Genomic DNA, 57,195 nt, shown 5'->3' with positions numbered 1-57,195 from the left:
GGAAGAGGGAATGTCAATCCCTAACGGAATCGTACCGCATAATACCGGGGAATAATGTTTGAGTGCCGCCATTAAGTCGAGTTCTGTTAAAAGCCGATAGGCAAGTTGTTGAGAATACGTGCCAATTTGTAAGTCAGCGAACGTTTTCATAAGTAAGTGCGCTCCTTTATAATCCGCAAAAGAAGGTTCTATTTACAGGATAGCATAAACGAAAAAGAGGGTGGACTCGATTTAATCGCGTGCTGGATGGTTGTAGCAATCCAATAAATTAAAAATAGACAATGGAGCAACCAAAGAGACAAGTTAAAAGATGGTTGCTAAACAAAATTTCACGTACCATACTAAATCATGGCAATTGACAACCGATCAAACGTTCGCTAAAATGAAAATGGATACTAATTGGAAAGGGAAGAGGGAAGATGCCGTTTTCTGCAGGGATTGAATTGCCAGAACCTCATCGGGATACAACTAGGAAAATCATTCACATTGATATGGATGCTTTTTTTTCTTCTGTAGAGGAACGGGACTGCCCTTCTTTACGCGGGAAGCCGGTTATCATCGCAAAACATCCCCGGAAAACGGGTGGGAAGGGGATTGTTGCTACAGCAAATTATGTAGCGCGGCAATACGGCATCCACTCGGCAATGAGCGCATATGAAGCTTATAAACGTTGTCCTGAGGGGATCTTTATAGAAGGGAATTTTAGCGCTTATCGAGAGGCTTCACTTCAAATTAGGGACATTATGCATCGCTATACAGATTTAGTCGAGCCAATGTCCATTGATGAAGCTTACTTGGATGTCACAGAAAACAAATTAAACATAAAAAGCGCGACCCTTCTTGCTAAAAACATTCAGCAAGATATTTGGCGGGAAACAAGGCTGACAAGTTCAGCAGGCGTCTCCTACAATAAATTCATCGCGAAAATTGCCTCTGATTACCGGAAGCCAGCAGGCTTGACGGTCATCACGCCTGAACAAGCACTTGCCTTCATCCATCAATTGCCGATTGAAAAATTTCCTGGTATTGGCCCAAAAACAAGCAAAAAAATGCACGAGTTAAAAATCTACACAGGCGCAGACCTCTATCAAATGGAACAACTTGACTTGATCCATCATTTTGGCAAAGCAGGAATTTCCTATTATAGAAAAGCCCGTGGGATTGACAATAAGCCACTGAACTTACAGCGTGAACGGAAATCGGTCGGGAAAGAACATACGTATTTCCAGCCTTTGACGTCTGAAGCCGCTGTCTTGAAGGAATTGCGCCGTTTAGCAAAAGAAGTGGAGGCGGTTTTGGAACGACACGGCAAACAATGTAAAACCATCGTTGTTAAAATTAGGTACCGTTCCTTTGAGACGCTAACAAGGCAAACCAGTTTCACGGCACCGATCCGAGACAGCGCCGACATTTATAGCTACGCAGCAGAACTTTGGGACAAGTTCGGCCAGGTAGACCGAGAAATTCGCTTGCTCGGCGTAACCGCCACTAAACTGGAGCCTGTTGAACATCAACTGATTTCATTGTTTCCTTATCATTTATAGGCTCCTAGAGAAAAAACAAAATAATCCCCACTATAATCAACAAAATAAACAACACGAGGATGGTTACCAATAAAGCCCAGCCGTTGTCGTTATCCATATAAACCCTCCTTGCCTTCCTTTGTTAGCCTATTCAACTGCATGAAATATGGTGATAACGGAATAATAAGCGCCCTTTTTCCGTTGCCTGCGATTGTAGCGCCCTCAAATCGCGATTTTCACGGTTTGACGGTTCTTCTTTTCCGCTATATATTTAGATTGACGAAATAAAATCGATAGTAGTATGTAAACGAAGGTGATTGGAATACAACCTGAAAAACGAAATTTGCTCATCATGTGGTTTGCCAACTTTTTTGTTTCGGCAAGTATGACGATGGTCATTCCTTTTTTATCGCTATACATTGAATCTTTTGGTCACTACAACGTTGATGAAGTCCAGCGCTGGGCAGGATATGTGTTTGCTGTCTCTTTTTTTGTCGCCTTTCTTGTTGCCCCGCTTTGGGGTAAAATCGGCGACAGGTTTGGACGAAAAAAAGTGTTGCTCGGTACAGGATTAGGCATTGCCTTATCCGTCTTTTTTATGGGATACGTCCATTCAGCAGAACAGTTGTTTGTATTGCGTGCTTTTATGGGCCTTGCCACGGGGTTCATTCCTGCCTCAATGGCGTTGATAGCTGCCCAAAGCAGCAAAAAAACAGCAGGTGAAATGCTAGGAACATTGCAAACAGGGACAGTTTCCGGCGGTTTGCTTGGACCTCTTTTTGGAGGATTGATCGCTGATACAGTGGGAATGGAACTTACATTTTTGTTGACGTCATCGATTCTCCTAATCGCAACAGTCCTCGTTTTAATTGGCGTAAAGGAAGTTGTTTACGAAGAAAAAGGCGAGAGGAAAAGAAAGTATCGTTCAAAAGAAGTGCTTGGGCGTATCGTAAAAAGCCCGCTGCTCTTAATGGTGATGTTTGTTGCTTTAATTGTGCAAATGGCGCTGTTTAGTGTTCAACCATTGCTCGCCTTATACGTCAACCAGATTACCCATAATACTGAAAACATGGCTTTCTTAGCAGGTGCTGCTTTCTCGGTCACTGGGCTTGGCAATTTAATACTAACTCGTACTTGGGGGCAATTCGGTGATCGGATTGGCCATGAAAAAGTGATGATGATTTTGCTGCTATTATCAGGCCTGTTGTTTATCCCACAAGCATTTGTCGGCTCTCTTTGGCAACTGATTGTCTTACGTTTTCTGTTTGGCATGGCCGTAGGCGGCTTACTACCGTGCACAACCGCTTTTATCCGCCAGGCGTGCCCTGTTGCCATGCAAGGGGAAGTGCTTGGCTATAACCAAAGTTTTCGCTTTCTTGGAAATGTGTTAGGGCCTGTTCTCGGCGGAATGATAGCAAGTGGCTATGGCATCCCATATGTATTTATTTCGGCTGGTTTGCTGTTCCTGATGACAGCAGTCGTGCTTAAATGGACTCTTAGCCATCAGCAAAAGGAACATAGCAGCCAACCAGACTAAAAAAGCTTTCTGCGAGTGTTCTACTCGCAAGAAAGCAAATGGAATTAGGTTAATACGTTGGGCGAGAGGTGTTCTATAGCTAATTTAGTTGTTAAATTTTTGGCTCTACCAGTGCTTGATCGTTCTTGTCCTTTTCGGTGCATGAGAACAGCGATTGTTCGGTCATCAGAGCATAGCTATTATGCTAGTAGCATCGCTATCGTTATAGTAGTACTAAGCTTGTTTTCCTTTGGCATCCTAATGGCTTTTAAAAAAGATTGGTGAAGGAATAGGCAATTAAATACGGCATAAGTAGAACCACCTTCTTCTCATTTATTATATGTACGAGCGAAAAAACTGCTTGGTCATTTGCAAGATGGCAGCTACACAAAAAAGACTCTTTTATCCCCATTCGATGAAAGAGTCTTTAGTGTTTGTAGAAAATTAGCTTTGATCGATTGGACGAGTCGTGTCAAGCACGAACCTCTTTTGTTTTGCTTCCATCTGACAAGCGTATTTCAGATTTAAGGGGCTTGGTCAACAGCTTGAAAAAGCCTATTGGTCCGTTAGTGGATCGTGCGGAACACTCCGATGACTTTTCCGAGAATCGTGCAGTTTTCAAGGATAATTGGTTCCATTGAAGAATTCTCTGGTTGGAGACGAATGTAGTCCTTTTCCCGGAAAAACCGTTTTACTGTTGCTTCATTATCTTCTGTCATGGCTACAATAATATCGCCATTATCGGCTGTTTGCTGTTGCCGTACGATCACTTGGTCTCCATCGTAAATACCTGCTTCAATCATGCTTTCCCCTTGAATGACAAGCGCATACGTATTGTCGTAAGCGGCAAGGTGGTCGGGGAGTGGCAAGTAATCTTCGACGTTTTCAACAGCAGTAATTGGCACACCTGCGGTAACTTTTCCGATTACCGGAATAAAGCTTGCTGTCTCTTTTTTGACAAATGTATCATTATCAAATCCGAGAGAAAGGACTTCAATCGCCCGCGGTTTAGTAGGATCGCGGCGAATGTAGCCTTTTTTTTCTAATCTGGCCAAGTGGCCGTGTACGGTGGAACTTGAAGCAAGTCCAACTGCTTCACCAATTTCCCGGACGGACGGCGGGTACCCTTTTTTCTTTACTTCATCTTTTATGTACGCCAAAATTTCTTCCTGGCGCTTCGATAATTTCGACATTTTCCCACCTGCTTTCATATAACTGTTCTAAACAAACTTTACCATATCGAACGTATGAACGCAAACATAAGTTCTAAAAAAAGTAGTTGACACGAACAGTTGTTCCTTGTATTCTGATAACAGAACAAACATTCTCTAAGAACGGGTGATCGTATTGAGGAAACAAGATATGGGGCTAGTAGGCGGCGGCATTTTAACAGTATTGTTCATTTTCTCAAGTTTGGTATGGCCTGGCGAGCAGGAAAAAGACGATAACAAGAAACACGAACAGCAAATCGTGCAAGAGCAAATCGTTGAAACAACTTCGATTGATCGCGTTTTTTTAATTGACAATTAAGACTGCCAGCAATGTAAGTAAGCGAAGCAAAGGTGCCAGAAAGACATACTTCATCTTTTTTAGATCGGAAGCATCTTTGTTTATAAAATGAAGAGGTTGAGCACAGTAGCCATGCCACTAATGTTGACGACATCGATTTGGTTTTAGATTAGTGGATAGGGGCTAGCGGATTTTCACGGGAAGGAGGCCGCGGAGAATTGGCAGAAAAGGGACAAAAACAACAGGCGGCTATCTATTGCCGGGTGAGCACGACGAAAGAAAACCAAGCCAGTTCTTTAGAGAGGCAAGAAAAAGAACTGGTCGAATTGGCAAGGACAAATGGCATGGATGTACACACTGTTTTTAAAGAGCAGGCGAGCGGCTATAGCCTGGAACGGGATTGCCTCCTTGCTTTATTGGATTTATGCAAAGAAGGGATTGTCTCTTGTTTGCTTATTACGGATGATACTCGCCTAGGCAGAGGAAAAACGAAAATTGCGCTCTTGTACCAATTGAAAAAATATGGCGTTCCTATTTATACGGCCCATCATCAAGGGGAGCTTGTATTGTCTGAAGCGGATGAAATGGTGCTGGAAATTGTCGGTATAGTAGAAGAATACCAACGAAAACTACATAATTTAAAAATTAAACGGGGAATGAGGACAGCAGTAGCGAGTGGATACCGTCCAGAGCAGAACTTGTCTAAGAAACGAGGCGGTGGCCGCTACGAACTCGATTTACCAGTGGAAGAGATTGTCAGGCTCCGTGACCGGGGGCTGACTTTTTATGAAATTGCCTTAACTTTAAAAGGGATGGGCGTTGATTGTTCAAAAGCGACTGTTCATCGCCGTTATCAAAAATACATTAAAGAAAACGCATAAGCTGGTGGTTGACAGCAAAAAATGATACAAACCAATCGCTCAGCCGTACAGGCGAAGAAAGAAACGAGTCCATAAGGAATGCGTGAGCGACGGTTTCTTGGAACGACATTTCCAACGCCTAGGAGCAGGGCAGAGCGTATGCGATGTTTGTCTAGCCTCCCATAAGCGAATCGTTTGCCCTTGTGTTGCATGAGTGCTATGATGAGGGGCGAAACAAAAGGTAGGTGATGACGATGTTGTCAAAAGAAAAACTTGATCGCATCAATGAATTGTCAAAGCTAGCAAAAACAGTTGGTTTGACAAAAAAACAAGCAATGGAACAAAAAGCGCTTCGCAACGAATATTTGTCGGCTTTCCGCTCGTCGTTTACGGACCATCTCCATACTGTAAAAGTCGTCGACGCGAAAGGGAATGACGTAACTCCACAAAAATTAAAGGACAGCAAGGCGCAAAAACATAAACGATTGCATTAACTGTACAAGTCTACTCAGGCTTGTACATTTTTTTCAGAAAGTATATGATGAGAGGGAAAGAAGGCAGCAGAAAGGGTGTTATCCATTGACAAATAAAGTTGAAGAATTGGCTGTTAACACAATCCGTACGCTATCCATCGACAGCATTGAAAAAGCGAATTCCGGCCATCCAGGGATGCCGATGGGCGCAGCGCCAATGGCATTAAATCTGTGGACGAAGCATATGAACCATAACCCTGCGAACCCGAAGTGGTCAAACCGCGACCGTTTCGTGCTCTCTGCTGGCCATGGTTCCATGCTGCTATATAGTTTGCTCCATTTAAGTGGATACGACGTGACGCTTGACGACTTGAAGTCTTTCCGCCAGCTTGGCAGCCGTACGCCCGGCCATCCTGAATACGGCCATACAGACGGAGTCGAAGCAACGACAGGGCCGCTTGGGCAAGGGATTGCCATGGCAGTCGGCATGGCAATGGCAGAGCGCCATTTAGCCGCTACATACAATACTGATAAATACCCGATTGTTGACCATTTTACGTATGCAATTTGCGGCGATGGCGACCTAATGGAAGGCGTTTCCCAAGAAGCCGCTTCATTAGCTGGTCATTTGAAGCTTGAACGTTTAATTGTCCTTTATGATTCAAATGACATTTCACTTGATGGCGATTTGCATGAATCGTTCTCTGAGAGTGTCGAAGACCGTTTCAAAGCTTATGGCTGGCATGTTGTTCGTGTAGAAGATGGCACGGATATGGAGGAAATTCACCGCGCGATTGAAGAAGCAAAACGGGTAGACCGTCCGACGCTCATTGAAGTCAAAACAGTCATTGGCTATGGTTCACCAAACAAAGCGGCTTCATCTGCTTCACACGGATCTCCACTTGGCACTGAAGAAGTAAAGTTAACAAAAGAAGCATACAAGTGGACGTTTGAGGAAGACTTCTACATTCCAGAGGAAGTGAAGGCTTATTTTGCTGCAGTCAAAGAAGAAGGGGCAGCGAAAGAAGCAGAATGGAACGACTTGTTTGCGGCATACAAGGCAGAAAATCCTGAATTGGCTGCGCAGTACGAGCGCGCTTTCTCAGGGGAGTTGCCAGAAGGATTTGACCAAGCTTTGCCTGTTTATGAACACGGCACGAGCCTTGCGACGCGGGCTTCTTCAGGCGAGGCGCTCAATGCTCTTGCCGCCCATACGCCTGAATTGTTTGGCGGCTCTGCTGACCTTGCTGGCTCAAACAAAACAACGCTAAAAGGGGAAAGCAACTTTAGTCGTGATAACTATGCTGGCCGCAATATTTGGTTTGGTGTCCGCGAATTTGCAATGGGAGCGGCTTTAAACGGAATGGCGCTCCACGGCGGATTGAAAGTATTTGGGGGAACCTTTTTTGTCTTCTCCGATTACCTGCGTCCGGCTATTCGCTTATCTGCGCTTATGGGCGTGCCAGTCACGTATGTGCTCACTCATGATAGCGTTGCTGTTGGCGAAGACGGCCCAACGCACGAACCGGTAGAGCATCTTGCGGCATTGCGGGCAATGCCTGGCTTGTCCGTTGTCCGTCCAGGTGACGGAAACGAAACAGCTGCTGCTTGGAAAATCGCACTAGAGTCGTCAGACCGTCCAACCGTGCTCGTTCTTAGCCGTCAGAACGTCGATACGTTAAAAGGCACTGATAAAAAGGCTTATGAAGGGGTCAAAAAAGGGGCATACATTGTATCGGAGCCACAAGATAAACCAGAAGTTGTGCTGTTGGCAACTGGTTCAGAAGTGCCGTTAGCTGTAAAAGCACAAGCTGCACTTGCTGATGAGGGCATCGATGCTTCAGTAGTTAGCATGCCGTCTTGGGACCGTTTTGAGGAACAGCCACAGGAATACAAAGATGCAGTCATTCCGAGAGACGTAAAAGCGCGTTTGGCGATTGAAATGGGCTCTTCATTTGGATGGGCAAAATACGTAGGCGACGAAGGAGACGTGCTTGGCATTGACAAGTTCGGCGCTTCTGGAGCAGGTGAAGCGGTTATTGCTGAGTTCGGCTTTACGGTTGACAATGTCGTTTCACGGGCAAAAGCGTTATTAAAGAAATAAGGCATGCGTTTGTCCTAATTGAGAGTAACGAAAAAGGCTCTACTTGAGCCTTTTTCTTTTTCGACAAAACTAGCGATCAATTTCAGCGGGAAAAGACAGTTATTTCAGAACAAAAAGTGTATACTAGCAGTAGCTTATCCGGGAGGCGATAGACAATGAGGCACTATGAGCTTTATTTGCTTAGCGATGAAGTGGCCGCTTCCTTTTCAGGAAAAGAGGCCAAGCTGTTTCAATTGTTTACAGAACGGGCAAAGGCGAAGCAAAGCGAACGGCATATCTATGATCGGCAAGTGGATTACATTACGAAACCGCTTCCGAAAGCCAAACTCCACGAAGCGCTGCAGAAACGGTATGGGCTTAAAAAAGGAAATGGTTATGAGCTGCGTTCGGTATTTAATGAGCGAAACAGATGCCTCGTAGAGCTTGGCGATAAAAGTATCCAGTTGGAAGCACTTGGTGATTTAAGTGCAGAGACGACTGTATTTGATGTGTTGAAGGAAGTCGACAGTCACTTTTTTGCAGTGAATGTCGCAGATGGGCGGTTTGGCTGGCTCCAACCTTTTGAAAAACAACGCGTGCTTTAAGCGCGCTTTTTTCATGGAAACAAGGTTTGCAGCGTCCTGCTTTGCCGTGTGTCTTGAATAATAATGACTGAATCCATCGCAAGTCCTTTTAAATTAGAAAGGGCTCATGTATAATAGATTAGGTTGTATACGAGTTAACAAGAAAGGGTTAAGGAGGAAGAAGCAGGAATGGTTTGGCATATTATCGGCTATACAGTCGCTGTTCTTGCGGGATTAGCCATTGGCTTTTTCATTGCCCGCAAAACAATGATGTCCTATTTGAAAAAAAATCCGCCAATCAATGAACAGATGTTGCGTGTTATGATGCAGCAAATGGGTCAAAATCCATCGCAGAAAAAAATCACGCAAATGATGAAAGCGATGCAAAAGCAACAGTCTAAATAAGTGAACACCCTGTCTGAGCGGCAGGGTGTTCACTGTCATTTGGTTTTTAAATAATATGAATTTTTACTGAAACGATCGAAGTGGGAGGCAGGGGTATGCGTGTTTTTGTCGACTTAAACTGGTTTTTTAAAAAGCATTGGCGTGCTTATGCAAGCGGAATTGCAGTGCTTGCCGTCGTCTCTTTTTTATCGCTCATTCCCCCTCGTGTGATTGGGGAAGTTGTCGATGGGATTGCCGACGCTAGCTTAACACCGTCTGCATTGGTAAACGCTGTCGGCTTGATTTTAGGGATTGCTGTTGTTTTATACATATTGCGTTTTTTGTGGCGTTTACTCATTTTTGGGACGTCGTTAAAGTTAGCTCGGCAAATTCGTTTTGATTTGTATCGGCATTTTACGAACATGCCTGCTTCTTTTTACCATAAGCGGACAACGGGGGACTTGATGGCCGTCTCCACAAACGACGTGCGCGCGGTCCAAGCGACTGCTGGGGAAGGTGTGTTAACGATAGTAGACGCCTGCTTGCTTGGTGGGATGGTCGTTGTAACAATGGCTGTTTCGATCAGTTGGCAGTTAACGTTTATTACATTGTTGCCATTGCCGTTTATGGCGCTATTAACGAGCTATTATGGAAAACTGCTTCATCGTCGTTTTGCTGGGGCACAGGCTGCCTTTAGTGTTTTAAACAACACCGTCCAAGAAAGTATAGGCGGAATGAAAGTAACGAAAGCATTTGGCCGTGAACAAGAAGAGGTTTCCCGTTTTGCGAAAACATCAGCCCATGTGGTCGAAAAGAATATGGCTGTCGCGAGGGTCGATGCGTTGTTTGATCCAACAATTACGATTGTGATCGGCAGTTGTTATTTGCTAGCAGTCGCTGTTGGAAGTTTGTTTGTCGCTGATGGGGCGATGACGATTGGCCAGTTGACGTCTTTTTTCGTTTATTTAGGTCTTTTGATCTGGCCGATGTTGGCGATTGGCATGTTCTTCAATGTAGTGGAAAGGGGACATGCATCGTATGACCGCATCCGCGCTGTGTTGAATGAAAAGTCAGACATTATTGAAAGGGAGCAGGCACTTGATTTGGACATCCAAGGTGAGCTCGACGTCCGTATTGACGCTTTTCGCTATTCGCCAGACGGGGCAAATGTGCTTGAGAATGTCCATTTTCACTTGCCGAAAGGTGGGACACTGGGCATTGTCGGAAGGACAGGCAGCGGAAAAACAACATTGTTGTCACTGTTGCAGCGCACGATCGATGTTACGGAGGGGGATATCCTCCTTGATGGCCATTCGGTCCGGGCTTATCAACTTAGCTGCATTAAAGACGCATTTGGCCTTGTGCCCCAAGAACATTTTCTTTTCTCAGCGACCATTGCTGAAAACGTTGCCTTCGCGAAGCCAGAAGCGTCAATAGCAGAAATTGTCGCTGTGTGTAAGCTAGCGCAAGTGCATGAAGACATTCTCCGTTTCCCTGCTGGTTATGACACCATCGTTGGAGAGCGGGGCGTGACTCTTTCTGGTGGGCAAAAGCAGCGTATTTCCATTGCACGGACGTTGTTAAGCGACCCAACTTTGCTCGTACTTGACGACGCCTTGTCAGCGGTCGATGCGAAAACAGAGGAAGCGATTTTACAAGCACTTCAAACAGAAAAACGGGAACGGACCATTATCATGACGGCACACCGCTTAAGTGCGATTAGCCACGCCTCTCTTATTCTCGTGCTTGAAGACGGAAAGGTTAGCCAATCAGGCACTCATGCTGAACTAATGCAACAAGGTGGCTGGTATAAAGAAATGTATGAGCGCCAGCAGCTTGAATCGGCCGTGGAGCAGGGGGGAAATGAATGAAACATACAGATGGCGTTATGACAGGACGTGAGCAGCGAGCCGTTTTTTGGCGGCTTCTCCGTTACGCTGGCCCGCATAAGAAGCGGTTCATGTTGGCTCTTGCTATTATGATGGTCGCTGCCGGAGCGGAACTGCTGCAACCAATTTTGATTGCCCGCTTTATTGACGATTATTTAACGCCGCAATTATTTGAACTGAAACCACTGTTAACGCTTGCAGTCTTGTATGTAGGGCTATTAATCGCGGCTGTGATTGGCCAATATGTACAAAGCGTCCTTTTTTGGCGAATTGCGCTAAATATTGTCCAAGCATTACGGCTCGATGTCTTCGCCCATGTTCAAAAGCTAGGGCTGTCTTTTTTTGACCGCATGCCTGGTGGCGCTCTTATTTCACGGATTACAAACGACACCGAAGCCATCAAGGAACTATACGTTAGCGTGCTCGCGGTCTTTGTTCAAAACGGCGTATTTATGATCGGGACGTTTTTGGCGATGTTTTACTTAAATGCGACACTTGCCTTCTATTGTTTGGCTTTTCTGCCACTCCTTCTTGCTGTAGTTGGCTTGTACCGTAAAATCAGCTCTCGCTTCTATGAACAAGTGAGCGCCAAATTGAGTGAGATCAATGCGAAGTTGAGCGAGTCGATCCAAGGGATGGCCATTATTCAAGCGTTCCGGCAAGAGAAGCGTCTGCAAAAAGAATTTGCGGATACAAATGAAGCCCATTACCGCGCAGGGTTCCGGGCAATGAAAGCAGACGGATTGCTCCTTAGGCCGATCGTCGATGTGTTAAGCCACCTTGCCATTGCCATCATTCTTTTGTACTTTGGCTTCGGCTCCTTTGCTGGTCCAGTAGAAATTGGCGTGTTATATGCGTTTGTCAATTACCTAGACCGTTTTTTTGAGCCGGTCAACCAAATCATGCAGCGGTTATCTTTATTCCAACAAGCGATCGTTTCTGCCGGGCGGGTCTTCCGTTTAATGGACCAACAGGAGTTTGCCCCAGGTAAACAGGGGGACGATAAGCCGCAAATGGCAGACGGTGAAATTGAATTTGATAATGTGACTTTTTCTTATGACGGGAAAACCGACGTGCTAAAAAACATTTCATTCACCGTCAAAAAAGGCGAGACACTTGCCATTGTTGGCCACACTGGTAGCGGGAAAAGCTCTATCATTCATTTGTTGTTGCGTTTTTACCCGCTGAAGCAAGGCTCTATTCGTATAGACAGAAACGAGCTATCCGCCTATCCAGAGGAAGAGCTAAGGCAAAAAGTTGGGCTTGTGTTACAAGACCCGTTTATGTATAGCGGTACGATTGCCAGCAATATTACGCTCTTCCGTGATGGGTATACGCAAGCTGATGTAGAGGCTGCCGCCGCTTTTGTCGGCGCTGATGCATTCATTAATAAGTTGCCTGATGGCTATCAAACGGAAGTGACTGAAAGGGGAGGGACGTTTTCAAGTGGCGAACGGCAACTGCTTTCCTTTGCAAGAACGATGATAGCCGACCCGCCTATTTTAATCCTCGACGAAGCGACGGCTATGGTGGATACCGAGACAGAAGAAGCGATTCAAAAAGCACTTGTGGCAATGGAGCAAAACCGGACAACGATTGCCATTGCCCATCGCCTGTCGACGATTAAGCACGCTGACCAAATTTTGGTGCTCCACCAAGGAGAAATTGCGGAACAAGGTTCCCACGAGGAGTTGCTGAGTAAAAAAGGTCTTTATTATAAAATGTATTTGCTACAGGCAAGAGAAAAAACAGCCGCTATTTAAACCGATTAAAGCCTGTCCGGCCATTGGCCAACAGGCTTACTGTCATTGTGCGTTCATTTTACGGCTTTCTGCATTCCGGTCAAGCAAATGTTCGTACGGCGCCAAATCAATTTCTTTTTCGGTTAGTTTTTTAATCAAAAATTTATGGTCGCGTTTTGGTGTAGCGATAATGTAGCCACGGATCATAATGTCTAGCGTTAATGTAGTTGCTTTTTCTTTAATGGCAATCTCGCTAATTTTCCCTGCAATCTTTTCCTTTGCGACATCGCGGAACAGTTCAGGGACAGGCTCAACGAGTTCATTAAGCAACGTACGCTGGTCTTCTCCCCATAGGGGTAATGCTTGATTAATGTAATGTTCTTGCCAATCAAGAATCGATTTGCCGTCTGCTTTTGGCAAGCGCTTTAAAAATTTGCGGAACATAAAATAGCCACCGATGAGCATAAGTCCAAGCAAGATGAACGTCCATAGAATAATAAAACTCATAAACCAATCCCAACCTGACATGTTCATCCTCCCATTTTGCTTGTTCTTCGCATTCACTGTATCATAAAATGGGTATAGGCGCTAGCAACATGGCGTTTTTTTCAATGGAGGAAAAAGGGATGAATGCTGCGTTGATCAAGGGGGGCTGGATAGTGACAGAAGAAAAAGCAGCGCAATTGCTGCAAGCATTACGGACAAATGAAGTAACCGAAGTGACGGTGTCAAAAGAAGAGTTCCCAGTGTTTCGCAACGTATTGACGAAACAAGAGGATATGAAAAGTTTTCGAGGAGCAGCCAAACATTTTGGTGCGGTTGTTTATACGTACGAGCCTGGATGGACTGCGTAAAGAAAAATGCAATAAAAGGCTGCCATGGCAGCCTTTTACGAGCCTAGAACCAGCTTGCGCCGACAATTACTAGCAAGATAAACAAGACAACGATAAGTGCAAAGCCTCCACCATATCCGCTCATAGTTGAACCTCCTTTTAACAAGGTATGTTCTAGTCTATGCAAGCGAAAAAAAAGCGTATGGGCGGACTTTCATGCTCATTCGCCGTTTGTTTGATTGACTTGGTTGGCTTTTTTGGTTTTGTGCGAGCCACTCAATGGCTCCGGCTGGCCACTTCCTTGCTTGCCTTTTGGCTGGTTGCGGCGTTGGCTTTTAAATGTATGTCGTTCCGTCATGAAGCATTCCTCCTTGCTCCTTAGTATAAGGCGGCAACCATTTTTTCTATTCAAATTTAATATTTTTGTCGAAAAAAGATTTAAACTTGGCGCAACTTTTGCTATCCTAATGAAGGGAAATCTTCCTGAATGCCTGTTTGTAAAAGCGCTTACGGACGGGCAAATCTTTAGACAACGCTCTCATAATACGTTATGATAATGCTGATAAGGGGGTCTTTCGATGTCAAAAAAACAAGACGTGTTTAATGCTAAGTCTTCTTTTGACCTGAATGGGAAAACGTACCATTACTATGCGCTTGATGCGCTGGAAAAAGCCGGGATCGGAAAAGTCAGCAAGTTGCCTTATTCCGTTAAAGTCCTGCTTGAGTCCGTATTAAGGCAGTACGATGATTATGTCATTAAAAAAGAGCATGTTGAAAACCTAGCAAAGTGGGGCACAAAGGACGTAAAGGAGATCGACGTTCCATTTAAGCCTTCACGTGTTATTCTCCAAGATTTTACTGGCGTTCCGGCGGTCGTCGATTTAGCTGCGCTCCGTAAAGCAATGGCTGACCTCGGAGGAAATCCCGACCAAATCAATCCCGAAATTCCAGTCGACCTTGTCATTGACCACTCTGTCCAAGTCGACAAATTCGGAACAGACGATTCATTGCTCTATAATATGAATTTGGAATTTGAACGCAATGCAGAGCGCTACCAATTTTTAAATTGGGCGAAAAAAGCATTCGACAATTACAATGCCGTGCCACCGGCAACAGGTATTGTCCACCAAGTGAATTTAGAGTACATTGCCAACGTCGTCCACGCTGTTGAACAAGACGGCGAAACCGTTGCGTTTCCAGATACGTTAGTGGGAACTGATTCCCATACGACCATGATTAACGGTTTAGGTGTTCTCGGTTGGGGTGTTGGCGGCATTGAAGCGGAAGCTGGGATGCTTGGACAGCCTTCTTACTTCCCGGTTCCTGAAGTGATTGGCTTGAAATTTACAGGCTCACTGCCAAGTGGGACAACAGCAACTGATGTCGCCTTAAAAGTGACGCAAGTATTGCGGAAAAAGAGTGTTGTCGGTAAATTTGTCGAATACTTTGGCCCTGGCCTTGCTGATATGCCTCTTGCTGATCGGGCGACGATTTCGAATATGGCCCCTGAGTACGGTGCGACTTGCGGCTTCTTCCCAATCGACGAAGAGGCGTTGAATTATTTGCGCCTGACAGGACGCTCTGAAGAGCAAATTGATTTGGTTCGCACGTACTGCAAAGCGAACGGCATGTTCTATGTCCCTGGTGAAACGCCTGATCCGGTTTACACAGATGTGGTGGAAGTGGATCTGTCTAAGATCCATGCCAACTTGTCTGGCCCTAAGCGTCCACAAGATTTGATCGAGCTACCAGACATGCAAAAGTCTTTCCAAGATGCTGTCGTTGCGCCAGCAGGAAACCAAGGACTCGGTCTTTCAAAAGATGAATTTAATAAAACCGTTGAAGTCAACTTTGCAGATGGCCGCAAAACGACAATGAAAACGGGTGCTGTAGCGATTGCTGCTATTACGAGCTGTACAAATACATCCAACCCATATGTGCTTGTAGCCGCAGGACTTGTTGCCAAAAAAGCGAGCGAGCTAGGTTTGAAAGTGCCTGAGTACGTAAAGACATCACTAGCGCCTGGTTCTAAAGTGGTAACAGGCTATTTGAATGATTCTGGCTTGATGCCTTATCTAGAAAACCTCGGCTTCCATTTAGTTGGATACGGCTGTACAACATGTATCGGTAACTCTGGCCCGCTTGAAGAGGAAGTGGAACAAGCGATTGCGGACAATGACTTGACCGTAACGTCTGTCCTGTCTGGAAACCGTAACTTTGAAGGGCGCATCCATCCGCTTGTAAAAGCGAACTATTTGGCGTCGCCGCCGCTTGTTGTTGCTTATGCATTGGCAGGCACAGTTGATGTTGACCTTTTAAATGACCCAATTGCCAAAGACAAAGACGGCAATGATGTCTATTTTAAAGATATTTGGCCAACGTCTGATGAAGTCCGGACAATTGTTGATAAAACTGTTACACCTGAGCTATTCCGTCGTGAATATGCAGATGTGTTCACGAGCAATGAACGTTGGAATCAAATCGACACGACGGACGACGCTCTTTACCAGTGGGATGACGATTCAACTTATATTGCCAATCCGCCATTCTTTGAAGGGCTTGCCAAAGATCCAGAAGAAGTGAAACCACTTGATGGCTTGCGTGTAATTGGTAAATTTGGTGACTCTGTCACAACGGACCACATTTCTCCAGCTGGAGCGATTGGCAAAAATACACCAGCAGGTCAGTATCTGATGGAAAAAGGCGTTAAACCAAAAGACTTTAACTCCTATGGCTCTCGCCGAGGCAATCATGAAGTCATGATGCGCGGCACGTTCGCCAATATCCGCATTCGTAACCAAATTGCTCCAGGCACAGAAGGCGGCTACACGACTTATTGGCCGACTGGAGAAGTGATGTCTATTTATGATGCCGCTATGAAATACAAGGAAGACAATACAGGCCTTGTAATTCTAGCTGGTCAAGATTACGGCATGGGTTCTTCTCGTGACTGGGCAGCCAAAGGTACGAACTTGCTCGGTATTAAAACGGTTATCGCCGAAAGCTATGAGCGTATTCACCGTTCCAACTTGGTGCTCATGGGCGTCTTGCCTCTTCAATTTAAAGCAGGCGAAAGTGCAGAATCCCTTGGCTTGACAGGAAAAGAAACCATTTCTGTCGCTATTACTAACGAAATAAAACCACGGGATTATGTGACGGTGACGGCTGTTAGCGAAGATGGCAAGAAAACAGAATTCGAGGCGCTTGTCCGTTTCGATAGCGATGTAGAAATCGATTACTATCGCCATGGTGGTATTTTGCAAATGGTGTTACGTGAAAAATTGGCTACCGTGTAATGAAATAAAAGAACTGCCTGATTTTCAGGCAGTTTTTTTATTAGCGCCGATTCATGCATTTTTTAGCAGCGGGACGAGAGCGGCGGTTGTGATGATTGCTTTTTTGGGCCATCCAAGAAAGAAAGTGCTGTTCTTTTTCGGACAATGGCCGTCGCAATTTTGTTTCAAAAAGTTGTTCAAGTTCCTTTTTTTCCATGCTATTCACCCTTTTTTGTTGTAATGGTTTACTTATATGACCAAGATGGTTGTCGTAGACGTCAATCGGAGCAGAAAGTGAAAAAATTGGCGAATGCCGGCTAATGGAAATGGTTTAAAAAGTAAGAATTCAGGCAATAGTAATAGAAAAAAAGAGGTGAACAAATATGAGGCGAGTAGGAAAAGTATCTTTTGCCGAATTGGTGCGGCAAAACCGTGAGCGTCTTACTCAAGATCGGGAAGCAATGGAGCGTTTGGAAGCACGGTTTGAACAAAAACACTCAATGCCAAAATAAGGAAGCCTCGGTGGGCGCTGCATTGGGCAAGCTAAACTCATGGAGGGGATCACATGGGAGACAACAATCGAAGATTTGCCCAATTTACGCCTGACCACTTAGGCGAACAATCACGCAAATCAGATCGGAACAACGGCAAAAAAATGGCCAACAAGTCCAATGAACAGCCGAACTATGTTCCTCCAAAAGGGTAGTTCCCTTAGGTACACTTTTGTTGACCACATCATAGAGATTGGTCTGTAGCCGCCAAAATTGGCGGCTTTTTTGACGTTTTTCGCTCAGTTTGAGCGCTTTGCTATTCACGGCAACAACAGGTTGCTATGATGGGGGTAGCGATTTTTAATGGAGGAGAGACATGATTGATGCAATCTTAAATATGCTGCTCTATACGCTTTTGGCGTTTACGACAGGGATTTTTACCGTCGCTCTTGCCCCTGGCGAACGGGGGCTCCGTGCTGAGCCAAAACAACAAACGGCTGCGCTGATGCTAGGCGGGATTGTTATTGTGTTATTTGGCTATGTAGCCAAATTGGCGGTTACTTATGCCGATTTTTTTGCTATTTCCTACCTTGATGCGCTTATGACCGTCATTGCTGATCATGCTGTTGGCGCTAGTTTTCTATATGGGAGCTTGATTGTCGTGCTCATGGCTGTTGTATGGCTAGCAATGGCAAAGAATACAGCACTGCGGCCTATTGCCGCAGGTATCAATCTTGTGTTCATTGTTTTGCTGGCATTTGCAATCAGCCTGTCAAGCCATAGTGCTTCTCTAAACGGTTTGCACGGGATGATTAGCAGTAGTCTCCATATGGTGGCGATGGCTTTTTGGATTGGGCCATTGCTCGTCATCGGTCTTTATGGAACGTCACTAATCAATGCGTTGAAGTTTCATCAATGGTTTTCGGTTGTGGCTGTTTTTAGTTTGCTATTGCTTGTAACAAGTGGTTTTATCATGATGGGGGAAATTGCACCAGAGTATGTGAATAGCTGGATGCTGTCGTATGGCCAATTGTTGCTCATCAAGCACATTCTTTTTATTCCGTTGCTTGTCTTTGGGTTTCGGCATTTGCTATCTTTAAGCGGAAAAGGAGCCAAGCTATCGCCCGCTGAACGACAAAAATCCTTTCGTGCAGAAGGGGTGATTGCGCTTCTTGTTTTCATAGTGACTTCTTGGCTAACCGAAACAGAGCCGCCTCATAATGTATTGCGAACGTTGCAGAACGAACCGATGAGCCCACTAATGGACTGGTTCTTGCAAGAACCTTTGTTAGAAAACCAGCTGATCTCGTTCTCTCCAGGAATTGGCGGCGTCTTGTTGCTCGTTGCCTCAGCAATCCTGCTTGTAGGCGCCTTAGTTTCAGCATGGTGGTTTAAAAAGACAGTGATCGTCGGAGTGCTGCTAGTCGGATGGACACTTGTCACTTACAGCGGGCTAATGATTAGCGCAGGCCCTGGCGACATTCCAGTGAACTTGACGGTACATGATACGATTGAAGAAGCAATTGCGGTCGGCCGAGATAACGAACAAGTAGAGCTACTGGCCGTCTTTGAAGAGGAGCAAGAAGAAGTTTTTGCTGTTTACCAAATCAATGAACGCCATTTAGCGGCGGAACGGTTGAAAGTGGAAGACGATGGCTATCGCAAGTATTTGGATGCTTCCGTAGAAATTGAAAACGGCTTTTTAACAGGCGGTGACCAATTTATGGACACATTTATGTTTACAACAAATGATTGGGTAGACAATGAACGGGCAAGTACGTATGTTTCTTTAGGGTATGCAGATAAAGACATTGAATCTGTAGAAATCGAGCTTAATGGCGAGTGGCGCGATGCGAACGTTAAAAACAATGTCTTTATTCATGTAGAATCGACCAATGAAACGTTTCCAGAGGCCCATCGTTACTTAATCAAACCGATTAATGGCAAGGATTTGGAAGTGGAAAAACGCCAATTTATCCACGAAGGGCATTCCCATTAATAGAAAGGAAGGAACCAGCGTGGCGCAAGACAGACAACAATCCATCCAGGCAGAAGCCGCGCTCTGGCGGAAACGTTTGACAAGAAACGACGCAACCGAGCCCATGTCTGCAAATGAACTCGTAGAGCTAGCTCGGTACCGGTTCGAGCGGCGCAAACATCTTGACTTGTTTGTGCACCAATGGTTAAAGGAAGCGGAGGAAATGGGCGCTTCTAAGCAAATTGTCCACCAGCTAAAGCAGCGTGGCCAAGCAACAGAGTGGGTAGAAGCTGAACTGATCCCGAAACAATGGCCACACCTCCGTGAAACCGACCAACTTCGCGGCAAACAACAAGCGATTGCTCGCGTTCAAGAACAAGCAAACCGGTTTCTAGCAAATTGGGAGCAGACGGAATTGGCTGGCAATGGGGAACTTGAGGCCATTGTCAGCGCATTTCGCGATCAAGCGCAAGCTCTTGCTGATACAGCTTCCCAACTGCTTGAAAGCTTTCAAGGTCAATACTATTCAAAGCCATTGTTTCAAACGCTAAAACAACTTGTGGCTGAGGCGACAACGCTTGGACAGCGATTTTATGAACAGGCTGCTCAATTGGCCAAGTCGCAAGAGCATCAGCCTGCTTTAGCAGAGCTCGATGAAATGGTCGGCCTTGCAGACGTAAAAGCGAGAATCCATAAGCTGTACTTGTTTCTAAAGTATCAACAGGAACGGAAAAAGCGTGGACTGCAAACAAAGCAGCTGCTCAATTTAAATATGATCATGACAGGAAACCCAGGAACAGGAAAAACGACTTTAGCGAGGCTGCTTGCTAAAATTTATTATGAGTTAGGCATTCTCTCTAAACCAGAAGTGTATGAAGTAGACCGGGCCCAACTGGTTGCTGGTTACGTCGGGCAAACAGAAGAGCAAACAATGGCAGCCATTGAGCGTGCTGCTGGCGGCGTCCTGTTTATTGACGAAGCGTACAGTTTAAAACGAGCTGGGCAAGGAGGCAATGATTACGGGCAAGCAGTTATTGACACGCTCGTATCGGCGATGACAAGCGGCAAGTATGCAGGCAACTTTGCTGTTATCCTTGCAGGCTATCCAAAAGAAATGGCTACGTTTATACGTTCCAACCCGGGGCTAAGGAGCCGTTTTCCAGAACAAAATCAACTTCATTTGCAAAATTACGCGGAAAGTGAATTGCTGGATATAGCCGAAACAATCGCGCTGGAAAACGACTTTGTTTTCACCGAACAAGCCTTAAAAAAAGTATTAGCGGAAATTGAACGAGCAAAAATCGACCAGTCGTTTGGCAATGCTCGTGTTGTCGAAAACATTGTCCGCGCCGCTATTTTTGAAAAAGGGGCTTCTGGCAGTGGTGAGTCAGAGGCAGATTTGGTATTGCTTAATGAAACGCATATTCAATCGACAACGCCTCAACGAGCCGAAGATGCTCTTTCACGCCTTGATGCACTTATCGGGCTCGAAGAAGTGAAGCGCGAAGTAAAAAAACTGACTGCGTACGCGAAAGTAAAAGAAGCACGGCGTGACATGGGCTTAGCCGTACCGCCGATGCCGCTCCATACAGTGTTTTCAGGGGCTCCTGGCACAGGGAAAACGACAGTAGCCAGGCTTTACGCGGAAGCGCTAAACCAAATTGGTTTGTTGAAAAAGGGCCATGTAGTCGAAGTTTCTCGTAGCGATCTCGTTAGCGGGTTTGTAGGGCAGACGGCATTGAAAACAGAGAGAGTGATTGAAGATGCCCTTGGCGGCGTTTTGTTTATTGATGAAGCGTATTCTCTGGCGCAAGGCGGCACGAATGACTATGGCAAGGAAGCGTTGACCGCATTAACGCAAGCAATGACGACCTATGAAGCCAACTTAGTTGTTGTCTTTGCTGGCTATGGCAAAGAAATGGCGCAGCTGTTAACAAGCAATCCAGGTCTCCAATCGCGCGTGCGCAAAACCATTCATTTTCCAGATTATACGCCCGACGAACGATACGAGATGCTACTTGCCAAAGCAAAGAGCTATCGGTATGAATGGTCGCAACCAGCACTTGATTTACTAAAAGGTCATTTTAAGTCTGCGAATAGGGGAGGCAATGGTCGCTACGTCATGAAAGTGTTTGAAGCTATCATCCAAGAGCAGGCTCTGCGTGTGGCAGATGCAGAGGTCGGCCGACCTGGATTTATGCAAATTGAGAAAGAAGATGTAGAGCGAGCATTGTTAAACAATGATCATGAACGTCTATAGCAATAGCCCCTCTAGCGAATCGCTTTTGGGGCTATTGCTTTACTGCGAAAACCAGTTATGTGTAAAAAAGGGGTTTAGTTGTTAGGCGAACGGTTATTTATAAAATAGTGGAGAGATTGAAGGATGATAGGACTATGACCTTTTACTTATAGTGGCGTTTATAAGGCAAAGTGAGGTGGAATTGTTTTTAGGAATAGAGTGACCTGTGTTATACTGATGGAAAACTCGAGTAAAGGGTTTGGTGGGAGAAAGGAGGGGAAGTAGTGGCCCATAAAGTGCAAACAAAAATTGTTCCTCAGTATGCTGATACCGATATGATGGGCGTCGTATACCATGCAAACTACTTGAAATATTTCGAACTTGGTCGTACCGCTTATATTGAAGATGCCGGTTACAGCTACGTAAAGATGGAGGAAGAAGGCTACTTTGCTCCTGTGTATGATGTGCAAGCAACTTACCGCAAAGCGCTTCGCTACGGAGATACAGCAATCGTGAAGACGCGTCTTTCCCTAAATGATGGCGTTAAAACCGTTTATGCCTACGATATTACGAACCAAAACGGGGAGTTATGTGTAACAGGGTCGACGACACATGTGATTGTGAAAAAAGACACGTTCAAGCCAGTTCCTTTTAAACGGGCGTTCCCTGAGTGGTACCAACGTTATGAAGAATTGAAGGAGCAATAAAATGGCGTTTGGCATTAACCGTACGGAACTAGAAGGCTGGAAAGCGAAAGCACGAGCAGGGGAAATTGCGTTTTTGACCCATTATTGGCATGACCCACGCTTTCCGCAGGCGACTACTGTTACGAAGGCCGCTTGCGTCGATGTCTCGAAGTTAATTGAATGGGGCAAAACGTACGGATTAAACCCTCAGTGGATCGACCACCGCAACGAGTTTCCCCATTTTGACTTGCTCGGGGAAAAGCAAGTCGCCATTTTAGCAGCCGAGGGAAAACTAGACGATTTGTTCCGTTTCCATAAGCGATTTTACAACATTGGAGGTCTTATGATGAAAGTAAACCAAGATTCCATTCGTCGTGACTTACATACGAAAGCAGACATTGATCCAAAAGAAGAAATTCGCACGCGCGTTGACTTTTTGAAAAACTACACTCGAAAAGCAGGGACAAAAGGATTTGTACTCGGCATCTCGGGAGGCCAGGATTCTACGTTGGCAGCAAAACTCGCGCAAATGGCAGTAGATGAGCTCAATCAAGAAGCTCCAGGCACATACCAATTTCATGCCGTTCGTTTGCCTTATGGCGTTCAACATGATGAGAAAGATGCCCAAGTGGCGCTGTCGTTTATTGGGCCCGATAAAATCCATACGGTGAACATTAAGCCAGCTGTTGATGCTGCCGTGGCCTCTTTTGCAGAAGCGACAGGAGAAGAGCTGTCTGGGTTTATAAAAGGCAATACAAAAGCGCGGGAACGGATGAAAGTCCAATTTGATTTGGCTGCCCACTACCAATGCCTAGTACTTGGGACTGACCATGCTGCCGAAGCGGTGACTGGGTTTTTCACGAAATTTGGCGATGGAGCTTGTGATGTTATTCCGTTATATGGGCTGACAAAGCGACAAGGCAAGGCGCTTCTTCAAGAGCTTGGTGCGCCGGAGGCACTGTACCAAAAAATCCCTACAGCCGATCTTGAAGACGACAAACCAGGGTTGCCTGACGAAGAAGCCCTTGGCATGACATATGAGCAAATTGATGATTATTTGGAAGGCAAGCCCATTGACAGCGCCATACAGGAAAAATTAGAGCAGCGTTATGCGGCAACAGCGCATAAACGCAAAGACCCGGTAAGTGTATATGATACATGGTGGAAAGGCTGATCGAACACGCTTGTCAAAGCGCGGCAATCGACAATGTATGCGAGCGTTTGGCTACAGTCTGGGGAAGGCTAAAGGTCTTTCTCCCGCTTCTTCTTGTTATGCTTTATGCTGTACAAATCAGACATGACGAGCGTACGAGGTTCATATAAATAGGGTTGTATGAGCATGTATGATAGGGAGAGAAGGAAAAAGATGAAAGAAAAAGTGCTAGTATTGCTAGGCTTGATTGTTTGTCTTTTGTTGATAGTCGGTTTTGCGACGAACGGCCTTTCAAAACCAGAAACGGTCCAAGGCAACGCATCCGATCAAGAAGAGAGCAAACATGAGTCGCAAGAGATCAGTGATATCGAGATTACGTTAAATGGTTATTCTGTAAAAGACGAGAATGAGGAAGAGCTGTTAGTCAAAGTCGATTTAACGATTGAAAACAAACGGGAGTCGACCGTTAATTTTTCGTTAATGAATTTGACATTAATGGACAGTGAACATTATGCGTACAGCCATGAATCAAATGTCGAAACAAAGGGCATTCTCGGTGGTCAAATTTCTCCAGGGCGGTCTGTAAGTGGCGAAGTGGCCTTTATTGTCCCGAGAGATACTTCTTATGAACTTGTTTATACAGATCATTTTCGGACGGGCCAATTGTTTTTTCCAATTGAAGTAACGGACTAAGGCTATGCGAATGCATAGCCTTAGTCCGTAGACAAACGTCCGCATACGTTGTCGCGTGGCGAGTGTTTTGTTTGCGTCTGAACGAGGTTAGCGACTCTGTCGACGCTATCACTATTCTTGAAACGCTGTCCTTATTGCGTTAAGATGGTTAAAAACAAAGATGCGGGAGCGAGTTGCCATGCCGATAAAAATTCCAGACCACTTACCTGCGAAGGAAATTCTGTTAAAAGAGAATATTTTTATAATGGATGAAAGTCGGGCGTACACACAAGATATCCGGCCATTGAAAATTTGCATTTTAAACTTAATGCCGACTAAACAAGAAACCGAAACGCAATTGCTGCGGCTGTTAGGAAACACGCCTTTGCAAGTTGATGTTTCTTTGTTGCATCCAAGCACCCATTCGCCGCGCAATACATCAAAAGAACATTTGAATCTTTTTTATAAAACCATTGATGAAGTGAAACAACAAAAATTTGACGGGATGATAATTACTGGCGCCCCAGTTGAGACGTTGCCTTTCCATGATGTGAATTACTGGAATGAAATGACGTCTATCCTTGATTGGACGACAACCAATGTCACGTCGACTTTACATATTTGTTGGGGGGCTCAAGCTGGTCTTTATCATCATTACGGTATTAAGAAAAAGCCGCTAACGACAAAGCTTTTTGGCGTCTATTCACATAAGCTAGAGGTGAAAAACGTCAATTTGCTACGAGGCTTTGACGATGTTTTTTACGCTCCCCATTCTCGCCACACCACGGTTAGCCGCGAAGACATTGAGCGTGTTGATGAGCTGATCGTTTTAAGCTCCTCGGAAGAGGCGGGTGTCTATATAGCCTCTTCTAAAGATGGAAAGCGTGTATTTGTCATGGGCCACTCTGAATATGATGCACATACGCTAAAACAAGAATACGAACGCGACGTAAAGCGTGGGATTGCCTGTGATCCGCCGTTTAATTATTTTCCAGAAGGCAATGTCGATGCGCTCCCACCTTTGCAATGGCGCGCCCATTCGAATTTATTGTTTTCTAATTGGCTTAATTACTACGTATATCAAGAAACCCCATACCATTTAGATGATTAAAAACCGAGCAATCGGTTTTTTTTCGTGTTCGTGCGAAACACTAATCAAAAAGGGGGGGCTGGTTGTGCAAAAGGTTCGGCCAGATCGTGCATCGTATCTATACATTCAGGGAGCAAGCGTTTATTTTGAATACTACCGTTGCCAAACGCAAGAAGCAAAAGGAACGTTGCTTTTGTTGCATGGTTTTTTAGCGTCCTCAGCCTGTTTTCATCAATTGGTTCCTTATTTACACAAGGATTATCACCTGATCAGTTGTGATTTGCCTGTGTTTGGCCGCTCAAGTAAGGCACCAGGAACGGCCTATTCTCTTTATGGTTATGCCCGTCTTGTCGTTGAATTGGCAGCTAGGCTCGGCCACGCACATGTGACAATTGTTGGCCATTCTATGGGCGGACAAGTGGCCTTGCATGCGGCCAAAGCATTCCCTGATCAAATTGACCGCCTTGTGCTGTTGGCAAGCTCTGGTTATTTAAACCGTGTTAAAAGAACATACCGCGCTATATCGCATTTGCCTTTTGCAGCCCCGGCCATTTACGCAGCCATTCGTCGCCAAGATGTGCGCGCCTTTTTGTGTGAAGCTGTTTACGATAAGCGGGTAGTTACAAAAGCAATGGTTAATGCATATACTTTGCCTCTTAGCGACGCCTCAATTGGCAAGGGATTGATCCTACTTGCACGGCAAAGGGAAGGTGATTTAACATCTGCAGCACTGCATACCATTGTCAAGCCTTGTTTAATCATCAACGGACGAGAAGACCCCGTTATTCCTGTACAAACAAGTGTACGTTTAGCAAAAGACTTAGCTAACAGCCAACTCATTTTGCTAAAGCGATGTGGCCATTTGTTGCCAGAAGAAAAGCCCAGCCTTATAGCAAAACATATGAAACGGTTTCTGAGAAAGACATAAGCGCGTATTTGAACGATAAGAGTATGGTACAATGGGTGGGAGAGGTGATTCCATTGGACCCGCTAGATATTATGATGAACAAGAACCGGGTTATCCCTTTTTTTCTTCCGATCGTAAGTGCAGACAAACAGCAAGTGGTTGGCTATGAAGTCCAACCTTATTGGATGGAGGCAAATGAACGGATCAAGTTGAACTGGTTTTTCGAAGATAGAAGCATTCCTAGCGAATACCGCCTCGAACTAGAAGACGATTTGCAGAAAAAAGCAATTGACTTGTACACAGCCGAAAACGGAAAAAAAATGCTTTATTTCAATTATGATGTCAGGCTATTAAAAAAACAAGCAGGTCAGATGCTGTTGGACCGGCTGGAAGCAATGCAGCAACTCGGCATCCCCTTAAAACGCATCATTGTTAACATTGTGTGTGAACAGAGCGTTGAAGAGTTGCTGGAAGTGAAACATACGATGGTCTATATGCAAAGTTTAGGCGTGCAGCTTGCAGTGAATGCCGATTATTCAGCAGCCAACCAACTGGAGTTGTTCACAAAACTAAAGCCGAATGTTATTTGCGTCAACTGCTCGTTTCTAGAAGAAAATTTGTTGCCAGGGATGTATCGAGATGTCCATCAGCCGTTGGCTCTTTTCGCCCGCAAAATTGGCGCAACCCTTTTGTTTCAAGGGGTTGAAACGTTTGCGCAGTTTAATTATGCGTGGCGCAGCGGTGGGCGCTACTATCAAGGTCCTTATTTCCAACAAGCAACCAAAGGGTTTGTCGACGAAAACAGCTTTAAAGACAAATTAAAAAAAGATATGCATCACTTTATCCACTATGAAAGAGAAAAAATGAAGGCGCAATTTACGCTGTCTAACCAATTGTCGCAAACATTAAAACAAGCAATGAAGGACTTGAAACAAGACCAAGGCTACGATGAAATTGTTTTAAACGTGGCAAAAGCGTTAAATGCTTATACATTCCGCGTCTACATTTGTGATGAAGACGGGATCCAACAATCAGCCAATGCTGAGAAAGATGCAGAAGGAAATTGGCTGCTGTTGAAAGAAAGCCGCGCTAAAAACTGGAGCTGGCGCCCTTATTTTCTTGAGAACATTGTGCGGATGAATGTAGAGAAAAAAGGGATTTTATCGGATTTATATACAGATATTGAACGAGATGAGCAAATCCGTACCTATTCTTATCCGCTTAACGACAAGCTTTATGTTTTTGTTGACATTCCTTATGCATTTTTGTTTGAACAAAATGGATTGTTGTAAAGCATCGAGCGGGTCAAGTTAGCCGCAGGAAGGAGAAGGAATGAACGTTTCGATAACAGCTGCAGCCCATACGTATTTAAGCGAACGAGGGCATGAAGTCGTCCGTATTGCCGCCAAGGATACGTATGAATGTAGCACAATGGTGGAGTACTTTATCCAAGAAGGAATTGTGGAAGCAGGTGACCAAACCGTTGACGTTGAAGGACTCACGGTGATTTATAACGAAAAAGCAGAAGCGGAAATTGGGAACGAAGTTAAAGTAGACTATGTACCATCACAGGGACTAAAGTTAGTGGCACCAACTGGGGTGCTAGCCTATGCCCAGCGAGTCCGTTCAAGCTCGATGCCAGCAGATGGTGGCGATAGCCGCTGTGGGCGGTAAGGCATTTGTGCCAGGCAGCACTTTAGCCTGGCACGTGCTATCTAGTGAAAAAACTGCTAATTCTTGATACATACGGCGACACTTGCTGGAATGTTTTTACAAATTTATCGACTGAAGTCGCTGTTCGGGAGAGGTCGAATTTTCCTTCATCGTCTGTAAACGGAGCTTTCCAGATCGACTTCTTTTTAGGCGCCGCCTGTTGCGGGAATCCGCTTTGCTGGAACGGTTGTGGCATTTGGTGATAAGGTCGGTGCTGATAAGGGGGATGTTGAAAACCAGGCTGTTGCCGTTGCATAAACGCCTGATTATGGCTCATCTGCTGATGATGGGGGCGTCGTGGCGCAGGAAACATGGCATAGCCTCCTTTCATTTAATCGAAATCGTTTTCCGCTTTCCTTTAATGACGATGCGCAGCAACCCATTTTCATAATGGGCTTGAATGTCCTCTTCGGTAAAAGGAAATGGGACAGGAATCGCGCGCTCACTCTTGGAAGAAGCATGTTGTTTGGTGATTAGTTTCGTCTCGTCATCAATGGTCGTGATTTCGCCCTTGTGTCGGACACGGATAATAAGTGCTTGCCGTAGCGATTCCAACTCAATTTGCTCTTTTTTAATTCCTGTAAGTTCGGCCTCTATCACAAAACGGTCTGGTTCTTCTTTAATACGTACCGGTATGGAGGAACCAAACAATTGTGTTGAAAAGTTCCGAAATGCCGACTGAAAAAACTGATCGATTGACGCCATAAAGTCATGGCCGCCCCCTGGTTTCCGTGGGAAATGTTCAGACATCATCAAACCTCCATCCCTTTTAACTGCTCTATAATATGAGAAAAGGGAAAGAAAGGTGATTTGACATGAAGATAATTGATACACACTGCGATGCTCTTTATAAACTGTGGCGTGATGAGGACAAAGCGTTTGCCGATGACGAAGACATCGCGACAAATGCAGCAAGGTTAAAACAAGGGAATGTGTTTGTTCAGTTTTTTGCCATTTGGGTGCCGTCAACTGTTCCGCAAGAATCAAAATTTCAAGTGGTGCAAAAGCAAATCAATGCATTTTATGAGCGTGTCCTTGCTGTGCCGAACATGAAGGCGATTCGCTCATTGGCTGAAATCTCTTCCTTGAAAGCAGGGGAAATTGGTGCTGTCCTTGCTTTAGAGGGGATGGATGCCTTAGGAGCAGATATGGGCAAATTGGAATGGTTGTATGAGAAAGGGGTTTCCTCCATTGGCTTAACATGGAACGACGCCAATTTATGCGCCGATGGCATTGGGGAAATGCGTGGCGCCGGGCTGACCGAATTTGGCAAAAAAGTGATCGCATTGAATAACAAACACCATGTGCTGAATGATGTTTCTCATTTAAGTATTGCTGCTTTTTGGGATGTCCTTGAATGCTCAAAAAAAACGATTGCCAGCCATTCAAATGCGTATGCTGTTTGCCGTCATCCCCGCAATTTGCACGATGACCAAATTGATGCACTGATTGCAAAGGACAGTTTCATCGGCGTCGTATTCTACCCTACTTTTATAAAAAGCGAGCTGGGCGCTTCTATTCACGATCTCATTTGTCATATTGACTACATAGCAAGCCGGGGCGGGGTCGACCATATCGGTTTTGGTTCAGACTTTGACGGTATTTCTATTCATGTTGACAAGTTAGAGCACGCAGGCATGTATGAACATTTAGTAAACGAACTATTAAAACATTATAAAGAATCGGAAGTTGAAGGGTTTTGCAACAAAAATTTCATTACAAAAGCAATAGGCAGATAAAGCGTCGGGATATCAACGGCGCTAGTACAAAATTCTCTATTTTTACTGGCCGAGGCTAAACCGCTAAGGTAGAAGCGCCGATATATTAGGATGAAGGCTTAGTTCGGAGGGAATCGTATGGCGCTTAACATATTTCAAACGGAAGAGCAACGTTATGACCAGGAGCTTGTTTTGTTTAAAGCAGGACAGTCTACCTATGCATTAAATGTATTAAAAGTAAAAGAAATTATTCGACCAGTTCCAGTAACGGAATCACCAAACCGACATAGCATCGTTGAGGGCGTCATTCAAGTGCGCGGCCAAGTAATTCCATTAATCAACTTGTACCGCCTCTTGGAAATAGACGAAAGTGAAACGGTCTATTTTCTCGTAATTGAGATGGGGGAACAATTATTTGCGTTAAAAACGGGACCTGTCTCCCATGTTCACCGTACTCACTCTAGCATAATCAAACAACCAGATGCTGTCACAAAAGGAAAAGAAGCGTTTGTGAGCGGGGTGATTCCGTTGCCAGACAATGGCGTTGCCTTCTCCCTTGATTTGGAGAAAGTGCTTCACTTTATCCAACCGTCTCATATGCAAGGGGCAATGGCAACGGACGAGCGCCGTCGCAACTACCCGCTTCTATTAGTAGAAGACTCCAAAACGTTGCGTTCACTTCTTGTTGATGCATTGAGAGAGGCTGGCTATGAAGACGTTACAACATTCGATAATGGAAGGGATGCGTCTCGTTATTTGACGGATGATGCATGCCCACTATATGAGGCGATCGTTACCGACATAGAAATGCCTTATATGAACGGCCACGAACTGACGAGGCATTTGCGCCAAGACAGTCGCTATCAAGAAACCCCCGTTATTGCGTTCTCTTCGCTAGACAAAGGACTGATGGAACGAAGAGGGGAAGAAGCCGGCGTAACCGAGCATGTGGCCAAGCCAGACATCCATCAACTCGTCGATGCCCTTGATCGGCAACTATTGGAAAAAAAGTGAGTCCATTTAACGGATTCGCTTTTTTGGTTTTAGTAACTCTAGCTGCTCAGTTGTAATAAGACCGGCTTTATGGAGGAGGCATGCATAAAGGTAATGATTTTTTTTAACGAACATGCTGTGTCACTCCTTTTCAAACAGTTTATTCTCTTATGCAAAAAAGTTTCTCTGATGCAAAAAAATAGGCTGCTAAAAGCCGGATTTTGGACGGTTATTAAAAATCTTGGTATGATAGAAAGACGAAGCAAGACTCTACAAGGAGGCAAACTAGATGGAAATTAAGGTTACGAAACCTGCGATAAATTGGTTTAAACAAGAGTTTTCGGAAGCAGAAGAACCTGTCCCGATTCGATTTTATGGCCGTTATGGTGGCTGCGGATCCTTGCAAAGCGGTTTTTCATTAGGGATGAGCCAAACGGAACCAACTGAACCGGCTGTTGTTTATGAAGAGGGCGGTTTTTTGTTTTTTATTGAAGAACAAGATAGCTGGTATTTTAAAGATCAGCTTGTCCGGGTGAAATATAGTCGTAAGAAGGACGAAATCGAATTTGAATATGAACAACAAGCCAACCGCGAACAATAGGCAGTACTAGCAACATTCTCATGTGAAAGAATAGAAGTGAAAAGGAAGAAATGGGGAATGAAAATTGGCAATCGAGAAAGCAATGTTTGCAGGCGGTTGTTTTTGGTGCATGGTCCAGCCGTTTGATCAGCTGCCAGGCATAAAAGCAATTGTATCAGGCTATTCAGGCGGTCATACGAAAAATCCGACTTATGAACAAGTAAAAACGGGCGAAACTGGACATTATGAAGTGGTAGAGATTACGTATGATTCAGAACAGTTCCCTTACAGCAAGTTGCTTGAGCTGTACTGGCCGCAAATTGACCCAACGGATGATGGCGGCCAATTCCAAGACCGTGGAAGTCAGTACCGCACGGCTATTTTTTATTATACAGAAGAACAAAAGCAGTTAGCAGAAGCGTCGAAAGCAGAATTAAACAATAGCAACCGCTTTAACAAGCTAATTGTCACTGCGATTCTTCCTGCATCCACGTTTTATCGGGCCGAGGAAGAGCATCAAGATTTTTATAAAAAGCAGCCAAAGGCTTATAAACAAGACCGGGCGCAAAGCGGAAGAGACGAATTTATCGCAATGAACTGGAAAGAAAACAAACCGAGATAGCCGGGAAGGAGGCACTCATGGAGATGTTTTCCAAATCTGTCAAAAAGGGAGTAGCGGTCTTTGCTTTGGCGGCCGTTACGATCAGCTTAATCTCGATTTTTTTTGTGCAAAGCTGGCGCTATACAGAAGCGGGAAAAGTGCCTCCAAAAACGGCTGTGTTGCTTCACGCCGTTAACAACCGGCTTTTGCCTGAAGGGAAACTGGAAGCGCCTGCTTTTTTAGCAGTCAAAGCGCCGCCAACGATTGAACGTCATCAAGTCACGGTTCCGACTAGGGATGGGGAAGACATTCCAGCGACTGTTTATCAGCCTATCGCTGCTGGGCCACACCCGATCATTGTTTACTATCATGGAGGCGCGTTTTTGGAAGGGTACGGCGACTTGGATACTCATGACAATATTATCCGTTCGCTCGCAGCCCGAACTGGTGCTATTGTAGTTGCCCCAGCTTATCGGCTTGCTCCGACTTATGCTTTTCCTACAGCGGTAAACGATAGTTATGATGCCCTTACCTGGGCTTATGAGCATGCAGACGTGCTAGATGGCGATAGAGATAGGCTTGCAGTGGCTGGCGATAGCGCTGGAGGAAACCTTGCTGCAGCTGTTGCTATCATGTCTGGAGAAGAAGGCGGTCCTGCCTTGTCAGGACAAGCGCTCCTTTACCCGTTGGCTACTTTTGAAGATACGAAATTCCCGTCACGTGACATGTATGCAAGTGGCTTTTATTTTTTATCCCGGGCCGTTATGGAAATGGCGCAACAATCGTATGCGCCCAATGAAGCGGATTGGACATCGCCTTACACATCGCCTCTTAATGCTGAAGACGTGTCGATGATGCCGAGCACGCTTGTTATAACGGGCGAGTTTGATCCGTTACGTGATGAAGGGGAAGCATTGGCAAAACGTTTGTATAATGAAGGGATCTATGTACAAGCACAGCGGTTTAATGGAGTGATGCACGGCTTTATCTCTTTCTATGAAGTGATGGAGCGAGGGGACAAAGGGCTGCAATCAGCGGCGGCTTTTTTGAAAGAGGCGCTAAACAAGGAATTGCCTGAGCCACAAAATAGCCAGCCATTTGCAGTTGAAGTGATCGACGGCCGTGATTCTTGGCGAGATGAGGCAGAAGCGTATGTGATTGGCGTGTATTTATTGTTTAAGCACATGATCCAAGTATTTGAATAAAAACCAGCCCGGCAATAGGGGCTGGTTTTTATTGGAACTGATTATTTCGTGCAAAAGCGACAAATGTGTCTTCAGCCTCGTTTAATCCACACGCCCCACATTGGATGCGAATCGATGGGCCTTTGTATGGCATATGGAAGGCATCAAGTGAATCTTCGCTGTACGTTTCAACAATTTCACCAGTTTGTGGACTTAATTTGACAGGTTCAACTTGTTGAACGATGCGGTGGAACCTTGTCCGGTTGGTTTTGCACTTTGGACATAAATATGGATCATTCATATTATCACTCCTTACGTTTAGTATGGACAAAAAAAGGGAAAGGCATGATTGGTTAACAAGAAAAGTTTGGGAAAGTTGTGTCTGCTTCTCAACTTTTTTTTGTCGAATTTATGATAATTGTTGGTAACCGCTTTAATAGCAGAGCTTTTTTTAAGCGAAAGTGGTAGGATGGAGTACAGCTATGTTGCTGGTTTCTGCTTCACAAAGTATACATGCAACAATTAGTTATTTTGCCAAAAGAAAGGTGATTTTATTGCGTACACCATCGAAAGTCTTTAAATGGTTTGCTCTAGCGATGGTCGGTCTCTTTCTGAGTGGTTGTGGGAATTTGACGGTCCTTGACCCACAAGGTCCTGTAGCGGAACAGCAAAGCGATTTGATCATGCTATCCATCTGGTTTATGATTTTCATTGTTTTAGTCGTGTTTGTTTTGCTTACAGTCATGATTGTCAAGTACCGTGACCGAGGAAACAATGACAATTACGATCCGTCGATTGAGGGCAGCCACAAGTTGGAATTCGTTTGGACGATTATTCCAATTATTATTGTCACCATTCTTTCTGTACCAACTGTCATAACCATTTATAATTTGGAAGAAGCTCCTGAAGTGGCTGAAGGCAGCGTCCAAGTTGATCCGCTTGTCATTCACGCAACAAGCGTAAACTGGAAATGGATCTTTAGCTATCCAGAGGAAAATATTGAAACGGTCAATTATGTCAATATCCCTGTTGATCGACCAGTCCAGTTCAAATTGACTTCAGCAGATTCAATGGCATCGTTTTGGGTACCGCAGCTTGGTGGACAAAAGTACAGCATGTCGGGCATGGAAACAGAATTGTTTTTAATGGCTAATGAACCAGGCACGTACAATGGCCGTAATGCAAACTTCACAGGCGAAGGGTTCACGGAGCAACGGTTCCTTGTTAATGCCGTAACAGATGAGAGCTATGATTCATGGGTGGAAGAAGTGCAAGCGGAAGCACCACCATTGTCAGAAGAAGAATACGCACATCTAATGGTTCCAGGTCACGCTGAAGAAATGACATTCTCTTCAACACATCTTGAGTTTGTCAACCATGCTTATGATCCGACATACGCGCTTGAGAAAAGTGCAGAACTTGGATATGAGCCACTAAATCCGCATTCGAGAGAAGGCAAAGCGTACGAAATGCCAAAACTGACGCAACCAATTGACACATCAAGAACATATAAAGTGGAATTGGATGATGAGTAATGGCGCAAACAACGGAAGAGAGGGGATTTACCGTTGAGATGGGATGAATTTATTGTAACGGGAGACCCGCTTATACTTGGTGCGCAAATTTCCATCGCTTTATCAAGTATAATTGCAATTGTCGCCCTTACTTATTTTAAAAAATGGAAAGTGCTCTGGACGGACTGGATCACATCCGTTGACCATAAAAAGATAGGGATTATGTACATTGCGTGTGCGTTGTTAATGCTTTTCCGCGGTGGCGTCGACGCAATGATGATGCGTTTGCAATTGACCGCCCCAGGCATGACATTTTTAAACAGCCAGCATTACAATGAAATTTTCACGACCCATGGCACAATCATGATCATTTTCATGGCGATGCCTTTCCTGATTGGTTTAATGAACGTTGTCGTGCCGCTACAAATCGGCGCGCGTGACGTTGCGTTTCCATTCTTGAACAATTTAAGTTTTTGGACATTCTTCTTTGGAATGGCACTTTTTAATATTTCTTTTATCATTGGCGGTTCGCCAGCGGCAGGATGGACATCGTATTTTCCACTTGCCTCGAATGACTTCAGTCCTGGCGTCGGTCAAAACTTTTATGCGCTCGGTCTTCAGCTTTCCGGTATCGGAACGCTAGCCACAGGGATCAACTTTATTGTCACGATCTTTAAAATGCGCACTAAAGGCATGACGCTAATGAAAATGCCGATGTTTACATGGACCGTTTTAATCACGTCAATGATTATTGTCCTTGCGTTTCCAGTGTTGACTGTAGCGCTAGCAATGATGACATTTGACCGGCTGTTCGGCACTGCGTTCTTTACCTTGCAAGGCCAAGGCCTTGATATGCTTTGGGCCAACCTATTCTGGATTTGGGGCCACCCTGAAGTGTATATCGTTATTCTCCCGGCATTTGGGATCTTTTCTGAAATTATTTCAACGTTTGCGCGCAAAAAGCTGTTTGGCTACAATGCGATGGTCGCTTCCGTTGTAATCATTTCGTTTTTAAGTTTCCTAGTATGGGTGCACCACTTCTTTACAATGGGGAATAGCGCGGCTGTTAACTCGTTTTTCTCGATTACAACAATGGCGATTTCAATTCCGACAGGTGTCAAAATCTTTAACTGGCTCTTTACGCTACACAAAGGAAAAATTAGAATCACGGTGCCGATGCTGTGGTCGCTTGGCTTTATCCCGAACTTTGTCATCGGCGGGGTCACAGGCGTAATGTTGGCTATGGCAGCAGCTGATTACCAGTACCATAACACGTATTTCCTCGTGTCCCATTTCCATTATGTCCTTATTGCGGGAACGGTGTTTGCCTGCTTTGCTGGTTTGGTTTACTGGTATCCGAAAATGTTTGGCCATCGTTTAAACGAAAAAATTGGCAAATGGGTCTTTTGGATTTTTATGATCGGTTTCAATATTTGCTTCTTCCCGCAGTATTTTCTCGGGCTTGACGGCATGCCGCGGCGGATTTACACATACTTGGAATCCGACAATTGGTTTTCGCTTAATGCGCTCTCCACAGTGGGTGCTTTCATGATGGCGATTGGATTTGCGTTGTTCGTCTATAATATTTACTACAGCTGGCGTTATGAAAAACGCGATACAACGGGCGATCCATGGGACGGCCGCACATTGGAGTGGGCGACGTCTTCAGCAATACCGCCATTTTACAACTTTGCCAAAGTCCCTGAAGTAGCGGAACGTGATGCTCTCTGGGATATGAAAGAAAAAGGCATTGATCCAAATGCCGATACGAATTACCAGAAAATCCATATGCCGAGCAATACATGGCTTGGACCAGTGATGAGTTTGATCATGTTCATTGCTTCCTTTGCCCTCGTATTTAGTTGGTTCCCGCTTGCGATTATAGGCGGTATTGGAATTTTCATTTGCATGATCATCCGCTCCTTTGATTACAACGACGGGTATTATGTAAGTGTAGAAGAAATTACAGAAATTGAAAATAAAGCGAGGGAGGCGTAAAACGTGGCAGCACATGAAACGATAAATCCAAACGAACCACTTGAATATCAATCAGCTGAAGGTCGCAACAATATCCTAGGTTTCTGGATTTTTCTTGGCGCTGAATTCGCTTTGTTTGCAACGCTGTTCGCCTCGTATTTTGTCCTCGTTGACAGAAATGCCGGGGCCGTGCCATCTGCGGAACTGTTTGATTTAAACCTTGTGTTAATCATGACGTTTCTGCTTTTGACAAGTTCGTTTACTTGTGGGATCGCGATCCATGAAATGCGTGCCGGTAGAATGAATCAAACACTTGTCTGGATTGGTTTGACGCTTTTACTAGGCCTTGGATTTGTTGGCTTTGAGATATATGAGTTTATTCATTATGTCCATGAAGGGGCGACCTTGTCGGCAAGCGCCCATTGGTCAACATTCTTTGTGCTGCTTGGCACACATGGCTTGCACGTCTCGATCGGCATCGGCTGGATTGTGTTGTTGGCGATTCAAATGCTAAAACGCGGGTTTACGCCGCGGACAACGTCTAAATTTTTCATTGCCAGCCTGTATTGGCACTTTTTAGATGTTGTATGGATTATGATCTTTACCGGCGTATATTTGCTAGGAATGGAGTGGGTGTAAATGGCACAGGAAAAAGAAACAGCAGCCAACCACCACGGTTTTCCTTGGAAACATGTGATTGGCTTTGTGCTCTCAATTGTCCTCACGCTACTAGCAGTATGGGTAATGTCGCAAACCAATTTGGCTTGGGATGTACGTATCATTATTGTCTTTGTGTTTGCCTTTATCCAGATGACAGTACAGCTTCATATGTTTATGCATATAGGTGAAGGCAAAGCAGGTTACGTGCAAGTCGGCCACACATGGTTTGCCATTATCATTGCGGTGATTATTGTAATCGGTTCTTATCTAGTATTGAGAACGGGCCACATTTAAAGAAAAAAGCGCATTCCCAGAGCTGGAATGCGCTTTTTTTATTCAGTCGACTGTGTAAAACGCCTTGATTTGCTGCGGAGGTGTGGGTAAACATAAAGAACAAGGGCAGCAAAATGGGCGATAAAGACGTTGATCAGAAACGCTGTGACAAATGCAGAGTGGTGAAGGTCGAACAAAAATCCATCAAAAATGTGGGCAAGGGCTAGCACCCACATGACAATGATAAACGGAATGCTGGCAAGGGCAATTTTTCGGTGTTCCAGCCACAAAAATAATGGCGTCGCGCTGGCGACAAACATATAGGCGAAAAACAAATCCATTTGAACCACTCCTTTCCCAAGTATTCCATCTTTGTGAACAATAGATGTCAATATTGTGTCTGTTTTGTGCACTTTTATACTATCACAAAATCGACACAATTGAAAGCGTTTGCTATTAATTTGGGCGACGTTTTTTGCTTTGGCAAATGGGTATGGTACAATCAAGCAAATCAGTTAAGGGGGAGCCTATGATGAAACGGTATGAAGTCGAAGTAACAGGAAGAGTGCAAGGGGTTGGTTTTCGCGCTTTTGTGGAACAGACAGCGAGCCAATATCCCGTAACGGGCACAGTTCAAAATCGCCCAGAAGGTTCCGTGGTCATCCAAGTCCAAGGCGAGGAGACTGAAATAGAACAGTTTTTAGCAAAAGTCGGGCAAGGTAACCATTTTGCAAAAGTTGAACATATGGAGAAGAAGGAAATTCCTAAAAAAGAAAAGGAGGGGCGTTTTTCGACCATCTACTGACTACTATCATTGTTGCCAATTTCGCTTTAATCAGCGAGATTGGTTTTTTTTGTAGACTTCTAGGCATAAATTCACTAAACTAAATTTATTCAATTTAAAAAGAAAAAAATCGACAAAAGGGGGCATGTTTGTGAGTTTCAGTAGCATAGTCGATGCAATTAATAATGTAGTATGGGGGCCGATCACATTGTTCCTCATTGTAGGAACAGGGATTTATTTGACGATTAGGCTTCGTTTTTTGCAAATTAGGGACTTGCCTTATGCATTAAGGTTGACGTTTGGCAGAAGCAAAAAGAAAGGAAAGAGTGGAGAAGGGGATATTTCCCATTTCCAATCATTAATGACGGCTATGGCGGCGACACTTGGCATTGGCAATATGACAGGTGTGGCTTCGGCGATTCTTTTAGGAGGCGTTGGCGCCCTTTTTTGGATGTGGGTCGCGGCTTTTTTTGGAATGGCAACCAAGTATGGGGAAGCGATTTTAGCTGTCAAATACCGTGTCGTTAACCATAAAGGTGAAATATCTGGCGGCCCGATGTATTATCTTGAAAAAGGGCTAGGTTGGAAATGGCTTGCTATTTTGTTTGCGCTGTTTGGTTGTTTGGCGTCTTTTGGCATTGGCAATATGACACAATCCAATACAGTCGCAAGTTCATTGGCAACCAACTTTGACGTCAATCCATGGGTAACGGGCTTTATTTTAATGGCATTGACAGGTTTGGTGTTACTTGGAGGAATTAAGGGCATTGGCCGTGTATCGGCTGTATTTGTCCCATTTATGGCGCTCTTTTATATGACTGGCGGCTTAATTATTATCGTAATGAATATTACACACGTACCTGAAGCATTTGCGACGATTTTCCGTGAAGCTTTTAATACCGATGCCGCTTTAGGAGGCACAATCGGTATGGCAATTCGTTACGGGATTGCCCGCGGCGTATTTTCGAACGAGGCAGGCCTCGGTTCAGCGCCAATTGCTGCTGCTGCCGCAAAAACAGACTATCCTGGCAGGCAAGCGCTCGTCTCTATGACGGGAACCTTTCTTGATACGATGATTGTTTGTACGATTACAGGGCTGACGATCGTCATGAGCGGCTTGTATATTGGCCGACCAAGTGACGACCAAGCGCTCATTACAGGAGAAGCGTTTGAGTTTTTCCTTCCTGGCGCCGGTAATTATATCGTTGTATTCGGCATTATCTTTTTTGCCTATTCGACGATTATTGGCTGGTCTTATTATGGTGAAAAATGTTTCGGCTATTTATTCGGTGATAAAAATACAATTATTTACAAAATTATTTTCGTGGTTGTCGTCATGATTGGCGCTGGTACAAGCGTGCAAATTGTCTGGGATATTGCTGATATCTTTAATGGGCTTATGGCGATTCCAAACTTAATTGGTCTGTTGCTACTTTCCAATGTCATTGTTAAAGAAACCGATAAATTTAAGCAAGTCCGTTTGCAAGAACGACAGCAGGCAAAACAAACGAGTAAGCAAATAGTCAGTTAGGACTCGTACGTTCATAAAACGAAAAGCGATGTGCAGCCAGCACATCGCTTTTTTTAACGGGTTAAATTGCCCAATCGCCGTTGCGGAACACAGGTACTCGGTTCCCGTCTTTATCCACCCCGTCGATATCCATATCGGCGGCGCCCATCATAAAATCAACATGGGTAATGCTTTGGTTTAAACCATTTTTTTCAAGTTCTTCAGGGCTCATCGTTTTGCCGCCTTCAATATTAAAAGCATAGGCGCTGCCAAGAGCCAAGTGATTCGACGCATTTTCATCAAAAAGGGTGTTGTAAAAAATAAGGTTTGTGTCTGAAATCGGCGAACGGTGTGGCACGAGTGCAACTTCACCAATGTAGCGTGCCCCTTCATCACTGTCAAGCAGGCGTTTCAGCGTTTCTTCCCCTCGTTCAGCCGAAAAATCGACGACTTTTCCGTTTTTAAAGGTCAACGTGAAATTAGTAATCAGCGTGCCGCCATAATTAAGTGGTTTTGTGCTTATGACAGTGCCGTTAACACCATCTTTTTTAGCAGCTGAGAATACTTCTTCTGTCGGCATATTCGCAACAAAGTCAATGCCTGCGTTGCTTGTGCTTCCTCCAGATGTCCAAATGTGGGTTTCAGGCAGTTCAATCGTTAAATCAGTCCCTTTTCCTTTGTAATGGAGGGCATGGAAATGATGCTCGTTTAATTTGTTTCTTTTTTCATCAAGTGTGGCGAGGTGTTGCTTCCAAGCAGCTACAGGGTCTGTTTCATTGATACGTGTTGCCGCAAATATCGCTTCCCATAACTTTGTCACTGCTTCTTCGCCTTTCGCGTCAGGGAATACTTTTTCTGCCCAACTGACTGTAGGAACAGCCACAATCGACCAGCTCACTTTATCAGACTGGATGTAGCGTCGGAATGTGTCTAATGCCATGCCAGCTGCTTTGTTGGCTCTGGCAACACGGTCAGGATCTGCGTCTTTTAATAAGTCTGGATTTCCGCCAGTTATACTTAAAAAGGCAGCATTGTTGTCTGCTTCTTCTTCAAGCGCTTTCGCTTGCCAATTTGGATATTCATCAAACGCTTCGTCTGGAGCGAGCTCAAATTTCATTTTAGTTAATTCCTCATCGCTCCACTCGACACGGACATGTTTGGCACCAGCTTCGTACGCTTTTTTGGCGACTAGACGGACGAAGTCTGCGGCAAAAAGCGGCGCACGCACAAACAATGTTTGCCCTTTTTGGATGTTGACGCCAACACGCACAGCCAAATTTGCGTAATTCTCGACTTTTTCTTGAAATGACATAACGAACGCCTTCTTTCTGCACGAATGATTTTCCTTCTATAGTAGTTTACCAATTTCATGGAGATATGCAAACAAATCCACACAAGAACATGGTAAAATGAAGGTTGCACGATAATTAGAAAGAAGAGGTTCGCGAACTCCCTCTATAAAAAACTAACCAATTGTTGGAGTATCCGAATGCTCGTTCTCAAAAGGAGAAATGTAGCATGTTAGAAGACAAAGCTGTCGTCGTCTTTAGCGGCGGCCAAGACAGCACGACTTGCCTATTCTGGGCAAAGGAGCGTTATCGTTCGCTCCACGCAGTCATTTTTGACTATGGTCAGCGCCACAAGGAAGAAATCCAGTGTGCTGTTGACATCGCCAATGAGCAAGGGGTTCCTTATAAAGTCTTTGATATGGGCTTGTTGAACCAGCTTACGGCAAACGCGCTAACGAGGGAAAATATTAGCGTCCAAGCCGGTGAAGCAGGGGAATCGCCTAGCACATTCGTCGCTGGGCGCAACCATTTGTTTTTATCGTTTGCCGCTGTATATGCACGGGAAATGGGGGCAAAGCACATTATCACTGGCGTTTGCGAAACAGATTTTAGTGGTTACCCAGATTGTCGCGACGTGTTCGTTAAGTCATTAAATGTGACGTTGAATTTAGCGATGGACGAACAATTTGTGATTCATACTCCGCTCATGTGGCTAAATAAAAAAGAAACATGGGCATTGGCTGATAAAATGGGGCAACTCGAATACATTCGAGCGAAGACGCTCACTTGTTATGAAGGGATTCGCGGAGACGGTTGTGGGACTTGCCCATCTTGCCAGCTCCGTCAAAATGGATTGGATCTCTATTTGCGCGAGAAGGCAGGTGCGGGCCAATGATCCAGCAAATTTATCCGGCGCCAATCCATTCATATCGCTATGAACTGAACAAAGATATGCATGTGGCCGCTGCTCATTACATTGACGATGAACGGGCTGGCCGATGCCAACGTGTCCATGGGCACACGTATTTTATCAATTTGACGATTGTCGGGGATGCCCTTGACGAGACTGGATTCCTTGTTAATTTTAGCAAGTTAAAACAAGCGGTTCATGGCCGCTTTGACCATCGTCTTCTTAATGAAGACACGCTGTTTGAAACGGCCCCTCCTTCTACTGAAAAAATGGCGGAGACCATTTACAAAGTCGTCCAAGAGCAGCTTGATACTTGTCCAAATCGGCCACTGTGCATTCAAGTGTATGTAAGAGAGACGCCTACTAGTTATGTTGTCTACCGGCCGAAGGAGCATGCCCGTGGCTAAATTGATTCCCGTTGTTGAATTGTTTGGGCCGACCATTCAAGGAGAAGGAATGGTGATCGGGCAGAAGACGATGTTTGTGCGTACAGGCGGATGTGATTACCGTTGTCGCTGGTGTGATTCTGCTTTTACATGGGATGGCAGCGAAAAGAGTGAACCGTTGTCTGCAGAAGAAATTATAGAGCGCCTTGATTCACTTTGTGAAAATGGGTATAGCCATGTCACCATTTCCGGCGGAAATCCAGCGATTCATAAAGGCATAGGTGAACTGGTGGCATTGCTTAATGAAAAGGGCGTTGCCACAGCGATTGAAACACAAGGAAGCATCTTTCAATGTTGGATCAATCGCGTCGATGAAGTGACAGTTAGTCCGAAACCGCCAAGTTCAGGAATGGAGACAGATTGGACAAAGCTCGATTTGTTTTTGCAACAATTACAAGCACCGGCGGTAAGCTTAAAGGTTGTCGTGTTTGATGACGCAGACTACCAATACGCGAAGCATGTGCATAAGCGCTATCCAACAGTGCCTTTTTACTTGCAAACAGGGAATGAAGATTTTGCTGAAAAAGAGGATCCTCGCTTTCTGGAGAAACGAATGGGCGCTTACGAAGCTCTCGTCGAAAAGGCGCTAGCTGACAAGGAAATGAACAACGTCCGAGTTCTTCCACAGCTGCACACATGGCTATGGGGCAATAAGCGGGGCGTGTAGGAGGAGATACTATGGCAGGAAGACAAGAAAAAGAGCTTCAAAATGTGACATTGCTCGGCAGTGAGCAAACGGAATACAAATACAGTTATGACCCTCGTGTTCTTGAGACATTTGACAATCAGCACCCTTATCGGGATTACATGGTTAAATTCAATTGCCCAGAATTTACGACGTTATGTCCGAAAACAGGGCAACCTGATTTTGCAACCTTGTACATTAGCTATATCCCTGAGCAAAAAATGGTTGAGAGCAAGTCGCTGAAGTTGTACTTATTTAGTTTTCGCAACCACGGCGATTTCCATGAGGACAGTGTCAATACGATTATGAATGACTTAATTGAATTAATGGATCCACGCTATATTGAAGTGTGGGGAAAATTTACGCCACGTGGCGGCATTTCCATAGACCCTTACTGCAACTATGGCAAAAAAGGGACAAAATACGAGGAAATCGCGAACTACCGGTTAATGAACCATGACCTGTATCCTGAAACGATAACGAACCGCTAATAGACTTGCAAAGGGGACGCGGTGCTTTGACGTTGCCGCCAATGGCAACAACATCGTCCACGTTTGCCGAAAACGCTTTGTCATTCGTGTGGAGAGGCGAACAAGATGTATGTTCATGAGCAACGAAGGACAAGCGTTAACTACGGACTAAAAGTGCAGGGGACAACCCTGCGCTTTTTTTGTATGAAACACAACACAGAGTCTTCTATTGAAGTTGGCCCACGCCTATTATCTGTTTGTTTGATGTTTCCAATAGTAGATCGCCAGTTGGGTGCGATCCCGCAGTTCGAGCTTGTCAAGAATGACAGAGAGTGTATTCCGTACAGTACCGACACTTAAAAATAGATGGGCTGCAATTTCTTTGTTTGAAAGCCCTTGGGCAATGCATTCGGCAATCTCACTTTCCCGCTTTGTTAATCCGGCGAGGGCGTCGGCATGGGGTTTCACCAATTGCTTGAGCACATCGGCGTCCAGTACAGATGAACCGGCGCTTAAGGCACGGATTTGCTTGGCCATATTGGCTACCGCTGTCGATTTGAGCAAATACCCTTCTGCTCCAGCCTGCAAAGCGAGGCGAATGTTTTGTTCATCTTGGAACGTTGTTAGCATCATAATTAACATTTCTGGCCAGCGGCTTTTGATTTCTTTTGTACTTTCAATGCCATCCATTTCGGGCATGCGAATATCCATCAATACGAGGTCAGGCGCTTTTTTCTCTATTTGTACAAGTGCTTCACGGCCATTGTTGGCAGTGCCTACGACAGTAAAATCATCTTCGTTGCCAAGAAGCAGTTCGAGACTCTGGCAAACGAGCGCATCGTCATCAACAATAAGAATGTTCATCTCGCATCTTTCCTTTCTTGGATTGGCAGGACACAAACAATCGAATAGCCCGATGAGCGATTTACAGACAAGCTCCCGCCAGCGGCGCGTGCACGGATTTTTAAATTTCTCAAGCCACTGCCGTCTGTGGACTGAGCAGAACAAGTGCCGTTATCTTGGATGCTGAGGCGGACAATCGTCTCTGTGACATCTAGATGAACAGTGACTTTTGTCGCATCGCTATGCCTGGCGACATTTGTTAATGCTTCTTTTAAACAAGGGATGAGCAAACTCCAAAGATAGACAGGGACGCTGTCCATATTGCCTGACTTTTGGTAAGAAACAGGACAGTATGTAAAGTTTTCGGTAATCGATTCAATCGTTTGCTCGCCGATTAAGGCGACGGGAGTCATGTCATGGACGGTGTCCCGTAACCGTTTTGTGCTCCGTGTTAACCGTTTTTTTACTTGTGCAAACATTTTTTCTGCCTGTTCGCCATGTTGACACTGTTCATAGGCTTGGAGGGCGAGTAGCGCGCCAGTGAGATCGTGGCCGAGGTGGTCGTGGAGATCCCGGGCAATGCGATTTCTTTCTGTTAGTTCCGCCATTTGTGCCGTTTCGCTATTGGCCTGAAGCAAATCGATTTTTAACCGTTCCAGCTCATAACGTGCTTTTCGTTCTTGGTCGATTTCACGCCAAAAAGAAGTCCGTTGTTGTTGCCAATGGCGGAGTACAGTCCCAAACAAGGCAGCGCTTAAAAGAAAGACAACGAAATGAACAGTGGCAGCTCCACTGGCGAAAACGATAAAAGGGATAGGCACACAATAATAGGGCCTTCCTCGCCATAAACTCTCCACTAAAGGCAAGGCAAGACCATATAAGCTCCCTACCCAAAATGGTGAAAAGAGCAGGCAAAAACATAAATCAATGAGCACAGTCCAGCTGGGCAATCGTATTCGCCAACGGAGCGCTGCCATGATTGCCAGCAACATAACCAAGACAAACGGGACCTTCGTTCCGTTTTCGATAAACCACAAAACTGTAAGAAAAAACAAGCCGCCGATTCGCCATAATCCCATATAAAAGCTTGGTCTTGCCAGTTTTGCCATCGGCTAGCCCTCCTACCATTTTTCTAGCTTTAACTATAACGACATCTGACTCCTAGCTCAAGTGCCAGGAGTCGATAAAAAGCTCGGCAGAACGACCCTAAGCGATTTTACGGATACTGCCAATGATCAGAAAACAGACAGAATAGAGCAAGAGCATCCCATGAATGAGCCATATGTCTGCTGTCTGACCGCCGAGGGCGATCCACTTCATACCTGACGATAACCAATAAGTCGGAAAAATGACAGCGAGTCGTTCAAAGCCGGCCGGCATCATCTCGATGGGCATAATAAGTCCGCCAAGGAGGGCGATTAACACAACAATGGACATAAACACAAGAAAAGACGTCTCTTTGTTGCGAAACAGGGAAATCCAGGCAAGCGCAAAAGCAAGGGATGTCAAACTAAAAGTAACGAACAAACAGAACACCGCAAAGGGCGAGTATAACTCTTGGCCATACAAAACGCCTCCGCCAACTGCTAGCGCACATTGGAAAAGGAGAATTACCATGTAGGCAAGCAAGTTTTGCCAAAGATAGTGTAGATGGCTGATTGGTGCAACAGCTAAACGTTTGACAACGCCTTTGAGCCGGTCTTCCAACATCATGGAAGACAAACGAATGCTGACAAACAAGATGAGCACGCCAAAATAATGGTAGCCAAAAGGAAGAAAAGGCCATATTTCACTGGCAGGGAGAAAAATCGCTGCAACAGGAAAGAGAGTTAAAAATAGAAGGTTGGTCTTGTTGCGAAAACTTCGTTTAAGGGCAAATTGAAAAATTGTCATCCCATTCGCCTCCGCCCAAGCGCAAGCATGACAAAGAAGGCAACAATGATTGCTCCGAGTAAAATGCTTACATTAAGCCATACTTCTGCAACGTTTCCTGCTTGATATTCAAAAATCGCAGCGCTAGCGAGCGTCAATGGATTTCCATATGAACCCATAAACTCAAAAAAAGCATTTTCTGGCATGGGGAAAAATAAACCAGCAAGCACAATCGCACCGATGCCATACACTTCACTTAGTCGTTCTGCGACTTTAAACTGTTTGACGGCAAACGTGAACATGAGGCAGACGATGCTTGATAACAGGGCCATTAATGCGATCACAAACACGGCCCAGCCAATGTTCCCCCATTCAACATTGAAGACCCAAAAAGAATAAAACACCAAAATGCCCCCTAGAAAAATGGAAAATAGCGTCCCGAGGACACTGATCGAGAATGCATACAGCGTTTGGTTAAAAGGCAGTGACTGAATGCGAAAACGGCGCTCCGTGAAAAAGTCTTCATGTATATAGGACATGACGATTGAGCCTCCAAACAGTTGAAAGGCAAGAACCATAAAAGTGGTTGATTCTTGAATGTAAGGCATACCAGCTTCTGTTTTAGAATCACCTAAAATAAGCGCAAAAAATGTAATCAACACAATCGGAATTCCGAGCAGCAACAATAACACAATCCAATTGCGGATCAGCCGCAATACGGTAAACCGCAGCGTAGGAAGAACATTGGTCATTCTTTTGCCTCCCCATCACGCAGCTGCTTGCCAGTAAGGGTGAGAAAAACGTCTTCTAAATTTGGTTTTTCAGCATGGATGCCGAGCAAGCCGCCATGTTCCTTGATAATTGAAACGACGCGGTCAAGATTGCCTGCGCCGGCTTTTGAAATAACGGTTATGTTGCTGCCATCAACAACAACTTGTTTCACCCCATCCAATTGTTCCAAACGAGAAATAGGTACGAGCGCTGGCTCGGTCACATCGATTTTGATTTTTTCTTCATGTTGAATCGTTTTAATTAGCTCATCAACGGTGCCATCTGTGATGATTTGCCCTTGGTCGACAATTACGACACGAGAAGCAATCGCTTGCACTTCTTCCATATAATGAGTCGTGTACAAAATCGTCGTGCCGCGTTTTCGTAATTCTTGTACAGCTTCTAGAATGTGGTTGCGCGATTGAGGGTCGATACCGACTGTTGGTTCATCCATGATTAACAGCTTTGGCTGGTGGGTGAGTGCACAAGCAATATTTAAGCGGCGTTTCATCCCACCTGAAAATTTGTTTGGAGCGGAGCGTGCATTTGTGGAAAGGCCAACAAATTCGAGCGCCTCAGCAACGCGTTTTTTTCGCTCCTCTCCGCGCAGGCCATAAACGCCAGCAAAAAATTCTAAGTTTTCTTTTGCAGTCAATTCTTCAAAGACAGTTAATTCTTGAGTGACGAGCCCCATTTTCGATTTGTTTTTTTTCGTAAATGGGTTTTTCGTTGATCCGAATAACTCGATTGTTCCTCGATCAAAAGGAATCATGCCTGTTAGTGTATGAATGAGTGTCGTCTTCCCAGCCCCGTTAGGACCAAGCAACCCGACAATTTCACCTTCATGAATGTCCAAGTCGACATGATCTAAGGCAAGATGGGAGCCATATCGTTTGACCACTCCTTGCAAAGAGGCAATCACCATGTTCATCACCTTTTCGTGTGTAGGATACATGTAGTATCGCGTAAATCTGAACCGGCGAGTAGTTCCATTTGTCACTAAATGAAAAAACAAGGGCCAATGCTTTCGAGTTTTACTCATACCAGACAAACCAAGGATAAGGAAATCGGACACAAAATGACAAATGTAACTATGAGGCGGCGCCTAATTACACTCGTATAGACAGAGAGGCGGCAAATACATACTCGATGGTCATCGTTACAGCAGCTAAGTCCGCATGTGTTCATTTATGGATGATTGGTTTATGTCGTCGCCAAAACCGTTTAATGCCGCTGCAATTGATCGACATGTAGGTAATGGGGTGTTTGTTTCCCTAAGACGAGCACGATCTGTTAATTGGACGGAATGAAACCACGCTTTTCTATTTCCTGTTTTAAAATGGCAATAAACGTTGCATCGAGATTGTGTTCGACTGCTTTGTTCCATGCTTCGTAAAGGATATCGTCTTGTAAATCGCTTAACATGCATTCTCACTCCTAATTTAAAGGGAATAGATTCTTTTTCCCTATGATAAATCAGTCTAAACATACAATGGCTGACGATTCTATCGTAGACGCTAAGGTAAGCAATATATGTCTAACGGTTTGGGCAAGTATGGTATGATTGAGAGAGATTAAAAATCAAAAAAGTGGAGGAATCAAGGTGGATCTTATCCTCGCGGAAAAGCCATCAGTGGCCAAAAACATTGCTGATGCGTTAGAGATTAAAGCGAAAAAAGATGGGTACTATGAAGGGGATGCTTACCTAATTACGTGGGCGTTTGGCCATCTTTTAGAACTGTATGACGCGAAAGATTATGATCCCAAATTTGCCAGATGGCAGGAGAGTTACTTTCCGTTCATTCCAACTCAGTTTAAATATAAAGTGAAATCAACGTACAACAAACCAGATACAGGGGCGAAAAAACAACTTGCCATTATTTCCCGGCTTGCTCGACGCCATGACGTTCGTCGCATTATTTCAGCATGTGACTATGACCGGGAAGGCCAGTTGATTGGCGACAGCATCATTTCTAATCTTCGTGCCGATAAGCCTGTGTTCCGGATGCTCTTAAATGAATGGACGAAACAAGAAGTGCTCCGCGGCTTAAAACATGCGCGCCCTAATTCTGAGTTAATAACATTGCGTGATGCCGGGGTTAGCCGCCAATGGGCCGACTGGGCAATTGGGATCAATTTAACGTCTGTAGCGACACTGAAGTACCAACCTGGGCGGGGAAGCGTCTTAAATATCGGCCGTGTCTTGCTGCCGACGTTAAAGATTATTTATGACCGCGATAAGGAAATTGCAGCATTTACGCCTGAACGTTATTATAAGTTGGTTGCGTTGTTTCAAACGGCCGGCGGCGCTACCTATGAAGGCGTTTATACATGCAAGAAGCAGACTGCCTTTTCGGAAAAACAAGGGCTAGAGCAAGTGGCTTCGCTGCTGCCTGGAAAACTTGCACGCGCTGTGCATGTTGAGAGAAACGAGAAAAAAGAATACCCGCCCGTTTTGTTTAATTTGTCGCAGCTGCAAGGCCATATTACAAATAAATACAAGGGATGGACGGCAGACAAAGTTTTAAAAATCGCCCAGTCGTTATATGAGAAAAAGTTGATTACGTATCCACGTACGTCTAGCACGGCGCTGGAGGAGAGTTTAGTCAAGAAAACGGCGGCAGTCCTTAAGGCCATTAGCAAAGGCTTGCCGTATGAAAAGGACATTCGTTTTACAACGAGCAAACGGATTTTTAACAATGCCAAAGTGGAAAGTCACAGCGCAATCATCCCGACGTACATGTTGCCAAAACGCTTGAATACGGAGGAAGCAATTGTCTATAATGCGGTAAAAAACCGGTTTCTAATGCAATTTATGCCGCCAGCAGAATTTCTAGAAACGACCATTCATACAAAGCTAGAAGAAGGCGTAGCAGAAGGGTTTTTTGTTTCAAAGGGAAGGGAAAAGCGAGCTGATGGCTGGCACCAAGTAGAGCAAGTAAACGGGAAGGAAACGTTTTTGCCCAATGTGGAAGAAGGGGAACGTCTCAAAGCGCTTTCTGGAAAAACGAGCGACCATATGACGACACCGCCTAAACCACATACTGAAAAAACGTTGTTGCATATTATGGAAACATGTGGGCGGAAGCTCGACAAAGACGATGCCGAGCAGCTTATGAAAGGGTATGCGATTGGCACAGCTGCAACAAGAGCAGATACCATTAAAAAGCTAAAAGATATTGGGTATATTCATGCATCTGGAAAAGCGCTCCATTGTACGGAAACGGGCGCCAAACTAGTGGAACAATTTCCGGTTCAAAGATTGTTTGATTTAGCTTTTACTGGGAGATTGGAGAAGCAGTTATTCGATATTGAGAAAGGACGCTTGGACAAACAGTCATTTTTGCAAAGCATTTTTGCCTTTATTGAAACAGCTGTGCAAGAAATCAAAGCCGATGAGACAGGCAAGATCGAATCAATGGCGAAAACGAAAAAACGCCAAGTAACGGAAACGCTTGGCAAATGCCCACTATGCGAAAAGCCTGTGATTGAAACAAACAAAGCGTTTGGCTGCAGTGGCTGGAAAAGCGGCTGCCCCTTTGTCATTTGGAAAAATGATAAGTATTTGGCTCGCTTCAAAAAGAAGCCAACGAAAACGATGGTTAAATCATTGCTAAAACATGGCTTCGTCAACGTAAAAGGGCTAAAATCAAAAAACGGCAAAACGTTTTCCGCTACGTTGCGTTATCAGCAGCAAGGCAACTATTTTAGTTGGGTTCTTGAATTTCCTAAGCGAGGTGATGGACAATGATCCACCAATTTTTATTGGATGCCACCTGGAACGGCGGCCGTAATAGCACTGGTACTATCCAAACAGGCAACTTATCTCATTCCATATCGATTCCGAAAGAAATGGGCGGACCTGGGATTGGCACGAATCCAGACGAAATGCTGCTCGGTGCTGCCGCTACTTGTTTTTTGATCACGTATGCTGCCATGCTTGAGCGGGCTCAAATCGAGGTGGAGTCATTGACACTTCATGCAGAGGCCGATGTGGATGTGACGAATAACATCTTTGAATTCCGAGCAATCCGCCACTTTCCGACAGTGGTATTAAAAGAGCAAACCCAGCTGGAGAAGGCGGAACGCTTAGCGTTTAAAGCAGAATCTTCTTGCATGATTACAAAAGCAGTCGCAGGCAATGTCGCCGTGTCTGTTACACCGAATGTGAAAGCAGTGGATAGGGATGAATAAGCGTCTGGCGTCTGTCTTTTTTGTGATTGCCTTCCTTTCGCTCTCGCTGCTTGCTGGCTGTCAAGGGGAAGACGAACATTCTGAGACGAATGACAAGCCAGAAGGCTATGTGGAGCCTATTCCAGTAAAGCTCGTCGAAGAAGATCCGATTACAGCTTCATAAAAAACGCACACCTACAAATGGAGGTGTGCGTTTTACGTTCCTGCTGCTTTGTGCCTGTTTAGTGGAAGTTGTATAAGCTCGTACCCTTCCTCTGTATACGTGTGGTAGTACCCCATTACTTCTTCTACGTAATCTTCGCTTTTGTTATAAGAGAAAAGCGCCTCTTCATAATTGCCTTCACGTGCGCCGTGGTCAGCCAAATACCGAGCAGCTGAGTAGGCGGAGTCGGCTAGGTCAAAAGGATCGGCTTTGCCGCTACCTGACGCGTCAGTGCCATATCCGTTATGGGCTTCAATTAAATCGGTATCCGTAATGTCAACATCTTCAGCGACATTGCCGATGTCGTCAGTGCCTGGGTAAGACCAGCCGACCCATGTACGGGGCATAAATTGAAAATGCCCAAGGGCGCCAACAGGGCTTTCGAGCGGATCCATTGTTGAAAAGATCGTTTCAACGCGATGAACGGAAGCAAGCAGTTCCCAAGGCACGCCATACTCTTCGCCTGCCTCTTTGTATATAGGCACATAATCTTCAGGAATTTGGTTTTCGGCAATAATGGTTTTGTAAACATTTTGGCGAAAGCGGTCATTTTGTTCAAACAACAACACGATTGCGACCAAGCAAACAAGAAAAAACAACGAAATACCTAAAAACCATTTTCGCATGAATCGAGCCTCTTTCTGCACAAATTACCCTCTTATCGTAACATGACAATTGAAAAAAGAACATAGAAAGAATCGTTTCAATGTTGACGATTTTGGGAATGGCAAGGAGGGGCAACACCGGTTGCTGTAAGGCTAGAATTCTATTGGTGGAAAATAAATGGAGACAGACGTTAAGTTCGCTTTCGCCCCGCAAAAACGAATTCACCATATACTAAGCGAATTAGATGCGAAAAGGAAGCAAAGGGGTGGGCAAATGGCGGTAAATGAATATGTAAAAGTATGGAATGCTCGAAAGTGGCTGAAAGAGGCGGAACCGTTTTTAAAGGTGTGGCATGCCTATTTGGGCTATAGCTTAAATTTATTTTCTTATTTTAAGAGTGGCGCTACAGTCGTCGACGTAGCGGATAAACACGGCCTCAAACCCGAATTGTTGTCGCGCTGGGTCGAAGTGGGCGTTGCGGTCGGCCACTTGCGTGAAAGCAAAGGCGGCAAAATCAAAACCAAACCAAAGATGGGCAAATATTTAACAAAAGAAAGCAAGCATTCAGTCGGTATCTTGCTCGAGGAGCTGTTTGAATTGCATATGCCTACCCTTTTAAGCTACCGAGAACAACTTCCCAACAAAGAGCAAGATCCTCCTCCTGAGATGGCCGATATGGTGGCGGGCACCTCTAGTCTCCTTGAAGCATTGGCTGTGCCAAAAATTGCTGCCGTCATAAAAAAACGCAAAGCCGAATCTGTGCTCGATGTCGGCTGCGGCTACGGTGGCTATGTAAAACGGTTGGCGCACACATTTCCCGGTACACAATTTGACGGGATTGAAGTCGACCACGAAGTGTGCGTTTCCGCTAGAAAAAACAATGTAAACGAAAATGCTACCATTATCGAAGGTGATTTTTTTCACTTTCAAGGCAAGCGTCCTTATGACGTTTTAATGTTCAACAATATCCTCTATTACTTTTCGACTGAAACACGCGTTGAGATGTTTAAACGGGCAGCGGCGCAGCTAGCAACCGACGGAGTGCTCATTGTCATTAGCCCTATAACCGATGGGAAGCACGGCAAGCGATTCGCTAGTGCTTTTAACAGTTTCATGAGCGCCCATAAAAAAATGCACCCTCTTCCTTCAAAGAAAGAGTTGGTCAAAGCAAGCAAACAGGCTCATTTTCGTTTGCTGTCTGCTAAGACGATTGTCAAAGAAGGGGGCTGGCACTTTCTTTTATTTGAGCAACGCGGTAAGCACTAGAGGAATGCAGTTTAAGCGCTAGGAAAGACGATTGACAACTTGTTGGCTTTTAACCACACGCTGCCACTGGTATGATGAAGAGGGGGGAGGGAGCAATAGATGATTCGAATAGATACGTATACGCGCCATCAAGCCGCATTTACGAATGTCTCGCTATTTCATGTTGATGTATTGCCAGACTGGATCGTTGTTCAGCTTGCTTTTGAACTGGATCCGCCCCTTGCTGATATGGAGGCTCCAGGGGCACAGCTCATTATTGCAAAAGACGGCTCTTTAATAGAAGCAACATTTCAAGAAGAGCGCTGTGATGAACCGACCATTCAACTAGAAGAAGAGGAGGCGAAACAGCTACAATCAATCGCGGCAAAAAATTGGGAACTCATACCTAATCCGAAAGACGGAAACGCTTTTTGACGAAATAGGCAGAATGCTCGATAAAAACACTGGATTTTCGCGCGCAAACGCGCTAAAATCGAAGTGACCGCTTCCATTGTCGACGATCCAAAAAATGTGGCATAATTCGTCAATTATTATGCATTTTTTTTGAGATACAGGCTGGAAAATGGTAAAATAGGTTTGTAAGCGCTTGAAAAAGAATTCGCCTTTGGCGAATGAAACGTTTTAGGAGGTTTATATCACATGTCCAGCAAGGAACACAGCCCGGAAAAGCCTTGGCGAGGATTTTATGGTCCTAACCTTGGAGCCGTGATTGAGCTGTACGATCAATATGTGGAAGACCCGAACTCCGTAGATGAACAAACGCGTGCCCACTTTGAGAAATGGGGTCCGCCAGCTTTAGAAGAGAACGTCAGCTCGTCTAATGCAAAGGAAACAATCGGGGCGGACATGATAAGCGCAGTAGTAGGAGCGGTGAGGCTGGCTGATTATATCCGTGCCAAAGGTCATTTGGTGTCTGACATACAGCCGATTTGGAAAACCGACAAAAACAGCAATTTGCTAGACTATGACCGCTTTAACGTAACGGAAGAAGAATTGAAAAAAGTACCTGTCAAGCTGATTTGCAAGGATGCTCCGCCGCATTTAAAAAATGGGCTCGAAGCGATCGAACATTTGAAAAAAGTGTATACGCAGACGATGGCATTTGAATTTGGACACGTTCAAGATGAAGAGGAACGCAATTGGCTCCGCAAGCAAGTGGAGTCTGAAGCGTATGCCGATGAGTTGCCAAATAAGGAGAAAAAAGCGCTGCTTGAACGACTAACGTCTGTAGAAGGCTTTGAGAAGTTTATCCACCGCACCTTTGTTGGGCAAAAACGTTTTTCAATTGAAGGACTTGATACGCTTGTGCCGATGCTTGATAAAGCGATTAGGGAAGTCAGAAAAGAAAAGACTGACCACGTTATGATCGGCATGGCACATAGAGGACGTCTCAATGTTTTAGCCCATACACTTGGGAAACCATATAAAGCGATCTTTTCGGAATTCCTGCAAGCGCCTAACAAATTAAATGCCCCGTCAGAAGGCCTTGGAGAAACCTATACAGGCTGGACTGGCGATGTAAAATACCATTTAGGGGCCGACCGGCAAATTAGCGACGACAAAAGCGCGCAAACGATTGTGTCCCTTGCTAACAACCCAAGCCATTTGGAGTTTGTTTCGCCGATTGTTGAAGGATATGCAAGGGCTGCCCAAGAGGATCGCAGCAGCAAAGGCGCACCTAAACAAGACACGACAAGGGCTTATTCGATCCTTATCCACGGCGATGCCGCATTTCCAGGGCAAGGCGTCGTGACGGAAACACTTAACTTAAGCCGTTTGAACGGCTATCATGTCGGCGGTTCGCTCCATATTATCGCCAACAACAACATCGGTTATACGACTGAAATGCATGATTCGCGTTCAACTACATACGCAAGCGATCCGGCTAAAGGCTTTGAAATTCCAATTGTGCATGTGAATGCAGATGATGCGGAAGCCTGCGTGAGGGCGATTAAATTTGCAGTCGAGTACCGTCGTAAATTCCAAAAAGACTTTTTAATCGACTTAATTGGCTACCGCCGGTTTGGCCATAATGAAGGCGATGAGCCAGCGGTGACACAGCCTGATCTCTACGCGCAAATCCGCAAACATCCAACCGTGCGCGCCATTTACGCTAAACAGCTTGAAGCTGAACAAGTGATTACAGCTAAAGAAGCACAGAAGCTAGATACCGATATGTACAACTACTTGCTGGAAGAATACAACAAAGTCAACAGCGATAAATCAGAGAAAAAGTATGAGCTGAGCCCTCCTGACTTTATTGTGGACGGCTTGCCAAAAGTGAAAACCGCTGTCGAAAAAGAAAAGCTTGTTGCCATGAATGAGCAGTTGCTTGACTGGCCGAGCTCCTTTAAACCAAACCAAAAGCTTGAAAAAATCTTAAAGCGCCGTGCCAATGCATTTGACGGCGAAGGCAATGTCGATTGGGGATTGGCTGAAATCCTTGCGTTTGCTTCGATTCTCCATGATGGCACACCGGTCCGTTTGAGTGGCCAAGATAGTGAGCGTGGCACGTTTGCGCACCGTCACTTTGTCTTGCATGACCGGGAAACCAATGAAACGCATGTACCGCTGCAAACGATTAAAGATGCCAACGCATCCTTTGCCGTTTACAACAGCCCTCTTACGGAGCAGGCATGCGTGGGCTTTGAATACGGATACAATGTCTTTTCAAAAGAGACGCTTGTGTTATGGGAAGCTCAATTTGGCGACTTTGTCAACGGCGCCCAAGTAATGTTTGACCAGTGGGTGTCGGCTGGGCGAGCAAAATGGGGGCAAAAGTCAGGTCTTGTTGTCTTGTTGCCTCATGGCTATGAAGGGGCTGGCCCTGAGCATTCAAGTGGGCGTGTCGAGCGCTTCTTGAGCTCGGCAGCAGAGAATAACTGGACAGTTGCCAACTGCACATCAGCCGCACAATATTTCCATATTTTGCGGCGCCAGGCGAAGATTTTGCAAAAGAATACAGTGCGCCCACTTATTATCATGACGCCAAAAAGCTTGCTCCGTAACCAAGTGGTTGCTTCGCCAACGTCTGCTTTTACAGAAGGCGAGTTTCAGCCGATTTTGGAAGAGCCAACGCTTGGTCATGATCCGAATGCGGTTAAACGGATTATATTGTGCAGTGGAAAACTAGCAATTGAATTGCAAGATTATGTGAACAAAAACGATGAGGACTGGAGTTGGGTTCACATTATCCGGGTAGAAGAGCTGTACCCGTTTCCGCGCCGCGCGATTCGCGAACGATTAAAAGAGTTTCCTAACTTAGAAGAAGTCAAATGGGTACAAGAAGAGCCTAAAAACATGGGTGCTTGGACTTTTATGGAGCCGCGCATTCGCGAAATCTTGCCTTCAGGGGTTCCGTTGAGCTATATTGGCCGCACCTACCGGTCAAGCCCAGCTGAAGGCGTATCCAATGCCCATAAAGTAGAACAAAAACGCATCGTAACGGAGTCATTGACTCGCAAAAACTAAGGAGGCTTTTTGACGTGACTGAAATCAAAGTACCTGAGCTTGGAGAATCGATTACAGAGGGCACCATTTCCCAGTGGTTGAAAGAAGTAGGCGATTATGTCGAGCAAGGGGAGTTTATTGCTGAACTTGAAACAGACAAAGTCAATGCTGAAATTCCCGTGGACACGGCTGGCGTGATTAAAGAATTCAAACGGGAACCAGGCGATACCGTAGAAATTGGCGAAGTCATCGCGATTATCGATGAAAGCGGCTCTGCCGGCGGCTCCTCTGCAACAAGCGAAAGCACAAAGGAAGAAGCCACGGCAAAAGAGGAAGCACCGCAGGAAGAGAAGCAAGCTGAGCAAACGCAACAGCCAGAAAAAGAGGAAGCTGTCAGCAACAACCGCCCGCTTGCCTCGCCAGCAGCACGGAAATTGGCGCGTGAAAAAGGCATTTCCCTTGATGCGATTACGCCAACGGATCCAACAGGAAAAATTCGCCGCCAAGATATCGAAGCCCATCAAGCAAAACCAAAACAGACAGAAGCGCCGAAAGCACAGCCGTCTTCTGCACCAGTAAGCGAAGGGGAAGCAGGCAAACCTGTTGAACGGCAAAAAATGTCACGGCGCCGGCAAACGATTGCAAAGCGACTTGTTGATGTTCAACATGAAACAGCGATGTTGACGACTTTTAACGAAGTCGATATGAGCGCAGTTATGAATTTGCGTAGCCGCCGCAAAGATGCATTTTCTGAAAAACATGGTGTGAAGTTAGGATTTATGTCTTTCTTTACAAAA

At 45.1% G+C, this 57,195-nt stretch carries 62 protein-coding genes and 1 riboswitch (2 of these 63 cut by a window edge); of the genes, 45 read left to right on the top strand and 17 right to left on the bottom strand.

Annotated elements, in window-relative coordinates; all coding sequences use genetic code 11:
- On the bottom strand, window positions 1–150 hold the 5' portion of the coding sequence (locus V5G21_RS20415) for a DUF4269 domain-containing protein (protein WP_095254784.1). It extends 384 nt beyond the left edge of the window; 150 of the gene's 534 nt are visible here — the first part of the coding sequence; it begins with the start codon at window positions 148–150; the stop codon falls past the left edge of the window.
- A gap of 269 nt (window positions 151–419) precedes the next feature.
- Here V5G21_RS20415 and dinB point away from each other — a divergent pair, with 269 nt between their 5' ends.
- Window positions 420–1,544 (top strand): DNA polymerase IV, encoded by a 1,125-nt coding sequence (dinB, locus tag V5G21_RS20410; RefSeq protein WP_011247012.1) that lies wholly within the window; start codon window positions 420–422, stop codon window positions 1,542–1,544.
- Between the two features lie 292 nt (window positions 1,545–1,836).
- Complete coding sequence (locus V5G21_RS20405) at window positions 1,837–3,060, top strand: MFS transporter (protein ID WP_011247011.1); 1,224 nt, start codon at window positions 1,837–1,839, stop codon at window positions 3,058–3,060.
- Between the two features lie 545 nt (window positions 3,061–3,605).
- Here the strand turns inward: V5G21_RS20405 and lexA are convergent.
- A complete protein-coding gene (gene lexA / locus V5G21_RS20400) occupies window positions 3,606–4,232 on the bottom strand; it encodes a transcriptional repressor LexA (protein WP_011247010.1) in 627 nt (208 codons plus the stop codon).
- 154 nt (window positions 4,233–4,386) lie between these two features.
- Here lexA and V5G21_RS20395 point away from each other — a divergent pair, with 154 nt between their 5' ends.
- From V5G21_RS20395 to V5G21_RS20360, 8 genes are all read left to right on the top strand, one after another.
- On the top strand, window positions 4,387–4,569 hold the full coding sequence (locus V5G21_RS20395; RefSeq protein ID WP_142237512.1) for a hypothetical protein: 183 nt from the start codon (window positions 4,387–4,389) through the stop codon (window positions 4,567–4,569).
- Window positions 4,570–4,766: 197 nt separating this feature from the next.
- Entirely contained in the window at window positions 4,767–5,429 is a 663-nt protein-coding gene (locus V5G21_RS20390) for a YneB family resolvase-like protein (RefSeq protein WP_011247009.1), read from the top strand.
- A 233-nt stretch (window positions 5,430–5,662) separates the two neighbouring features.
- The gene (locus V5G21_RS20385; RefSeq protein ID WP_035201394.1) at window positions 5,663–5,902 is read left to right on the top strand and encodes a DUF896 domain-containing protein; all 240 of its coding nucleotides are present in this window, start codon (window positions 5,663–5,665) and stop codon (window positions 5,900–5,902) included.
- An 85-nt stretch (window positions 5,903–5,987) separates the two neighbouring features.
- On the top strand, window positions 5,988–7,985 hold the full coding sequence (gene tkt / locus V5G21_RS20380; protein ID WP_073304171.1) for a transketolase: 1,998 nt from the start codon (window positions 5,988–5,990) through the stop codon (window positions 7,983–7,985).
- A 155-nt stretch (window positions 7,986–8,140) separates the two neighbouring features.
- The gene (sirA, locus tag V5G21_RS20375) at window positions 8,141–8,569 is read left to right on the top strand and encodes a sporulation inhibitor of replication protein SirA (protein WP_011247006.1); all 429 of its coding nucleotides are present in this window, start codon (window positions 8,141–8,143) and stop codon (window positions 8,567–8,569) included.
- A 168-nt stretch (window positions 8,570–8,737) separates the two neighbouring features.
- Entirely contained in the window at window positions 8,738–8,953 is a 216-nt protein-coding gene (locus V5G21_RS20370; RefSeq protein WP_011247005.1) for a YneF family protein, read from the top strand.
- A 95-nt stretch (window positions 8,954–9,048) separates the two neighbouring features.
- A complete protein-coding gene (locus V5G21_RS20365) occupies window positions 9,049–10,803 on the top strand; it encodes an ABC transporter transmembrane domain-containing protein (protein ID WP_073304162.1) in 1,755 nt (584 codons plus the stop codon).
- Entirely contained in the window at window positions 10,800–12,584 is a 1,785-nt protein-coding gene (locus V5G21_RS20360) for an ABC transporter ATP-binding protein (RefSeq protein WP_095235901.1), read from the top strand. The genes V5G21_RS20365 and V5G21_RS20360 overlap by 4 nt, the downstream gene beginning before the upstream one ends.
- Window positions 12,585–12,626: 42 nt before the next feature.
- On the opposite strand, the gene V5G21_RS20355 is transcribed toward V5G21_RS20360, so the two are convergent.
- On the bottom strand, window positions 12,627–13,091 hold the full coding sequence (locus tag V5G21_RS20355; RefSeq protein ID WP_035201385.1) for a DUF2621 domain-containing protein: 465 nt from the start codon (window positions 13,089–13,091) through the stop codon (window positions 12,627–12,629).
- 68 nt (window positions 13,092–13,159) lie between these two features.
- On the opposite strand from V5G21_RS20355, the gene V5G21_RS20350 reads away from it, so the two are divergent.
- Entirely contained in the window at window positions 13,160–13,417 is a 258-nt protein-coding gene (locus V5G21_RS20350; RefSeq protein ID WP_306204233.1) for a hypothetical protein, read from the top strand.
- 43 nt (window positions 13,418–13,460) lie between these two features.
- Here the strand turns inward: V5G21_RS20350 and V5G21_RS20345 are convergent, their stop codons facing one another.
- A complete protein-coding gene (locus tag V5G21_RS20345) occupies window positions 13,461–13,541 on the bottom strand; it encodes a YjcZ family sporulation protein (RefSeq protein ID WP_062750540.1) in 81 nt (26 codons plus the stop codon).
- A 75-nt stretch (window positions 13,542–13,616) separates the two neighbouring features.
- Entirely contained in the window at window positions 13,617–13,754 is a 138-nt protein-coding gene (locus V5G21_RS20340; RefSeq protein WP_035201383.1) for a small acid-soluble spore protein P, read from the bottom strand.
- 220 nt (window positions 13,755–13,974) lie between these two features.
- Between V5G21_RS20340 and acnA the strand changes: the two genes are divergently transcribed.
- The 12 genes from acnA to V5G21_RS20280 all read left to right on the top strand — a co-directional run bounded on the left by acnA (window position 13,975) and on the right by V5G21_RS20280 (window position 27,561).
- Window positions 13,975–16,692, top strand: a complete 2,718-nt coding sequence (acnA, locus tag V5G21_RS20335; protein WP_011247000.1) for an aconitate hydratase AcnA — start codon at window positions 13,975–13,977, stop codon at window positions 16,690–16,692.
- A 362-nt stretch (window positions 16,693–17,054) separates the two neighbouring features.
- Complete coding sequence (locus tag V5G21_RS20330) at window positions 17,055–17,183, top strand: FbpB family small basic protein (protein WP_011246999.1); 129 nt, start codon at window positions 17,055–17,057, stop codon at window positions 17,181–17,183.
- Window positions 17,184–17,236: 53 nt separating this feature from the next.
- Window positions 17,237–17,377, top strand: a complete 141-nt coding sequence (locus V5G21_RS20325; RefSeq protein ID WP_095316025.1) for an acid-soluble spore protein N — start codon at window positions 17,237–17,239, stop codon at window positions 17,375–17,377.
- 161 nt (window positions 17,378–17,538) lie between these two features.
- Window positions 17,539–19,161 carry a copper resistance D family protein gene (locus V5G21_RS20320; protein ID WP_095316026.1) on the top strand — a complete coding sequence of 541 codons (1,623 nt, stop codon included), beginning with the start codon at window positions 17,539–17,541 and terminating at the stop codon, window positions 19,159–19,161.
- Between the two features lie 19 nt (window positions 19,162–19,180).
- On the top strand, window positions 19,181–21,400 hold the full coding sequence (locus V5G21_RS20315; protein ID WP_179289559.1) for an AAA family ATPase: 2,220 nt from the start codon (window positions 19,181–19,183) through the stop codon (window positions 21,398–21,400).
- Window positions 21,401–21,714: 314 nt separating this feature from the next.
- Window positions 21,715–22,086, top strand: coding sequence for an acyl-CoA thioesterase (locus V5G21_RS20310; protein ID WP_422397438.1), 372 nt, complete (start codon window positions 21,715–21,717; stop codon window positions 22,084–22,086).
- Between the two features lie 322 nt (window positions 22,087–22,408).
- Window positions 22,409–23,239: an ammonia-dependent NAD(+) synthetase gene (gene nadE, locus V5G21_RS20305; RefSeq protein WP_095235963.1), complete on the top strand. Its 831-nt coding sequence runs from the start codon at window positions 22,409–22,411 to the stop codon at window positions 23,237–23,239.
- A 192-nt stretch (window positions 23,240–23,431) separates the two neighbouring features.
- On the top strand, window positions 23,432–23,911 hold the full coding sequence (locus V5G21_RS20300) for a DUF4352 domain-containing protein (RefSeq protein WP_011246993.1): 480 nt from the start codon (window positions 23,432–23,434) through the stop codon (window positions 23,909–23,911).
- Window positions 23,912–24,089: 178 nt separating this feature from the next.
- Window positions 24,090–25,001 (top strand): homoserine O-acetyltransferase MetA, encoded by a 912-nt coding sequence (metA, locus tag V5G21_RS20295; protein WP_035201374.1) that lies wholly within the window; start codon window positions 24,090–24,092, stop codon window positions 24,999–25,001.
- Between the two features lie 64 nt (window positions 25,002–25,065).
- Window positions 25,066–25,908 (top strand): alpha/beta fold hydrolase, encoded by an 843-nt coding sequence (locus V5G21_RS20290; protein WP_179289560.1) that lies wholly within the window; start codon window positions 25,066–25,068, stop codon window positions 25,906–25,908.
- Between the two features lie 44 nt (window positions 25,909–25,952).
- Complete coding sequence (locus tag V5G21_RS20285; RefSeq protein WP_235360746.1) at window positions 25,953–27,179, top strand: EAL domain-containing protein; 1,227 nt, start codon at window positions 25,953–25,955, stop codon at window positions 27,177–27,179.
- Between the two features lie 40 nt (window positions 27,180–27,219).
- Complete coding sequence (locus tag V5G21_RS20280; RefSeq protein WP_051881089.1) at window positions 27,220–27,561, top strand: hypothetical protein; 342 nt, start codon at window positions 27,220–27,222, stop codon at window positions 27,559–27,561.
- A 37-nt stretch (window positions 27,562–27,598) separates the two neighbouring features.
- Here the strand turns inward: V5G21_RS20280 and V5G21_RS20275 are convergent, their stop codons facing one another.
- Window positions 27,599–27,913 carry a YppG family protein gene (locus V5G21_RS20275; protein ID WP_011246988.1) on the bottom strand — a complete coding sequence of 105 codons (315 nt, stop codon included), beginning with the start codon at window positions 27,911–27,913 and terminating at the stop codon, window positions 27,599–27,601.
- A 14-nt stretch (window positions 27,914–27,927) separates the two neighbouring features.
- On the bottom strand, window positions 27,928–28,350 hold the full coding sequence (locus tag V5G21_RS20270; protein WP_011246987.1) for an Hsp20/alpha crystallin family protein: 423 nt from the start codon (window positions 28,348–28,350) through the stop codon (window positions 27,928–27,930).
- A gap of 65 nt (window positions 28,351–28,415) precedes the next feature.
- Between V5G21_RS20270 and V5G21_RS20265 the strand changes: the two genes are divergently transcribed.
- The 5 genes from V5G21_RS20265 to V5G21_RS20245 all read left to right on the top strand — a co-directional run bounded on the left by V5G21_RS20265 (window position 28,416) and on the right by V5G21_RS20245 (window position 32,697).
- Window positions 28,416–29,339, top strand: coding sequence for a dipeptidase (locus V5G21_RS20265; protein WP_011246986.1), 924 nt, complete (start codon window positions 28,416–28,418; stop codon window positions 29,337–29,339).
- A gap of 117 nt (window positions 29,340–29,456) precedes the next feature.
- Entirely contained in the window at window positions 29,457–30,332 is an 876-nt protein-coding gene (locus V5G21_RS20260) for a chemotaxis protein (protein WP_011246985.1), read from the top strand.
- A 268-nt stretch (window positions 30,333–30,600) separates the two neighbouring features.
- Window positions 30,601–30,912 carry a HesB/YadR/YfhF family protein gene (locus V5G21_RS20255; protein ID WP_011246984.1) on the top strand — a complete coding sequence of 104 codons (312 nt, stop codon included), beginning with the start codon at window positions 30,601–30,603 and terminating at the stop codon, window positions 30,910–30,912.
- A 70-nt stretch (window positions 30,913–30,982) separates the two neighbouring features.
- Entirely contained in the window at window positions 30,983–31,513 is a 531-nt protein-coding gene (msrA, locus tag V5G21_RS20250; RefSeq protein WP_338465530.1) for a peptide-methionine (S)-S-oxide reductase MsrA, read from the top strand.
- Window positions 31,514–31,530: 17 nt separating this feature from the next.
- A complete protein-coding gene (locus V5G21_RS20245; protein WP_011246982.1) occupies window positions 31,531–32,697 on the top strand; it encodes an alpha/beta hydrolase in 1,167 nt (388 codons plus the stop codon).
- A gap of 28 nt (window positions 32,698–32,725) precedes the next feature.
- Here the strand turns inward: V5G21_RS20245 and V5G21_RS20240 are convergent, their stop codons facing one another.
- Window positions 32,726–32,977, bottom strand: coding sequence for a hypothetical protein (locus V5G21_RS20240; protein WP_011246981.1), 252 nt, complete (start codon window positions 32,975–32,977; stop codon window positions 32,726–32,728).
- A gap of 295 nt (window positions 32,978–33,272) precedes the next feature.
- Between V5G21_RS20240 and qoxA the strand changes: the two genes are divergently transcribed.
- From qoxA to qoxD, 4 genes are read left to right on the top strand one after another with little or no spacing between them, the layout of a single operon-like run.
- Window positions 33,273–34,211, top strand: a complete 939-nt coding sequence (gene qoxA, locus V5G21_RS20235; RefSeq protein WP_081427714.1) for a cytochrome aa3 quinol oxidase subunit II — start codon at window positions 33,273–33,275, stop codon at window positions 34,209–34,211.
- A 33-nt stretch (window positions 34,212–34,244) separates the two neighbouring features.
- On the top strand, window positions 34,245–36,188 hold the full coding sequence (qoxB, locus tag V5G21_RS20230) for a cytochrome aa3 quinol oxidase subunit I (RefSeq protein ID WP_011246979.1): 1,944 nt from the start codon (window positions 34,245–34,247) through the stop codon (window positions 36,186–36,188).
- Between the two features lie 3 nt (window positions 36,189–36,191).
- A complete protein-coding gene (qoxC, locus tag V5G21_RS20225) occupies window positions 36,192–36,806 on the top strand; it encodes a cytochrome aa3 quinol oxidase subunit III (RefSeq protein WP_011246978.1) in 615 nt (204 codons plus the stop codon).
- Window positions 36,807–37,121, top strand: coding sequence for a cytochrome aa3 quinol oxidase subunit IV (gene qoxD / locus V5G21_RS20220; protein WP_011246977.1), 315 nt, complete (start codon window positions 36,807–36,809; stop codon window positions 37,119–37,121).
- Window positions 37,122–37,159: 38 nt separating this feature from the next.
- Here the strand turns inward: qoxD and ywcE are convergent, their stop codons facing one another.
- Entirely contained in the window at window positions 37,160–37,441 is a 282-nt protein-coding gene (gene ywcE, locus V5G21_RS20215) for a spore morphogenesis/germination protein YwcE (protein ID WP_011246976.1), read from the bottom strand.
- Between the two features lie 191 nt (window positions 37,442–37,632).
- Here ywcE and V5G21_RS20210 point away from each other — a divergent pair, with 191 nt between their 5' ends.
- Complete coding sequence (locus tag V5G21_RS20210; RefSeq protein ID WP_011246975.1) at window positions 37,633–37,905, top strand: acylphosphatase; 273 nt, start codon at window positions 37,633–37,635, stop codon at window positions 37,903–37,905.
- A 130-nt stretch (window positions 37,906–38,035) separates the two neighbouring features.
- Window positions 38,036–39,415, top strand: coding sequence for an alanine/glycine:cation symporter family protein (locus V5G21_RS20205; protein ID WP_011246974.1), 1,380 nt, complete (start codon window positions 38,036–38,038; stop codon window positions 39,413–39,415).
- Between the two features lie 61 nt (window positions 39,416–39,476).
- Here V5G21_RS20205 and V5G21_RS20200 read toward each other — a convergent pair whose 3' ends face one another.
- Window positions 39,477–40,706 (bottom strand): aminopeptidase, encoded by a 1,230-nt coding sequence (locus V5G21_RS20200; protein WP_011246973.1) that lies wholly within the window; start codon window positions 40,704–40,706, stop codon window positions 39,477–39,479.
- Between the two features lie 119 nt (window positions 40,707–40,825).
- Window positions 40,826–40,869: riboswitch (PreQ1 riboswitch) on the top strand.
- Between the two features lie 43 nt (window positions 40,870–40,912).
- Between V5G21_RS20200 and queC the strand changes: the two genes are divergently transcribed.
- Genes queC through queF form a run of 4 tightly spaced genes read left to right on the top strand, consistent with a single transcriptional unit; the run spans window position 40,913 to window position 43,215 of the window.
- Entirely contained in the window at window positions 40,913–41,578 is a 666-nt protein-coding gene (queC, locus tag V5G21_RS20195) for a 7-cyano-7-deazaguanine synthase QueC (protein ID WP_011246972.1), read from the top strand.
- Complete coding sequence (queD, locus tag V5G21_RS20190; RefSeq protein ID WP_011246971.1) at window positions 41,575–42,000, top strand: 6-carboxytetrahydropterin synthase QueD; 426 nt, start codon at window positions 41,575–41,577, stop codon at window positions 41,998–42,000. The genes queC and queD overlap by 4 nt, the downstream gene beginning before the upstream one ends.
- The gene (queE, locus tag V5G21_RS20185; RefSeq protein ID WP_035201359.1) at window positions 41,993–42,706 is read left to right on the top strand and encodes a 7-carboxy-7-deazaguanine synthase QueE; all 714 of its coding nucleotides are present in this window, start codon (window positions 41,993–41,995) and stop codon (window positions 42,704–42,706) included. Before queD ends, queE begins: the two co-directional genes overlap by 8 nt.
- An 11-nt stretch (window positions 42,707–42,717) precedes the next feature.
- Complete coding sequence (gene queF / locus V5G21_RS20180; RefSeq protein WP_011246969.1) at window positions 42,718–43,215, top strand: preQ(1) synthase; 498 nt, start codon at window positions 42,718–42,720, stop codon at window positions 43,213–43,215.
- A 228-nt stretch (window positions 43,216–43,443) separates the two neighbouring features.
- Here queF and V5G21_RS20175 read toward each other — a convergent pair whose 3' ends face one another.
- From V5G21_RS20175 to sda, 6 genes are all read right to left on the bottom strand, one after another.
- A complete protein-coding gene (locus V5G21_RS20175) occupies window positions 43,444–44,058 on the bottom strand; it encodes a response regulator transcription factor (RefSeq protein WP_011246968.1) in 615 nt (204 codons plus the stop codon).
- Complete coding sequence (locus V5G21_RS20170) at window positions 44,055–45,146, bottom strand: sensor histidine kinase (RefSeq protein ID WP_011246967.1); 1,092 nt, start codon at window positions 45,144–45,146, stop codon at window positions 44,055–44,057. Before V5G21_RS20170 ends, V5G21_RS20175 begins: the two co-directional genes overlap by 4 nt.
- 97 nt (window positions 45,147–45,243) lie before the next feature.
- Window positions 45,244–45,930, bottom strand: coding sequence for an ABC transporter permease (locus V5G21_RS20165; RefSeq protein ID WP_011246966.1), 687 nt, complete (start codon window positions 45,928–45,930; stop codon window positions 45,244–45,246).
- Window positions 45,927–46,661, bottom strand: a complete 735-nt coding sequence (locus V5G21_RS20160; protein ID WP_011246965.1) for an ABC transporter permease — start codon at window positions 46,659–46,661, stop codon at window positions 45,927–45,929. The genes V5G21_RS20165 and V5G21_RS20160 overlap by 4 nt, the downstream gene beginning before the upstream one ends.
- A complete protein-coding gene (locus V5G21_RS20155) occupies window positions 46,658–47,605 on the bottom strand; it encodes an ABC transporter ATP-binding protein (protein ID WP_035201357.1) in 948 nt (315 codons plus the stop codon). The genes V5G21_RS20160 and V5G21_RS20155 overlap by 4 nt, the downstream gene beginning before the upstream one ends.
- A 368-nt stretch (window positions 47,606–47,973) precedes the next feature.
- A complete protein-coding gene (gene sda / locus V5G21_RS20150) occupies window positions 47,974–48,105 on the bottom strand; it encodes a sporulation histidine kinase inhibitor Sda (protein ID WP_081427615.1) in 132 nt (43 codons plus the stop codon).
- A gap of 178 nt (window positions 48,106–48,283) precedes the next feature.
- Here sda and V5G21_RS20145 point away from each other — a divergent pair, with 178 nt between their 5' ends.
- Genes V5G21_RS20145 through V5G21_RS20135 form a run of 3 tightly spaced genes read left to right on the top strand, consistent with a single transcriptional unit; the run spans window position 48,284 to window position 51,037 of the window.
- Entirely contained in the window at window positions 48,284–50,431 is a 2,148-nt protein-coding gene (locus V5G21_RS20145) for a type IA DNA topoisomerase (protein WP_011246962.1), read from the top strand.
- On the top strand, window positions 50,428–50,874 hold the full coding sequence (locus V5G21_RS20140; protein ID WP_011246961.1) for an OsmC family protein: 447 nt from the start codon (window positions 50,428–50,430) through the stop codon (window positions 50,872–50,874). The genes V5G21_RS20145 and V5G21_RS20140 overlap by 4 nt, the downstream gene beginning before the upstream one ends.
- Window positions 50,867–51,037: a hypothetical protein gene (locus tag V5G21_RS20135; RefSeq protein WP_156323128.1), complete on the top strand. Its 171-nt coding sequence runs from the start codon at window positions 50,867–50,869 to the stop codon at window positions 51,035–51,037. Before V5G21_RS20140 ends, V5G21_RS20135 begins: the two co-directional genes overlap by 8 nt.
- Window positions 51,038–51,069: 32 nt before the next feature.
- On the opposite strand, the gene V5G21_RS20130 is transcribed toward V5G21_RS20135, so the two are convergent.
- Window positions 51,070–51,702 (bottom strand): lytic transglycosylase domain-containing protein, encoded by a 633-nt coding sequence (locus V5G21_RS20130; protein ID WP_011246960.1) that lies wholly within the window; start codon window positions 51,700–51,702, stop codon window positions 51,070–51,072.
- A gap of 157 nt (window positions 51,703–51,859) precedes the next feature.
- On the opposite strand from V5G21_RS20130, the gene V5G21_RS20125 reads away from it, so the two are divergent.
- From V5G21_RS20125 to odhB, 4 genes are all read left to right on the top strand, one after another.
- Complete coding sequence (locus tag V5G21_RS20125; RefSeq protein ID WP_051881088.1) at window positions 51,860–52,948, top strand: class I SAM-dependent methyltransferase; 1,089 nt, start codon at window positions 51,860–51,862, stop codon at window positions 52,946–52,948.
- Between the two features lie 99 nt (window positions 52,949–53,047).
- Complete coding sequence (locus V5G21_RS20120) at window positions 53,048–53,362, top strand: hypothetical protein (protein ID WP_011246958.1); 315 nt, start codon at window positions 53,048–53,050, stop codon at window positions 53,360–53,362.
- 225 nt (window positions 53,363–53,587) lie between these two features.
- Window positions 53,588–56,419 carry a 2-oxoglutarate dehydrogenase E1 component gene (locus V5G21_RS20115; RefSeq protein ID WP_011246957.1) on the top strand — a complete coding sequence of 944 codons (2,832 nt, stop codon included), beginning with the start codon at window positions 53,588–53,590 and terminating at the stop codon, window positions 56,417–56,419.
- 14 nt (window positions 56,420–56,433) lie between these two features.
- A protein-coding gene (odhB, locus tag V5G21_RS20110; RefSeq protein WP_011246956.1) for a 2-oxoglutarate dehydrogenase complex dihydrolipoyllysine-residue succinyltransferase crosses the window boundary here: on the top strand, window positions 56,434–57,195 show its 5' portion. It continues 501 nt past the right edge of the window; the window shows 762 of its 1,263 coding nt (coding positions 1–762); the start codon lies at window positions 56,434–56,436; its stop codon lies beyond the right edge, outside the window.

This window comes from Shouchella rhizosphaerae, assembly GCF_036700015.1.
Classification (GTDB): domain Bacteria; phylum Bacillota; class Bacilli; order Bacillales; family Bacillaceae_D; genus Shouchella; species Shouchella rhizosphaerae.
The sequence above is the reverse complement of the archived record's forward strand: the minus strand, read 5'-3'. Positions and strand labels throughout refer to the sequence as shown.

Bases quoted from the DNA above. Each gene is read 5' to 3' on its own strand.
- V5G21_RS20115 (WP_011246957.1), top strand. From the start codon at position 53,588: ATGTCCAGCAAGGAACACAGCCCGGAAAAGCCTTGGCGAGGATTTTAT.
- sirA (WP_011247006.1), top strand. From the start codon at position 8,141: ATGAGGCACTATGAGCTTTATTTGCTTAGCGATGAAGTGGCCGCTTCC.
- V5G21_RS20360 (WP_095235901.1), top strand. From the start codon at position 10,800: ATGAAACATACAGATGGCGTTATGACAGGACGTGAGCAGCGAGCCGTT.
- lexA (WP_011247010.1), bottom strand. From the start codon at position 4,232: ATGTCGAAATTATCGAAGCGCCAGGAAGAAATTTTGGCGTACATAAAA.
- V5G21_RS20160 (WP_011246965.1), bottom strand. From the start codon at position 46,661: ATGACCAATGTTCTTCCTACGCTGCGGTTTACCGTATTGCGGCTGATC.
- V5G21_RS20280 (WP_051881089.1), top strand. From the start codon at position 27,220: ATGAACGTTTCGATAACAGCTGCAGCCCATACGTATTTAAGCGAACGA.
- queF (WP_011246969.1), top strand. From the start codon at position 42,718: ATGGCAGGAAGACAAGAAAAAGAGCTTCAAAATGTGACATTGCTCGGC.
- V5G21_RS20345 (WP_062750540.1), bottom strand. From the start codon at position 13,541: ATGAGCGGATATGGTGGAGGCTTTGCACTTATCGTTGTCTTGTTTATC.
- qoxD (WP_011246977.1), top strand. From the start codon at position 36,807: ATGGCACAGGAAAAAGAAACAGCAGCCAACCACCACGGTTTTCCTTGG.
- V5G21_RS20320 (WP_095316026.1), top strand. From the start codon at position 17,539: ATGATTGATGCAATCTTAAATATGCTGCTCTATACGCTTTTGGCGTTT.
- V5G21_RS20325 (WP_095316025.1), top strand. From the start codon at position 17,237: ATGGGAGACAACAATCGAAGATTTGCCCAATTTACGCCTGACCACTTA.
- V5G21_RS20365 (WP_073304162.1), top strand. From the start codon at position 9,049: ATGCGTGTTTTTGTCGACTTAAACTGGTTTTTTAAAAAGCATTGGCGT.
- V5G21_RS20350 (WP_306204233.1), top strand. From the start codon at position 13,160: ATGGCGTTTTTTTCAATGGAGGAAAAAGGGATGAATGCTGCGTTGATC.
- V5G21_RS20340 (WP_035201383.1), bottom strand. From the start codon at position 13,754: ATGACGGAACGACATACATTTAAAAGCCAACGCCGCAACCAGCCAAAA.
- V5G21_RS20130 (WP_011246960.1), bottom strand. From the start codon at position 51,702: ATGCGAAAATGGTTTTTAGGTATTTCGTTGTTTTTTCTTGTTTGCTTG.
- V5G21_RS20260 (WP_011246985.1), top strand. From the start codon at position 29,457: ATGGCGCTTAACATATTTCAAACGGAAGAGCAACGTTATGACCAGGAG.
- V5G21_RS20210 (WP_011246975.1), top strand. From the start codon at position 37,633: ATGAAACGGTATGAAGTCGAAGTAACAGGAAGAGTGCAAGGGGTTGGT.
- V5G21_RS20135 (WP_156323128.1), top strand. From the start codon at position 50,867: ATGAATAAGCGTCTGGCGTCTGTCTTTTTTGTGATTGCCTTCCTTTCG.
- V5G21_RS20355 (WP_035201385.1), bottom strand. From the start codon at position 13,091: ATGTCAGGTTGGGATTGGTTTATGAGTTTTATTATTCTATGGACGTTC.
- V5G21_RS20165 (WP_011246966.1), bottom strand. From the start codon at position 45,930: ATGACAATTTTTCAATTTGCCCTTAAACGAAGTTTTCGCAACAAGACC.
- V5G21_RS20240 (WP_011246981.1), bottom strand. From the start codon at position 32,977: ATGAATGATCCATATTTATGTCCAAAGTGCAAAACCAACCGGACAAGG.
- dinB (WP_011247012.1), top strand. From the start codon at position 420: ATGCCGTTTTCTGCAGGGATTGAATTGCCAGAACCTCATCGGGATACA.
- queD (WP_011246971.1), top strand. From the start codon at position 41,575: ATGATCCAGCAAATTTATCCGGCGCCAATCCATTCATATCGCTATGAA.
- V5G21_RS20155 (WP_035201357.1), bottom strand. From the start codon at position 47,605: ATGGTGATTGCCTCTTTGCAAGGAGTGGTCAAACGATATGGCTCCCAT.
- V5G21_RS20125 (WP_051881088.1), top strand. From the start codon at position 51,860: ATGGAGACAGACGTTAAGTTCGCTTTCGCCCCGCAAAAACGAATTCAC.
- V5G21_RS20385 (WP_035201394.1), top strand. From the start codon at position 5,663: ATGTTGTCAAAAGAAAAACTTGATCGCATCAATGAATTGTCAAAGCTA.
- V5G21_RS20200 (WP_011246973.1), bottom strand. From the start codon at position 40,706: ATGTCATTTCAAGAAAAAGTCGAGAATTACGCAAATTTGGCTGTGCGT.
- acnA (WP_011247000.1), top strand. From the start codon at position 13,975: ATGTCAAAAAAACAAGACGTGTTTAATGCTAAGTCTTCTTTTGACCTG.
- qoxA (WP_081427714.1), top strand. From the start codon at position 33,273: ATGGTCGGTCTCTTTCTGAGTGGTTGTGGGAATTTGACGGTCCTTGAC.
- V5G21_RS20120 (WP_011246958.1), top strand. From the start codon at position 53,048: ATGATTCGAATAGATACGTATACGCGCCATCAAGCCGCATTTACGAAT.
- V5G21_RS20300 (WP_011246993.1), top strand. From the start codon at position 23,432: ATGAAAGAAAAAGTGCTAGTATTGCTAGGCTTGATTGTTTGTCTTTTG.
- metA (WP_035201374.1), top strand. From the start codon at position 24,090: ATGCCGATAAAAATTCCAGACCACTTACCTGCGAAGGAAATTCTGTTA.
- ywcE (WP_011246976.1), bottom strand. From the start codon at position 37,441: ATGGATTTGTTTTTCGCCTATATGTTTGTCGCCAGCGCGACGCCATTA.
- V5G21_RS20170 (WP_011246967.1), bottom strand. From the start codon at position 45,146: ATGGCAAAACTGGCAAGACCAAGCTTTTATATGGGATTATGGCGAATC.
- V5G21_RS20275 (WP_011246988.1), bottom strand. From the start codon at position 27,913: ATGTTTCCTGCGCCACGACGCCCCCATCATCAGCAGATGAGCCATAAT.
- V5G21_RS20265 (WP_011246986.1), top strand. From the start codon at position 28,416: ATGAAGATAATTGATACACACTGCGATGCTCTTTATAAACTGTGGCGT.
- V5G21_RS20310 (WP_422397438.1), top strand. From the start codon at position 21,715: ATGATGGGCGTCGTATACCATGCAAACTACTTGAAATATTTCGAACTT.
- V5G21_RS20175 (WP_011246968.1), bottom strand. From the start codon at position 44,058: ATGAACATTCTTATTGTTGATGACGATGCGCTCGTTTGCCAGAGTCTC.
- V5G21_RS20255 (WP_011246984.1), top strand. From the start codon at position 30,601: ATGGAAATTAAGGTTACGAAACCTGCGATAAATTGGTTTAAACAAGAG.
- V5G21_RS20270 (WP_011246987.1), bottom strand. From the start codon at position 28,350: ATGTCTGAACATTTCCCACGGAAACCAGGGGGCGGCCATGACTTTATG.
- V5G21_RS20330 (WP_011246999.1), top strand. From the start codon at position 17,055: ATGAGGCGAGTAGGAAAAGTATCTTTTGCCGAATTGGTGCGGCAAAAC.
- V5G21_RS20245 (WP_011246982.1), top strand. From the start codon at position 31,531: ATGGAGATGTTTTCCAAATCTGTCAAAAAGGGAGTAGCGGTCTTTGCT.
- queC (WP_011246972.1), top strand. From the start codon at position 40,913: ATGTTAGAAGACAAAGCTGTCGTCGTCTTTAGCGGCGGCCAAGACAGC.
- sda (WP_081427615.1), bottom strand. From the start codon at position 48,105: ATGTTAAGCGATTTACAAGACGATATCCTTTACGAAGCATGGAACAAA.
- V5G21_RS20370 (WP_011247005.1), top strand. From the start codon at position 8,738: ATGGTTTGGCATATTATCGGCTATACAGTCGCTGTTCTTGCGGGATTA.
- nadE (WP_095235963.1), top strand. From the start codon at position 22,409: ATGATGAAAGTAAACCAAGATTCCATTCGTCGTGACTTACATACGAAA.
- V5G21_RS20140 (WP_011246961.1), top strand. From the start codon at position 50,428: ATGATCCACCAATTTTTATTGGATGCCACCTGGAACGGCGGCCGTAAT.